At 70.5% G+C, this 57,342-nt stretch carries 52 protein-coding genes (2 of these 52 running past the window's edge); 7 read left to right on the top strand and 45 right to left on the bottom strand.

Translation table 11 applies throughout. The annotated features are described in order from the left end of the window. From KUV85_RS04150 to KUV85_RS04020, 27 genes are all read right to left on the bottom strand, one after another. Positions 1 to 684, bottom strand: partial view of a glucose 1-dehydrogenase gene (locus tag KUV85_RS04150; RefSeq protein WP_219961960.1) — the 5' portion only. It extends 72 nt beyond the left edge of the window; only the first 684 of its 756 coding nucleotides appear in the window; it begins with the start codon at positions 682 to 684; the stop codon falls past the left edge of the window. Positions 685 to 710: 26 nt separating this feature from the next. Then, positions 711 to 1,610, bottom strand: a complete 900-nt coding sequence (locus tag KUV85_RS04145) for a 3-oxoacyl-ACP reductase (protein ID WP_219961959.1) — start codon at positions 1,608 to 1,610, stop codon at positions 711 to 713. Then, positions 1,607 to 1,810, bottom strand: coding sequence for a ferredoxin (locus KUV85_RS04140; protein WP_219961958.1), 204 nt, complete (start codon positions 1,808 to 1,810; stop codon positions 1,607 to 1,609). The genes KUV85_RS04145 and KUV85_RS04140 overlap by 4 nt, the downstream gene beginning before the upstream one ends. A 10-nt stretch (positions 1,811 to 1,820) precedes the next feature. Next, positions 1,821 to 2,288: a pyridoxamine 5'-phosphate oxidase family protein gene (locus KUV85_RS04135; protein WP_219961957.1), complete on the bottom strand. Its 468-nt coding sequence runs from the start codon at positions 2,286 to 2,288 to the stop codon at positions 1,821 to 1,823. 2 nt (positions 2,289 to 2,290) lie between these two features. Further along, positions 2,291 to 3,253, bottom strand: a complete 963-nt coding sequence (locus KUV85_RS04130; RefSeq protein WP_219961956.1) for an NAD(P)/FAD-dependent oxidoreductase — start codon at positions 3,251 to 3,253, stop codon at positions 2,291 to 2,293. Between the two features lie 53 nt (positions 3,254 to 3,306). Next, positions 3,307 to 4,224 carry a hypothetical protein gene (locus KUV85_RS04125; RefSeq protein WP_219961955.1) on the bottom strand — a complete coding sequence of 306 codons (918 nt, stop codon included), beginning with the start codon at positions 4,222 to 4,224 and terminating at the stop codon, positions 3,307 to 3,309. Between the two features lie 10 nt (positions 4,225 to 4,234). Further along, entirely contained in the window at positions 4,235 to 4,831 is a 597-nt protein-coding gene (locus tag KUV85_RS04120) for a hypothetical protein (protein WP_219961954.1), read from the bottom strand. Beyond that, positions 4,828 to 6,102 (bottom strand): MlaD family protein, encoded by a 1,275-nt coding sequence (locus KUV85_RS04115; protein ID WP_219961953.1) that lies wholly within the window; start codon positions 6,100 to 6,102, stop codon positions 4,828 to 4,830. Before KUV85_RS04115 ends, KUV85_RS04120 begins: the two co-directional genes overlap by 4 nt. Continuing rightward, positions 6,099 to 7,433: an MCE family protein gene (locus KUV85_RS04110; protein ID WP_219961952.1), complete on the bottom strand. Its 1,335-nt coding sequence runs from the start codon at positions 7,431 to 7,433 to the stop codon at positions 6,099 to 6,101. Before KUV85_RS04110 ends, KUV85_RS04115 begins: the two co-directional genes overlap by 4 nt. Continuing rightward, positions 7,430 to 8,656: an MCE family protein gene (locus KUV85_RS04105; RefSeq protein ID WP_219961951.1), complete on the bottom strand. Its 1,227-nt coding sequence runs from the start codon at positions 8,654 to 8,656 to the stop codon at positions 7,430 to 7,432. Before KUV85_RS04105 ends, KUV85_RS04110 begins: the two co-directional genes overlap by 4 nt. An 11-nt stretch (positions 8,657 to 8,667) precedes the next feature. Next, positions 8,668 to 9,648, bottom strand: coding sequence for an MCE family protein (locus KUV85_RS04100; RefSeq protein WP_219961950.1), 981 nt, complete (start codon positions 9,646 to 9,648; stop codon positions 8,668 to 8,670). Then, positions 9,645 to 10,775 (bottom strand): MCE family protein, encoded by a 1,131-nt coding sequence (locus tag KUV85_RS04095; RefSeq protein ID WP_219961949.1) that lies wholly within the window; start codon positions 10,773 to 10,775, stop codon positions 9,645 to 9,647. The genes KUV85_RS04100 and KUV85_RS04095 overlap by 4 nt, the downstream gene beginning before the upstream one ends. Continuing rightward, a complete protein-coding gene (locus tag KUV85_RS04090) occupies positions 10,772 to 12,085 on the bottom strand; it encodes an MCE family protein (protein WP_219961948.1) in 1,314 nt (437 codons plus the stop codon). Before KUV85_RS04090 ends, KUV85_RS04095 begins: the two co-directional genes overlap by 4 nt. Continuing rightward, the gene (locus KUV85_RS04085) at positions 12,085 to 12,924 is read right to left on the bottom strand and encodes an MlaE family ABC transporter permease (RefSeq protein ID WP_219961947.1); all 840 of its coding nucleotides are present in this window, start codon (positions 12,922 to 12,924) and stop codon (positions 12,085 to 12,087) included. Before KUV85_RS04085 ends, KUV85_RS04090 begins: the two co-directional genes overlap by 1 nt. Beyond that, positions 12,924 to 13,646: an MlaE family ABC transporter permease gene (locus KUV85_RS04080; RefSeq protein ID WP_425299396.1), complete on the bottom strand. Its 723-nt coding sequence runs from the start codon at positions 13,644 to 13,646 to the stop codon at positions 12,924 to 12,926. The genes KUV85_RS04085 and KUV85_RS04080 overlap by 1 nt, the downstream gene beginning before the upstream one ends. A gap of 235 nt (positions 13,647 to 13,881) precedes the next feature. Continuing rightward, positions 13,882 to 16,029 carry an excinuclease ABC subunit UvrB gene (gene uvrB, locus KUV85_RS04075; RefSeq protein ID WP_219961945.1) on the bottom strand — a complete coding sequence of 716 codons (2,148 nt, stop codon included), beginning with the start codon at positions 16,027 to 16,029 and terminating at the stop codon, positions 13,882 to 13,884. 53 nt (positions 16,030 to 16,082) lie between these two features. Further along, positions 16,083 to 17,339, bottom strand: a complete 1,257-nt coding sequence (locus KUV85_RS04070; RefSeq protein WP_219961944.1) for a phospholipase D-like domain-containing protein — start codon at positions 17,337 to 17,339, stop codon at positions 16,083 to 16,085. Positions 17,340 to 17,373: 34 nt separating this feature from the next. Beyond that, entirely contained in the window at positions 17,374 to 17,961 is a 588-nt protein-coding gene (locus tag KUV85_RS04065; RefSeq protein WP_219961943.1) for a hypothetical protein, read from the bottom strand. Then, positions 17,958 to 19,055: an MCE family protein gene (locus tag KUV85_RS04060; protein ID WP_219961942.1), complete on the bottom strand. Its 1,098-nt coding sequence runs from the start codon at positions 19,053 to 19,055 to the stop codon at positions 17,958 to 17,960. The genes KUV85_RS04065 and KUV85_RS04060 overlap by 4 nt, the downstream gene beginning before the upstream one ends. Before the next feature lies 1 nt (position 19,056). Beyond that, complete coding sequence (locus tag KUV85_RS04055) at positions 19,057 to 20,226, bottom strand: MCE family protein (RefSeq protein ID WP_219961941.1); 1,170 nt, start codon at positions 20,224 to 20,226, stop codon at positions 19,057 to 19,059. Then, positions 20,223 to 21,263, bottom strand: a complete 1,041-nt coding sequence (locus KUV85_RS04050; protein WP_219961940.1) for an MCE family protein — start codon at positions 21,261 to 21,263, stop codon at positions 20,223 to 20,225. The genes KUV85_RS04055 and KUV85_RS04050 overlap by 4 nt, the downstream gene beginning before the upstream one ends. Next, on the bottom strand, positions 21,260 to 22,249 hold the full coding sequence (locus KUV85_RS04045) for an MCE family protein (protein ID WP_219961939.1): 990 nt from the start codon (positions 22,247 to 22,249) through the stop codon (positions 21,260 to 21,262). The genes KUV85_RS04050 and KUV85_RS04045 overlap by 4 nt, the downstream gene beginning before the upstream one ends. Beyond that, positions 22,246 to 23,256, bottom strand: coding sequence for an MCE family protein (locus KUV85_RS04040; RefSeq protein WP_219961938.1), 1,011 nt, complete (start codon positions 23,254 to 23,256; stop codon positions 22,246 to 22,248). Before KUV85_RS04040 ends, KUV85_RS04045 begins: the two co-directional genes overlap by 4 nt. Next, entirely contained in the window at positions 23,253 to 24,302 is a 1,050-nt protein-coding gene (locus KUV85_RS04035) for an MCE family protein (protein ID WP_219961937.1), read from the bottom strand. Before KUV85_RS04035 ends, KUV85_RS04040 begins: the two co-directional genes overlap by 4 nt. A 6-nt stretch (positions 24,303 to 24,308) precedes the next feature. Further along, complete coding sequence (locus KUV85_RS04030; RefSeq protein WP_219961936.1) at positions 24,309 to 25,172, bottom strand: MlaE family ABC transporter permease; 864 nt, start codon at positions 25,170 to 25,172, stop codon at positions 24,309 to 24,311. Beyond that, positions 25,172 to 25,999: an MlaE family ABC transporter permease gene (locus KUV85_RS04025; RefSeq protein WP_219961935.1), complete on the bottom strand. Its 828-nt coding sequence runs from the start codon at positions 25,997 to 25,999 to the stop codon at positions 25,172 to 25,174. Before KUV85_RS04025 ends, KUV85_RS04030 begins: the two co-directional genes overlap by 1 nt. An 84-nt stretch (positions 26,000 to 26,083) precedes the next feature. Then, the gene (locus tag KUV85_RS04020; protein ID WP_219961934.1) at positions 26,084 to 27,037 is read right to left on the bottom strand and encodes a DNA-3-methyladenine glycosylase family protein; all 954 of its coding nucleotides are present in this window, start codon (positions 27,035 to 27,037) and stop codon (positions 26,084 to 26,086) included. Between the two features lie 89 nt (positions 27,038 to 27,126). On the opposite strand from KUV85_RS04020, the gene KUV85_RS04015 reads away from it, so the two are divergent. Genes KUV85_RS04015 through KUV85_RS04000 form a run of 4 tightly spaced genes read left to right on the top strand, consistent with a single transcriptional unit; the run spans position 27,127 to position 30,048 of the window. Next, positions 27,127 to 27,726: a TetR/AcrR family transcriptional regulator gene (locus tag KUV85_RS04015; protein WP_219961933.1), complete on the top strand. Its 600-nt coding sequence runs from the start codon at positions 27,127 to 27,129 to the stop codon at positions 27,724 to 27,726. 10 nt (positions 27,727 to 27,736) lie between these two features. Next, entirely contained in the window at positions 27,737 to 29,260 is a 1,524-nt protein-coding gene (locus tag KUV85_RS04010; RefSeq protein ID WP_219961932.1) for an ATP-dependent DNA ligase, read from the top strand. A gap of 16 nt (positions 29,261 to 29,276) precedes the next feature. Then, complete coding sequence (locus KUV85_RS04005; RefSeq protein ID WP_219961931.1) at positions 29,277 to 29,756, top strand: SMI1/KNR4 family protein; 480 nt, start codon at positions 29,277 to 29,279, stop codon at positions 29,754 to 29,756. Positions 29,757 to 29,793: 37 nt separating this feature from the next. Beyond that, entirely contained in the window at positions 29,794 to 30,048 is a 255-nt protein-coding gene (locus KUV85_RS04000) for a hypothetical protein (RefSeq protein ID WP_219961930.1), read from the top strand. Positions 30,049 to 30,100: 52 nt separating this feature from the next. Here the strand turns inward: KUV85_RS04000 and KUV85_RS03995 are convergent, their stop codons facing one another. The 3 genes from KUV85_RS03995 to KUV85_RS03985 all read right to left on the bottom strand — a co-directional run bounded on the left by KUV85_RS03995 (position 30,101) and on the right by KUV85_RS03985 (position 33,858). Further along, the gene (locus KUV85_RS03995; protein WP_219961929.1) at positions 30,101 to 31,453 is read right to left on the bottom strand and encodes an HNH endonuclease signature motif containing protein; all 1,353 of its coding nucleotides are present in this window, start codon (positions 31,451 to 31,453) and stop codon (positions 30,101 to 30,103) included. 307 nt (positions 31,454 to 31,760) lie between these two features. Then, positions 31,761 to 32,462: a TetR/AcrR family transcriptional regulator gene (locus KUV85_RS03990; protein ID WP_219961928.1), complete on the bottom strand. Its 702-nt coding sequence runs from the start codon at positions 32,460 to 32,462 to the stop codon at positions 31,761 to 31,763. 115 nt (positions 32,463 to 32,577) lie between these two features. After that, entirely contained in the window at positions 32,578 to 33,858 is a 1,281-nt protein-coding gene (locus KUV85_RS03985; RefSeq protein ID WP_219961927.1) for an acetyl-CoA C-acetyltransferase, read from the bottom strand. Positions 33,859 to 34,052: 194 nt separating this feature from the next. Between KUV85_RS03985 and KUV85_RS03980 the strand changes: the two genes are divergently transcribed. The 3 genes from KUV85_RS03980 to KUV85_RS03970 all read left to right on the top strand — a co-directional run bounded on the left by KUV85_RS03980 (position 34,053) and on the right by KUV85_RS03970 (position 41,944). Then, a complete protein-coding gene (locus tag KUV85_RS03980; RefSeq protein WP_219961926.1) occupies positions 34,053 to 35,399 on the top strand; it encodes a 3-oxoacyl-ACP reductase in 1,347 nt (448 codons plus the stop codon). A 1-nt stretch (position 35,400) separates the two neighbouring features. Beyond that, the gene (locus tag KUV85_RS03975; RefSeq protein WP_219961925.1) at positions 35,401 to 36,282 is read left to right on the top strand and encodes a MaoC family dehydratase; all 882 of its coding nucleotides are present in this window, start codon (positions 35,401 to 35,403) and stop codon (positions 36,280 to 36,282) included. Positions 36,283 to 36,529: 247 nt separating this feature from the next. Beyond that, positions 36,530 to 41,944, top strand: a complete 5,415-nt coding sequence (locus KUV85_RS03970; protein ID WP_219961924.1) for a PKD domain-containing protein — start codon at positions 36,530 to 36,532, stop codon at positions 41,942 to 41,944. Between the two features lie 2 nt (positions 41,945 to 41,946). Here the strand turns inward: KUV85_RS03970 and KUV85_RS03965 are convergent, their stop codons facing one another. From KUV85_RS03965 to KUV85_RS03895, 15 genes are all read right to left on the bottom strand, one after another. After that, a complete protein-coding gene (locus KUV85_RS03965) occupies positions 41,947 to 42,813 on the bottom strand; it encodes an acyl-CoA thioesterase (protein ID WP_219961923.1) in 867 nt (288 codons plus the stop codon). Beyond that, positions 42,806 to 43,771 carry a proteasome assembly chaperone family protein gene (locus KUV85_RS03960; protein ID WP_219961922.1) on the bottom strand — a complete coding sequence of 322 codons (966 nt, stop codon included), beginning with the start codon at positions 43,769 to 43,771 and terminating at the stop codon, positions 42,806 to 42,808. The genes KUV85_RS03965 and KUV85_RS03960 overlap by 8 nt, the downstream gene beginning before the upstream one ends. A gap of 18 nt (positions 43,772 to 43,789) precedes the next feature. After that, positions 43,790 to 45,298 (bottom strand): hypothetical protein, encoded by a 1,509-nt coding sequence (locus tag KUV85_RS03955; protein WP_219961921.1) that lies wholly within the window; start codon positions 45,296 to 45,298, stop codon positions 43,790 to 43,792. Next, entirely contained in the window at positions 45,279 to 47,186 is a 1,908-nt protein-coding gene (gene dxs, locus KUV85_RS03950) for a 1-deoxy-D-xylulose-5-phosphate synthase (protein WP_219961920.1), read from the bottom strand. Before dxs ends, KUV85_RS03955 begins: the two co-directional genes overlap by 20 nt. Before the next feature lie 48 nt (positions 47,187 to 47,234). Beyond that, entirely contained in the window at positions 47,235 to 48,173 is a 939-nt protein-coding gene (locus KUV85_RS03945; RefSeq protein WP_219961919.1) for an SMP-30/gluconolactonase/LRE family protein, read from the bottom strand. 92 nt (positions 48,174 to 48,265) lie between these two features. Further along, positions 48,266 to 48,673, bottom strand: coding sequence for a YjbQ family protein (locus KUV85_RS03940; RefSeq protein WP_219961918.1), 408 nt, complete (start codon positions 48,671 to 48,673; stop codon positions 48,266 to 48,268). 1 nt (position 48,674) lies between these two features. Next, positions 48,675 to 48,983: a thiamine-binding protein gene (locus tag KUV85_RS03935; RefSeq protein WP_219961917.1), complete on the bottom strand. Its 309-nt coding sequence runs from the start codon at positions 48,981 to 48,983 to the stop codon at positions 48,675 to 48,677. Positions 48,984 to 49,028: 45 nt separating this feature from the next. Further along, positions 49,029 to 49,739: a hypothetical protein gene (locus tag KUV85_RS03930; protein ID WP_219961916.1), complete on the bottom strand. Its 711-nt coding sequence runs from the start codon at positions 49,737 to 49,739 to the stop codon at positions 49,029 to 49,031. 58 nt (positions 49,740 to 49,797) lie between these two features. Next, complete coding sequence (locus KUV85_RS03925) at positions 49,798 to 50,982, bottom strand: MFS transporter (protein ID WP_219961915.1); 1,185 nt, start codon at positions 50,980 to 50,982, stop codon at positions 49,798 to 49,800. Between the two features lie 9 nt (positions 50,983 to 50,991). Further along, on the bottom strand, positions 50,992 to 53,775 hold the full coding sequence (acnA, locus tag KUV85_RS03920) for an aconitate hydratase AcnA (protein WP_219961914.1): 2,784 nt from the start codon (positions 53,773 to 53,775) through the stop codon (positions 50,992 to 50,994). Between the two features lie 145 nt (positions 53,776 to 53,920). After that, positions 53,921 to 55,798: an ABC transporter ATP-binding protein gene (locus KUV85_RS03915; protein ID WP_219961913.1), complete on the bottom strand. Its 1,878-nt coding sequence runs from the start codon at positions 55,796 to 55,798 to the stop codon at positions 53,921 to 53,923. Between the two features lie 88 nt (positions 55,799 to 55,886). Then, on the bottom strand, positions 55,887 to 56,372 hold the full coding sequence (locus KUV85_RS03910) for a hypothetical protein (RefSeq protein WP_219961912.1): 486 nt from the start codon (positions 56,370 to 56,372) through the stop codon (positions 55,887 to 55,889). Between the two features lie 76 nt (positions 56,373 to 56,448). Further along, positions 56,449 to 56,730, bottom strand: a complete 282-nt coding sequence (locus KUV85_RS03905) for an SHOCT domain-containing protein (RefSeq protein ID WP_219961911.1) — start codon at positions 56,728 to 56,730, stop codon at positions 56,449 to 56,451. Positions 56,731 to 56,738: 8 nt separating this feature from the next. Further along, positions 56,739 to 57,170 carry a DUF6325 family protein gene (locus KUV85_RS03900; protein WP_219961910.1) on the bottom strand — a complete coding sequence of 144 codons (432 nt, stop codon included), beginning with the start codon at positions 57,168 to 57,170 and terminating at the stop codon, positions 56,739 to 56,741. Positions 57,171 to 57,180: 10 nt separating this feature from the next. Continuing rightward, positions 57,181 to 57,342: the end of a DUF1269 domain-containing protein gene (locus KUV85_RS03895; protein WP_219961909.1), read on the bottom strand. The gene runs 330 nt beyond the window's last position; the window shows 162 of its 492 coding nt (coding positions 331-492); the start codon falls outside the window, past its right edge; the stop codon is at positions 57,181 to 57,183.

The following is a 57,342-nucleotide window of genomic DNA, read 5'->3' as shown; positions in this document are numbered from 1 at the left end:
CTCGTCGGAGGCGAGGTAGACGTAGAGCGGCGCGATGTCCTCGGGGTACCCCACGCGTCCGAGGGCGACCTTCGAGGCGCCGTACTCCATCGCGACGTCGCCCCCGTGCACGCGCGTCATCGGGGTGTCGATCATGCCGGGGTGCACCGAGTTCACTCGGATGCCGCGGGGTCCGAGCTCCATCGCGGCGCACTTCGTCATGCCACGGATGGCCCACTTCGTCGCGGCGTATCCCGTGCAGGAGGCCATCCCGGCGAGTCCTTCGACCGAGGAGGCGTTGATGATCGACCCACCACCGGCGTCGACCATCGACTGCCGCACGGCCTGCATCCCGAGGAAGGTGCCGAGCTGGTTGACCCGCCACATCAGCTCGGTGTCGGCCAGCGAGGCGTCCGCGAGGTCACCGAAGCGCAGGATCCCGGCGTTGTTGGCCAGCACCGTGACCGGCCCGAGCCGCTCCGCGGTGTCCTCGACCAATGCCGTCCAGGAGGCGGGGTCACTGACGTCGTGGTGCACGAATCGCGCCGCGTCTCCGAGCTCGTCGGCCAAGGCCTGACCCTCGTCCTTGGCGATGTCGGCGATGGCGACGCGGGCGCCCTCCGCGACGAAGGCGCGGACGATGCCCGCACCCTGACCCTGGGCTCCGCCGGTGACGATGGCGACCTTGTGGTCAAGTCGACCCATGGTGGTTCTCCTGTTCGGGACCGCGCTCAGACGGTCAGTTGCATGATCGAGTCGGCAGCGAAGCCGACGTGGGGATCGCGATCGGCGAAGAACCCGCCGAGCTGCTTGTCGAGATCGTCGGCGGTCCAGACCTCTGCCGAGGCGTCGAAGCGCTGCTCGACCACCGGCGCGGCGACGACGGCGACCATGCCGCCGTAGACGACGAACACCTGACCGGTGACGCGCTCGGCCGCGGGTGAGGCGAGGTAGGCGACCAGCGGCGCGACGTGCTCGGGTGAGTACGGGTCGACCGTGCGTCCGGAGGTGTCCTCACCGAAGACCTGGGCCGTCATCGCGGTGCGTGCACGGGGGCAGATCGCGTTGGCACGCACCCCGATGCGCGACAGGCCCCGGGCGGTCGAGAGGGTCAGCGCGGCAATGCCACCCTTGGCGGCGGCGTAGTTCGGCTGGCCCGGGGATCCCCCCAGGAACGCCTCGGAAGCGGTGTTGACCACGCTGCCGTAGACCTGCCCGTCGTTCTCCTTGGCGCGTTGCCGCCAGTACGACGCCGCGTTGCGCGAGAGCAGGAAGTGGCCGCGGAGGTGGACCGCGATGACCGCGTCGAACTCCTCGTCGGACATGTTGAACAGCATCCGGTCGCGGGTCATGCCGGCGTTGTTGACGACGACGTCGAGGCCGCCGAAGCCGTCGACGGCAGCCTCCATCAACGCGGTGGCCGTGCTGGACTCACTCACGTCTCCGGCGACCACGGCGACCTCGCCACCCCGGCCACGGATCTCCTCGGCAGCGTCGTCGGCAGCGCCGGGGAGGTCGTTGAGGACGACCTTGGCGCCGGCCTCGGCGAGCGCCAGGGCCTCGGCACGTCCCAGGCCCGCTCCTGCTCCGGTGACGACGGCGACCCGGCCGTCCAGCGTGGTCTCGCTCACGACTCGTCGTCCTCCACCAGGCTGATCGCGGCGCGCGGGCAGGCGGCGACCGCCTGGTTGACCGCATCGATGTTGTCCGCGGTGGTCTGCTCGGTGTGCAGCTGCAGGAAGTCGTCGTCGTCGAGCTCGAAGACGTCGGGCGCCATCGCCTCGCACAGTCCGTTCGACTCGCACAGGTCGAAGTCGACCTTGATCCTCATGTCGTCCTCCTCAGACGAGCTTGCGGTGGTCCCAGGTGGCGACGCGATCGGGGTGGATCACGACGGCCACGCGTTTGGTTGCCTGCTTCTCAACGGTCTCCCTGCCGAGCTCGCCGAGTGCCTCGAAGGACTCGGCGCCGACCATCCGCGTCGCGACACGGGCGCCGATGTCGCGGATCCGGTCCGGGTCCCGCACGATCTCCGCGCGACCGGTGATGGAGATGCCGCGCAGCTCGAAGTAGTCGACGCCGTCCTCGACCAGCGCGCTGACCCGCGGGTCGCGCTCGAGGTTGCGGACCTTCTGGCTGCGGCCGTAGGTCCAGAACGCGATGCGGCCCTCGTCGACGATGTAGAACAGCGTCGTCAGGTGCGGTACGCCGTCGTGGCCGTTGCTGGCCACCTGCACCTTCAGGTTGTCGTCGAGCATCGCAGCGATCTCGTCGTCGCTGAGCTTCACTGCGTCGCGGTTGCTCGCCATGGTCAGTTGCCCTCCGAGGAGTGTCCGGGAAAGACGTGGGCATCGGGGTCGATGACCACGGCGGCGTTGTTGACCGCGGTCGCAGCCTCTCCGAAGCCGACCGCGATCAGGCGGACCTTGCCCGGGTAGTCGGTGATGTCGCCGGCTGCGAACACGCGCGGCAGGTTCGTCCGCATCGCCGAGTCGACCACGAGGTGGCGCTTGTTGGCCTCGATCCCCCACTCCTGCAGTGGACCGAGGTCGGCGAGGAAGCCCAGCGCCGCGATGACGGCCTGTGCCGGTCGAGTGACGGTCTCGCCGTCGACCTCGATGTCGACCTCGGTGACGACGTCGGCGCCGCCGATCCGGGCGACCTGGGCGTTGGTGAGGATCTCCACCGAGGACGCCTGGACCTGGTCGACGGTGCGCTGGTGGGCGCGGAACCGGTCGCGGCGGTGGACCAGGGTGACGGACCGGGCGATCGGCTCCAGGTGCTGGGCCCAGTCGAACGCGCTGTCGCCCCCGCCGACCACGACGACGTCCTTGCCGATGTAGGGGTCGAAACTCGGGACGAAGAACTCCAGGCCCCTGCCGAGCCAGCCGTCGCCGGCCGCCAGCGGCCGTGGGCTGAACCGACCGATGCCTGCGGTGATGATCATCGCGCCGGCGCGGATCGCAGTGCCGTCGTCCAGCTCGAGGGTGAGGCCGTCGTCGTCGACGGCGAGCTCGGTGGCGGTGCGGTCCAGCAGGTAGGTGGGGCCGGCACTCTTGGCCTGGGCCACCAGTCCGGCGACGAGGTCGCGGCCCAGCACCCGCGGGAACCCGGCGACGTCGAGGATGTCCTTCTCGGGATACATCGCCGTCACCTGACCGCCGAGCTCGGGCAGGGAGTCGACCACCGCGACCCGGAGCCCACGGAAGCCGGCGTAGTAGGTGGCGTAGAGGCCGGTCGGCCCGGCCCCCACGACGACGAGATCGCACTCCACACGAGAACTGTAACGTGTTCTAGTTGCCATCGGGTCACCCGCCATTCAGTGGACTACTCCTCGTCGGTCCCGGGCGAGGTCTCCCCGGAGGGCGAGGGCACCGGCTCGGTGGCCGGTGGCTGCTCGTCGGTGGCCGGCGCCCGGTCGTCGGTGTCGAGGCTGTCGACGAACCACCCCGCGTCGGTGTGCACCATGGTCACCAGCACCTTGTACGGCGTGATGACGTTCGTCGGGCCGTCCTCGTCCTCGCGCTGCACGAACTGGTTGAGGAAGATCAGGGCCTGGAGCTCGGTCTCGTTCGCCCGCACCACGCCCTGGGCGGCGATGTTGGCCTGGACCACCGTCTTGCGCTCGACGACCTGGTCACGGACGTCGGTGGCGGTCTCCCGGTAGGTGGTGGCGAACTCGTCGGTCATCAGCTTCGCCGCGGCGTCGACCTCGGTGTCGTAGTCCTGGTAGTTGACCGCGACGATCTCCTTGGCGGCCTGGGCCGCCGCGTCGACGCCCTCCTGCCATGCCAGCTCGTTGGCGACGACCGGGCGGCCGTCCGGCACCACGATCTGGCCGTCGGGCACCTCCGCCGCGGCCCCTTCGTCGGGTCCCGAGACCTGTTGGTAGATCAGCAGTCCCGACAGTGCGAACCCGGCGACCAACACGAGGGCGAGGGCACCGAGCAGCGTCACCGTCAGCCGCTCGCTGGCGAGCGGGTCCTCACCGGAGCCGTCCGCATCACGCTCGGCAGGTTCGCCGCCATCGGTCTCGGTGCCCTCGACCGCCACCAGCCAGGCCGGCGCGGGGTCACCGGGGCCCGACTGCTGGGACTGCTCCTCGGCACTGTCGGTCCCGGCCTCGCTGACCGGTCCGTCGTCCTGGGCAGGGCCAGCGGGGCTCGTCGGTCGCCCGGCGATCTTGCGGGGGCGCGCACCCGTGGTGCGGGAACTGGCGGGTCGGCGGCGTGGGGGCTGGGTCATGGCTCGCTCCTCACACCATCGAGACGTACTGGAGGTCGTTGGTCAGCCACCGGCCGTCCTCGAGGAGCAGCTCGACCTGGATGCGGTACTGCCGGGCCTGCTGCTCGAACTCGGTGGCGCGATTCGCGACCACGCCCTCGACGGCGAGGATGACCGTCGCCGAGTCCTCGTCCCCGGCGACCAGACCGGCCCACACCACCTCCGAGCGCAGCGTCGACTCGGCCTGTCGCAGCCCCTTCTGGAGTCCCTTGGCACCGGCGTTGAACTGCTCGAGGAAGTCACCGGTGGACATCGAGCGCACCGCGTCGAGGGTGGCGTCGACGTCCTCGTGGTTGAGGTTGTTGAAGGCAGTGACCATCTTGGTGGCGGCCTCGAGCTGCGCCGCAGTCCGCTCCTGGACCTCCTCCTCCGAGGTCCGCACCGCACTGATGGTGCCGGGGCCGACGGAGACCCCGGCGCGGCCGGAGAGGTCACCGCCGGAGCCGGACGTCTCGGACCCCTCCCACGGTGTGGTCCAGAATGCTGCCGCCCCGACGACGACAGCGCACACCACCGCGGTGAGCGCGAGGCCGAGGTTGAGGCGTCGCCGGGCTCGCGCTTGCGTCACTTGCGCGCCACCGGGCCCACCAACAGCCATTTCCATGCGTCTCCTCCGAGCACCGAGAGGTTCTCCGGCTGCTCCACGCGCACCGGATTGCCCTCCCCGTCCGTCAGGCCCGGCACCTGGCCGGTGGCCGGGTCGTAGGGAACACTGTAGTCACGTTCGGGCGACACGTTGCCGCGTCGCTGTTCGGCCGGGACGCGCTTCGGGCCCCGCATCTGGTACGGCGGCGGTGAGGTGCACTCGGCGTTGAAGCGCGGCACGTCGTTGGTCTCGCTGGGCTCACGCCACTGCTCGAGCGGCAGGTAGCCCTCGGTGCAGGGCGGCACGCTGTAGTCGAACTGCAGGTTGATGTGGCCGAATCCGTCGGACGTGCTCCCGGTCGGACCAGCGCTGAGCAGCGCCGGATAGCTGACGAGGAGCTGCTCGATGCCGTCGATCTCGGCGAGCAGCACTTGGTCGACCGTGATCAGGTCGCCCAGCAGCACCGGGATCGTCGGCTCGAGCTGCTCCAGCAAGGTCTCGAACTCGCGGGCCGCCCCGGGCGTGGCCGACAGGATCGTGCGCAGCTGACGGTCGTTGTCCCGCAGGGTCCGCGTGACGGTGCTGAGGTCGGCGGCGAACTTGCGGATGTTCTCCTGCTGGTCCTGCTGGGTGCGCAGCACGGTGAGCCCGTTCTCCAGCAGTGAGACGGTCTCGTCGGTGTGGGCGGACGCCTCGTCGATGAACGCGCTCCCGTTGTCCAGCAGCCGCTGCAGGTCCGCTCCGGTGTCGTCGAAGAGCAGGCCGAGCTCCTTGACCACGTCGCGCAGGCTCTGCTTGTCCACCGAGTTCACGAAGGCGTCGAGGTCGACCAGCAGGTCCGCCTCGTCGACCGGCAACGTGTCCTCGTCGCCCTCGAAACGCGTCCCGTCCTCGGCGTACGGCGCCTCGTCGGCGGAGGGCTGGAAGTCGAGGTACTGCTCCCCGACCGCCGAGAGGTTGTGCACGCGCACGGCCGAGTCGACCGGCAGCTCCGTGCCGGGCTCGAGGACCATGTCGACGTCGACGCCGTCCTCGGTCGGCGACATCTGGGTCACCTTGCCGATCTTGACGCCACGGTAGGTGACCTCGCTGCCCTCGAAGAGTCCGCCGGATCCGGGAAGGCTGGCGCTGACCAGGATCTCGCGGCCGGTGACCTTGTCGACGACGCCGAGGTAGCTCGCCGTGACGTAGAGGATCCCCAGCGCACTGAGCACGACGAAGGCGACCAGCCGGACCTTCACCCCGCGCGTCATGACGCCACCGCCCCGAGCAGGGACTCCCGCGACGTCGCGGGCGGCTCCTGGGAGTCCTCGACGGAGCTGCCGAGGAAGCCGAGCAGCCCGCCGCCGTTGCCCCCGCCACCGACGATGCCGCCGAGGAGGTCCTCCAGGTTCGGCACCGCGAGCACGACGTTGCACAACGGCTTCTGCCCGTTGCGCTTCTTCTGGCACTCCGACTTCAGGTCCTTGAGCAGGTCGAGGTCCTGCACCACACCGGCGCAGGCCGTGCTGCCCAGGGAGCCGCTGGAGAGGCACAGGCCGACCTGGTCGAGCACCTCGTCGAGGGCCGGCAGCTGGATGTCGGGCAGGCCGAGGGTCTTGAAGAGGTTCTCGAAGTCGACCTGCACCTTGGCGATGGTGTCGGCGTAGTCGCCCTGGATGATGTCGTTGGCCGACTCGGGGAACGGGAAGCTCACCAGCAGGTTCAGGCCGGGGACGAGTTGCTCGTCCGCCTCGCGCAGCTTGCGCAGCACGGGCTCGAGGTCCTCGAGGATGGAGAGCACGTCCTCCTTGCTCGCCTCGATCACCCGGGTGCCGACCCGACCGAGCTCGTTCAGCGCCCCCAGCATGTCGATGAGCTCCTCGTGCTGGTCGGCGAGCACCTCCACCGCCGGTCCGGTCGCGTCCAGCGCGTCACCGATCACGTCCTTCTCGGCATTGAGTGTCCGGGTCAGGTTGTTCATGGACTCCATCGCGCGGATGATGTCGCCCTTCTGCTCGTCCACGGTGCCGACGACGCCCTCCAGCGAGGACAGCAGGGACCGCAGCCGGTCCTCGCGGCCCGACATCACTGCGTTGGCCTCCCTGGTGATGGTCCCCAGCTGGGCGACGCCACCACCGCTCAGCAGGGAGGCGAGGGCGCCCAGCACCTCCTCGACCTCGGGGTTGCGGCCCGTGGCGGCGAGCGGGATGTGGTCGCCGGACCCGAGCAGGTTGGTCGAGACCTGGCGCGTGGGCGCCTCCAGCGCGACGTACTTCTCCCCCAGCAGCGAGACCTGCCGGATGTCGGCAACGGCGTTGTCGGGCAGCTCGATGTCCTCGCGGATGATCATGGTGACCCGTGCGTTCCAGCCGATCCGGTCGACCTCGGTCACCTCACCGACAGTGACGTCGTCGACCATCACCGGCGAGCGCGGCACGACGTTGAGGACGTCGTCGAAGTCGGCGGTCACCTCGAAGGTCTTGTCGGTGTCCACCGGGTGCCCGGGCAGCGGCAGGTCGTAGGCGCCGTCGAAGTCGCAGGCGGTGAGCAGGAGTGCCCCGGCCACGATCGCGACCGCGGCCCGCATCCGTCGCGCAATCATTCGCCACCTCCGAGCAGCGAGCCCATGTCGGTGTCCTCGCCGGTGTCGTAGTAGACCGACTGGTTGTCCGGCACCCGTGGCGCGTCCTGGTCCGCACCGGTCTGCTGCGGGAGGTACGACGCGTACTCCGGCGGCAGCCACCCGAGCTGCTTGGCGATGGGCTCCAGCAGCTGCTTGAACAGCTGGCAGGTGGTGTCCTTCAGCGCCCGCGGCATGCCGGGGGCCTGCTGCACCAGGCCGCAGAGGAACCCGTCGACGGACCAGATGTTGCCGCCGATGCCGATGCGGGAGTTCTGCGAGCCGCTGAGGTGGTCGAAGCTCGCATGGAGGTTGCCCAGCGCGACCGGTGCGATCTCGACGGCGGTGCGCAGGTTGTCCTCCTCCGAGGCGATGGTGTGCATCACGTCGGTGAGCTGCTCGACGTCCTTGACCAGGGCCTCGCGATTGTCGCCCACGAACCGCTCGACGCTGCCCACGGCGCGCGCCAGCTCCTTGACCGCGGCATCGAGCTCGTCGCTCTCGTCCGCGAGCAGGTCCGTGACGCCGGTGAGGTCCTCGCTGAACGCGCGGACCAGCTCGTCGTTGTCGGCGAGCACCTCGGTGAACTCGGCGAGCTGCGTGACGGTCTCGAACAGCGGCCCGGCACCCTCACCGAAGGTCTCGGCCGCGGCCGAGAGCTCGCGGATCATCGTGTTGCCGCGTGTCCCTTGGCCCTTGAGGGCCTTCTGGCCGGCCTTGAGCACGTTGTTGAGCGCGCCGTCGGCGTTGACGCCGTTCGGCCCCAGGGCGCGGGTGAGGGTCTGCAGGCTCTGGTAGATCCGGTCCAGCTCGACCGGTACCCCGCTGTCGGGCAACGGGATGTCGGCGCCGTCGGCCATGACGGCGCCCTCGGTGTAGACCGGGGTCAGCTGGACGAAGCGGTCCGCGACCAGCGTGGGCGTGACGACCGCGGCCTTGGCGTCGGCGGGGACGTCGTAGGAGGCGTCGTACTCCATGTCGACCCGCACCGAGTTGCCCTCGGGGATGACGGCGGTCACCTCACCGACGGTGACGCCGAGGATGCGGACGTCGGTGCCGTCGTACACGCTCACCGCGCGTGGGAAGTGTGCCGTGACCGTCTTGGTCTCCGCAGGCGACCGGAACACGTTGACCGCGGCGGCCACGAGCAGCAGGACGACCAGCCCGACGAGCAGGCGTCGGTCGATGCGTCGAATCACGGTCATCACCATGGCCATCACTCCGGGAACCCTGGGACGAACTCACCGGTCGGGATGGCCAGCAGGTTGGCTGCATAGGCGTCGAACCACGGCCCGGTGCCGAGGATGTGGGACAGGATCGAGACGTAGGGACCGAGCTCGGCCAGCACGTCCTTGAGCTGCTGCTTCTTGGTGACCAGGAAGGACGTCAGGTCGTCGACCTCGGCGAGGGCGGGACCGATCTGCTTCTCGTTGTCCTTGACCAGCCCGCGAAGCTCCGCGCCCAAGGACCGCGCGTTGACGAGCAGGTCGTGGACGGACTGCCGGCGCTTGCGCAGCTCCTTGAAGACCAGGTCGGCATGCTCCATCAGCTTCACGATGTCGTCGCTGCGGGCCTCGAGCACCTTGCTGACCCGCTGCGAGGACCGGAAGAGCTGCTGGATCTCCTCATCGCGGGACGCGACGCTGCGGGAGAGCCGGGAGATCCCGTCGAAGGCCGCCTCGATCTCGGGGGCGGTCTCGTTCAGCGTCTCGCCGACCACGTTGAGCGCCTTGCTCAGCTGCTCGGTGTCGATCGCCTCGGTGGTCTCGGTGAGGTCGCCGAAGGCGGCGACGATGTCGTAGGCCGCCTCGGTGTTCTCCAGCGGGATCGTGCCGCCGGCCTCGAGCTGCCCCTCCTCGTCCGGCGCCAGGTCCATGAACTTCTCGCCCAGCAGGTTGTAGACCTCGACCGACGCCTGGCTGTCGGGACCGAAATCGACGTCACCGTCGATCTCGAACTTCACCTCCACCTTGGAACCGACCAACCGGATGTCGTCGACGCGGCCCACCCGGATGCCACCCACCTGGACGACGTTGCCCTTGCGCAAGCCGCTCGCGTCGCTGAACTCGGCGTAGTACGTGGTCCCCCGGAACCCGGGGAATTTCGACAGGTTGAAGGTGGCCGCCGAGACCAGCGCCATGACCACCAGGGCCACGACGCCGTAGCGGACCACCTTCGCGTCACGGGAGCGGCTCACGGGCGCTCACACCTCTCCGCGGTCGACCGGAAGGAGAACTCGTCGATGTAGTCCTGCAGGTCGGAGATGATCGGCTGGTTGCCGATGAGCGGGAGCGTGATCCGCACCGATGCCGCGCAGATGTAGTACTGGTACCAGGACCCGTAGGTGCCCGTGCGTGCCTGGTCGTTCATGACCTCGGGCAGTCGGTCCAACAGGCCGGCGAACTCCTTCTTGTTCTTGTCGCGCGTCAGCAGCTCCGAGAGCTCGTAGAGGGCGTCGATGTCCTCCTTGACCAGCGGGCGGCCCTCGCGGATCAGGTCCTCCAGCACGACGGAGAGGTCGGAGATGTTGTCCAGCGACGACCCGATCGTGTCGCGGTCCTTGGCCAGGCTGCGCATCCAGTTCTTGAGCTCGACGATCAGGCTGCTCAGCTGCTCGCGGCGTTGGTCGACCGTGTCGAGCGTCTCGGTCAGGTTGCCCACGACCTCGCCGATGAGCTGGTCACGGTCGGCGAGGGTGTTGGTGAGCGATGCGGTGTGCTGCAGCAGGTTGCTGATCGTGCCGCCCTCTCCCTGCAGCACCTGGACGAGGTTCATGCTCAGCTCGTTGACCTGTTCGGGCGTGAGCGCCTGGAACAGCGGCTTGAAGCCGTCGAAGAGCACCGTCAGGTTCAGCGCCGGCTTGGTGTTGGAGATCGGGAGCCGACCACCGTCGGCCAGGGTCTCCGCGGACTCCGCCCCGTTGCCCTCGAGCACGGCCAGGTAACGGTCGCCGACCAGGTTGAGGAAGCGCACCTCGGCTCGGCTGGCGGTGGTCATCTCCACGCCGGCCTCGACGGTGAACCGCACCAGCGCCCGGGACCGTTCGTGGTGCTCGACCGCGCTGACCTCGCCGACGTTGACGCCGGCGACACGGACGTCGTCGCCCTCCTCGAGCATGGTGGCGTTGCTGAAGACGGCTTCGTACTCGCCGCGCTCGCCGAAGCCGATGTTGCCCATGATCACGGCCAGCAGTCCGGTGACCAGCACCGAGACGACCGTGAACACACCGAGCTTGATGGCGGCCGCGATGGTCACCGCGTTGCGGCGGTTGCGCAGGTGCCGGGTGTCGCTCATCTCCGCCGCCAGGGCGGTGTTCCTGCTCATTCCGCGCTCCTCCCCTCACGCACGACGGGGCCGTAGAGCAGGGAGCCGAGTGCGCCGTAGGTCTCGGGCTCCTCGTGGCCGTTGGCGCCGGCGAGCATCGCGTTGAGCACGCGCTGATCGGCGTTGGTGCCCGCAGTGCCGCTCTCGATGTCGCCGATCGGGTCGAACAGTCCGAAGTTCGGGATGGCCGACGGCGAGATCTCGTCCTGGTTGGTGCCCTGGTCCAGCGGTCGCGGGGTGGCCGGGACCTGGAAGCCCGGCAGTCCGGCGCACCAGGGCCCGTGGCCGACCTCGCCGTAGGTGGGGAGGTCACGCTCGTCCCACGCGCGGTACTGCGGGGTGAAGAGCTCGATGTACTGCTTGACCCAGTCGTTCTCGAAGGTCTTGGACAGGATCGGCTCGTAGTTGGCCGCGCCGCGGATCAGGCACGGGAACTCCGGGGAGTACTCCGCCAGGAGCTGGAGGACCGGTGCGGTGACCTCGCCCATGCGGATCAGGTTCTGCTCGTTGTCGGCGAGCACGCGCGTGCTGGTGCGCGAGAGCCCGGCGATGTCGGAGAAGAAGGTGTCGAGGTCGTCGCGCTTCTCCACGACCGTCTTGGCCGTGACGGTGACGTTGTCCAGGGCGTCGAGCAGGTCCGGCGCCGCGAGGTCGTAGGCGTCGGCGACGTCGGCCAGCGCGATGAGGTCCTCGCGCAGGGTCGGCAACTGGTCGTTGAGCTCGCCCAGGTAGGACTCCAGCTGGTCCATCGTCTGGCCGATCTGCTCGCCACGGCCCTCCAGCGCCTGGGCCAGCGCGCCGAGGGTGGCGTTGAGGTCGGCCGGCCGCACCGCGCGCAGCAGCGGGAACAGGTCGTTGAGGATGCGGCTGAGCTCGACGTTGGTCTCCACCCGCTCCAGGGGGATCACGTCGCCGTCACCGAGCCGTCCGGCCGGGACGTCCGGCCGGACGAAGGCGATGAACTTCTGGCCGAACAGGGTCGTCGGGAGGATGTCCACCTCGACGTTGCCGGGGATCTCCTCGGCTGCCGCGGGCTCCAGTGCCACGGTGATCTCGGCGTTCTCGCCGTTCTGGCCCACGGCCTCCACGTAGCCGACGCGAGCACCGTTGAGGCGCACGTCGCCGAACTTGGCCAGCTGGAGGCCCGCCCGCTCCGCCTGCACCGTGACACGGGTCGCGTCGGTGAACTCCTTGTTGTACAGCGCGATGGAGAACCAGATGAGCAGCGCGATGGAGAGCAGGAAGGCGACGCCGGCGACGAAGAGGCGCGTGTGCTCGCGCGGCGAGTCGTGATGGATGTTGACGAGCATCAGCCGGTGATCCTCACCGTGGTGGTGGAACCCCAGATGGCAAAGCTCATGAAGAAGTTGGCGACCACGATCGTCACGATCGAGGAGCGGATCGCCTGCCCCACCGCGCGGCCGACACCGGCGGGTCCACCGGAGGCGGTGTAGCCGTAGTAGCAGTGGATCAGGATCACGGCGACGGCCAGGACCAACAGCTTCACGAAGGACCACAGCATGTCCACCGGCGGCAGGAACTGCAGGAAGTAGTGGTCGTAGGTGCCCGCCGACTGGCCGTAGATCATCGTCACGATCAGTCGCGGCGAGAGGTAGGACGCCGACAGCGCGACGATGTAGAGCGGGATCACCGCGATGAACGCCGCGATCATCCGGGTGGTGACCAGGTACGGCAACGAGGGCACGGCCATCACCTCGAGCGCGTCGATCTCCTCCGAGATCCGCATCGCGCCCAGACGGGCGGTGTAGCCGCAGCCGACCGTCGCGGCGAGGGCGATGGCCGAGACCAGCGGCGCCACCTCGCGGGTGTTGAAGTAGGCGGAGATGAAGGCACTGAACTTGGCCACGCCGATCTGGCTCAACGAGGCGTAGCCCTGGATGCCCACCTCGGTGCCGGCGAAGAAGGACATGAACGCGATCACGCCGGCCGAGCCGGCGATGAGGCTCAGTCCGCCGGTGCCGAACGCGACGTCGGCCAAGGTGTTCCACACCTCGCGCGGGTACCGCTTCATCGCGCGCGGGACCCACAGCAACGCCTTGGCGTAGAACAGGAACTGGTCGCCGTAGGTCTCGACGCTGCGTCGACTGCTCTTGACCGCTCCGCCGGCCAGCTCGGTGACCAACGACATCAGATACCCACCGGCGGGACGACCTGGAAGTAGATCGCGGTGATCACCGCGTTGAGCAGGAACAGCAGCATGAACGCCACGATCACGGTCTCGTTCACCGCGCGCCCCACGCCGCTGGGTCCTCCTCCGGCGTTGAGCCCCTTGTAGGCACCCACGATCGCCGCGAGCCAGCCGAAGACGAGGGCCTTGACCATCGCGATGTAGAGGTCGGGCAGGGAGGCGAGGGTGGCGAAGTTCGCCAGGAACGCCCCGGCCGATCCGCCCTGGACGATGACGGAGAAGAAGTACCCACCGCCGATACCGGCGCCGATGACGATGCCGTTGATCATCACCGCGACGAACATGGTGGCCACGACGCGCGGTGCGACCAGGCGTTCCAGTGGGTCGATGCCCAGGACCTCCATGGCATCGATCTCCTCGCGGATCTTGCGCGCACCGAGGTCGGAGCAGATCGCCGAGCCGGCCGCACCGGCGATGATCATCGCCGCGGCGATCGGGGCTGCCTCGCGCACCGTGGCGAGCACCGCCGTCGCGCCGGCGAAGGACTGGGCGCCGAGCTGGCCGGTGAGGCTGCCGACCTGCAGCGAGATCACCGCGCCGAAGGGGATCGAGACCAGGATCGTGGGCAGCAGGGTGACGCTGGTGACGAACCACGCCTGCTCGAGGAACTCGCGCACCTGGAAGGGACGCGTGAAGATCCGCTTGGTGACCTCGGCCGTCATCAGCGCGAGCTCACCCGGCCCCTTGACCACGGTCATGGCGCTGACAGGCACGTCGCGAACCTCCCCTCGGCTGTGAGTCACGTCATACTAGAACGTGTTCTCATTCTGGCCAAACCAACATGCCACGTCGCGAGACCGTGACACCCGGCACAACGAGCCAGGAGTGGCGATGGTCACGCCGTCGCGGGAGGTCGGGTGCTCGTGGGTCAGGGAAGGAAGCGCTCGGCGCGGCCGCTCACTTGGTCGCCTCAATCATCTGGTTCAGCTCCTTGCGGAGGTCACCGATCTCGTCGCGCAGGCGAGCCGCCAACTCGAACTGCAGCTCCCCCGCGGCCGCGCGCATCTGCTCGGTGAGGTCCTGGATCAGGTCGGCGAGGTCGGCGCTGGGCATGCCGGCGAGCTCGGCGCCCGCGGACTCCCCCGCCCGGTGCCCCAACGTCGGGACCGGCTGTCCGGGCTGGTCGGCCTTCTCGCTGGGCTTCACGCCGCCGGCGCGGCCCTTCTGGCCCACGTCGGCCCAGGTCTGGAGCAGCGCCTGGGTGGCCTCGTCCTCCCTCGCGAGCATGTCGGTGATGTCGGCGATCTTCTTCCGCAGCGGCTGCGGGTCGATCCCGTGACGCTCGTTGAACTCGATCTGGGCCTCGCGACGACGGTTGGTCTCCTCGATCGCCGACTCCATCGACGGGGTGATTTGGTCGGCGTACATGTGGACCTGCCCGGACACGTTGCGGGCGGCACGGCCGATGGTCTGGATCAGCGACTTGTCCGACCGCAGGAAGCCCTCCTTGTCGGCGTCGAGGATCGCGACCAGCGACACCTCCGGCAGGTCCAGGCCCTCGCGCAGCAGGTTGATGCCGACCAGCACGTCGTAGGCGCCCAGGCGAAGGTCCCGCAGCAGCTCGACGCGCTGGAGCGTGTCGACCTCGGAGTGGAGGTAGCGGGTGTTGATGCCGGCGTCGAGGAGGTAGTCGGTCAGGTCCTCCGACATCTTCTTGGTCAGCGTGGTGACCAGCACTCGCTCGTTGCGCTCGGTGCGGGTGCGGATCTCGTGGATGAGGTCGTCGATCTGCCCCTTGGTCGACTTGATGACGACCTCGGGGTCGACCAGACCGGTCGGGCGGATGATCTGCTCGACGACGTCGCCGTGCACCTTGTCCAGCTCGTAGTCGCCGGGCGTGGCCGAGAGGTAGATGGTCTGCCCGATGCGCTCGAGGAACTCCTCCCACCGCAGCGGCCGGTTGTCCATCGCGCTCGGCAGCCGGAACCCGTGGTCGACCAGGTTGCGCTTGCGGGACATGTCACCCTCGTACATGCCGCCGATCTGCGGCACCGCGACGTGGGACTCGTCGATGACCAGCACGAAGTCCTCGGGGAAGTAGTCCAGCAGGCAGTTGGGTGCGCTGCCGTGCTCACGACCGTCGATGTGCATCGAGTAGTTCTCGATGCCCGAGCAGCTCCCGACCTGGCGCATCATCTCGATGTCGTAGGTGGTGCGCATGCGCAGCCGCTGGGCCTCCAGCATCTTGCCCTGCCGCTCGAAGGTCGCGAGCTGGTCGGCCAGCTCGGCCTCGATGCCGGCGATGGCGCGTTCCATGCGCTCCGGCCCGGCGACGTAGTGGCTCGCCGGGAAGATGTAGAGCTCCTCGTCCTCGGTCAGCACCTCACCGGTGATCGGGTGCAGCGTCATGAGCCGCTCGATCTCGTCACCGAAGAACTCGATCCGGACCGCCATCTCCTCATAGACCGGGAAGATCTCGAGCGTGTCACCGCGCACGCGGAAGGTCCCGCGGGTGAAGCTCATGTCGTTGCGGGTGTACTGGATCTCGACCAGCCGGCGGAGCACCTGGTCGCGGTCGTGCTCCTCTCCCACCCGGAGGCGCACCATGCGGTCGACGTACTCCTGCGGGGTGCCGAGGCCGTAGATGCAGGACACGGTCGAGACGACGATGGCGTCGCGGCGGGTCAGCAGGCTGTTGGTCGCGCTGTGGCGCAGCCGTTCGACCTCCTCGTTGATCGAGGAATCCTTCTCGATGTAGGTGTCGGTCTGCGGGACGTAGGCCTCGGGTTGGTAGTAGTCGTAGTAGGAGACGAAGTACTCCACCGCGTTCTGCGGGAACAGGTGCCGCAGCTCGTTGGCGAACTGCGCGGCCAGCGTCTTGTTGGGCTGCAGCACCAGCACCGGCCGCTGCAGCTGCTCGGCGACCCAGGCAACCGTCGCCGTCTTGCCGGTGCCGGTGGCGCCGAGGAGCACGACGTCGCGCGCGCCGTCGCTGATGCGTCGGCTGATCTCGGCGATGGCCGTCGGCTGGTCGCCGGAGGGCTCGTAGTCGGACTCCACCCGGAACGGGGCGACGCGGCGCTCGAGGTCGGTGACGGGACGCATGGTCCGAGCCTACGAGGGGCCACCGACAGGGTTGCGGGAGAGGCGCAGCGTCCTCACAGCAGGGGCCGCAGCGGGTGCAGGATCCACTCGGTGAACCGACGGTGGACGTCGCGGGAGGCCCACTCGTCGGGCGTGAGCTCCCAGCAGTTGGACTGGTCGACGTCGAAGATCGCGCCCATCTCGGTCGCCAGGGCGCGGTCGATGACCTCGATGTTGATCTCGTAGTTGCCCTGCAGGCTGAGCCGGTCGATGTTGGCGGTGCCGACGGTGGTCCAGGTGCCGTCGACCGTCGCGGTCTTGGCGTGGACCATCGCGTCGCGGTAGCGCAGGATCCGTACGCCGGCCTCGAGCAGCTGGCCGTAGTAGCCCCGGGAGATCCAGTCGGCGACGATGTGGTTGGACTTGCGCGGGACCAGGAGGCGGACGTCGACGCCGCGCAGCGCCGCGGCCTTGAGGGCGTCGACGAAGTCCTGGTCGGGCAGGAAGTAGGCCTGGGTCATCCAGATGTTGGTGCTGGCGCGGTTGATGGCCTCGAGGTACATCGCGCGGATCGGGAACATCCACAGCCGCGGCACGTTGCGATGGACCCGCACCTTCGGCTCCCACACCGAGGCCGTCTCCAGCAGCAGCGGCTGCTCGGAGGAGCGCAGGTGGCGCCGCCGGTGGAGGTTCCAGAAGTCGGCGAAGGCGCGCTTGAGGTCCCACACCGCGGGTCCGGTGATCCGTACGTGGGTGTCGCGCCACTCGGTCTCGTACGCCGATCCGATGTTGTAGCCGCCGATGAACCCGGTGTGGTCGTCCACGATGAGCAGCTTGCGGTGGTCCCGGCCGTAGCGACGCAGGTCGAAGAAGCGCCAGCCCGCGCCGTACACGGGGAACCGCAACACCTTCATCGCCCTGGGGAACCGCTTGAAGACCGGGGGGACGACCAGGTTGGCGAAGCCGTCGTAGATGCAGTAGACCTCCACCCCGCGGTCCGCGGCGTCGGCCAGCGCCCGCTTGAACCGCTCCCCGACGCGGTCGCCCTTCCAGATGTAGGTCTCGAACAGGACCTGGTGCTCCGCCCGCTCGATCGCGGACAGCATGTCGTCGTAGAGGTCCTGGCCGTAGCCGTAGGTGGTGATCTCACCGTCGCCGACCGCCATGGTGCGCGGCTCGCGCACCGGAAACGGCTTGGGACGCTTGCCGCGGCGGCGGTAGGAGTCGACCAGCGACATGCCGACCGCCAGGCCGACCTGGACACCGAGGACGGTCAGCAGGAGTCGCCGTAGGAACGTCCAGAGCCCCGATGCCCATTGCTGCCGCGCCATGCGCCCAATCTAGTGCGTGGTCGTCGGTCGCCCCTCAGGGCGTGGTGTCAGCGGCCCCGCCGGCCTGGTTCTGGCCGCTGAGGTTCTCGAAGTTCTCCAGCACCCACGCGGCGTCGTCGTCCTCCCGGGTGAGCACCAGCCGCATCCGCAACTCGGTGGCGCTGCCCCGGCCCGTCGCCTCGGAGCGGACGTCCTGGTCGACGAAGGCCAGCACCACGACCTGGTTCTCGTCCTGCACGCGGTGCGCGAGGTCGGCGACCGACCCGGTCAGCACGAGCTCGCCGGCAGCGGCGAACTCGCGGATCGAGGCGACCTCGTCCTGGTACGCCTCGGCCAGCTCGGGGGTGATGAAGTCCTCCAGCCAGGCGAAGTCCTCCTCCAGCGACTCGTGGCTGTAGCTGGTCATCTCCACCAGCATCTCCCGCGCCGCGTCCTCGGCCGAGACGCCGGCACTGATGCTGCGTTGCAGCTCCTCGGCACGCTCGGCCTCCTCGTGCTGCTGCCACCAGCCCCACGCAGCGACCACGACCGCCACCACGAGGGCGACGGCGAGTACGACGACCGGTCGGCTGCGCGCGCCGCGGTCGGTGTGTTCGGTGTCCTGCTCCCTGGTGACCCTCATCGGTCCGCCCCCGGCGCGTGGGCCGCCCCCCGCTGGAGGCGTGCGAACGTCGCGGCGCACTGCCCGCCGGGCTGGAACCCGGTCTCCGGACGCTCCGAGGCGGTGCGCGTCGTGCCGTAGTCACAACGCGCCGTGTCGGCGGTGATCAGGGTGAGGCTCAGGGCGCCGTCCCCCAGGATCCGGCTCAGCGTGGCCAGACCGCGCGGGTACTCCTGCAGCAGCGCACGGAAGTGGGTGTTCCAGGGTCGGAACATCGCGCTGAAGGAGGCACCGGTCTCGAGGAACCCGGGCAGCACCTCGCCGGCGTCGGTCACGACCCCCTCGAGGTCGGCCAGGTTCGCCGGCGTGTTGGCGAGCACGTCCGCGAACTCACCGCGATAGTCGGCGAGGAAGGCCGCGAAGTCCTTGGCGTTGGTGGCCAGCCGGCGCAGCGAGTCGGCGTTGTCGGTGGCGATGTCGAGGACCGTGTCGGCGTTGGTGATCACTCGATCGGTCTCCGGCCACACCTCGTCCAGCGTGGCCAGGATCTCCTCCACCTGCCCGACGATGCGCCCGAGGTCGTCACCGGTGCCGGACAGCCCCGTGCTGAGCTCGTCGAGGAGCAGTCCCAGCTTCTCGTCGTCGATCTGGCGGAGTACGTCGTTGACCGCGATGACCGTCGACTGCAGGCTCTTGGGGAGGTCGGTGGACTCGGCGGCGACGGTGTCCCCGTCGGCGTAGAACGGCCCCTCGGAGGTGTTGGGCTGGAAGTCCAGGTACTGCTCCCCGACCGGGGAGAGGCTGCGCACCTTGGCCACGGAATCCGTCGGCACCTCGGTGCCGGCCCTCACCCGGAGCGTCGCGAGGGCACCCCCGTCCTCACGCGGGACGATGCGCTGCACCTTGCCGACCTTGATGCCGCGGTAGGTGACCGCGGAGCCCTCGAACAGGCCCCCGGTCTGCGCCAGCTCCACGTCGAGGTTGATGGGCCGCTCGGTCAGCGGCGCATCGAGCACCGCGGCGAACATGTAGGTCACCGCGACGACCAGCACGAGCACCACGCCGGCGGCGCTGAGCCACAGCCGGTCCGCCAGGACCTTCCTCACCCAGATCACGTCATCTCCTCCCACTTCCGGTCGGGCCGAGCAGCCCGCCTCCTCCCGCACCGGCGTCGCTCGGGCGGCCGAGCAGGTTCAGGCCACCGTCGAGGATGTCGAGCTGGTCCAGGATGCCCAGGTCGTCGGCGAGCTGTTCGAGGCCGAGCACCTCCAGCAGGCCGCCCACCACGCCGCCGACACCGCCGCGGAGCTGGAGGCCGGCGAGGTCGAGGTCCATGCCGATCGGGACGTAGTCGCCGGAGACCAGCTCCTCGACCAACCCTCCGGCACGGGTGAGCTGCTGCAACTGTTGGTTCATCCGGTTGCGGTTGGAGGCCAGCTCGGCGAGCACGGGCTGGACCTCCGAGAGCAGGGAGAGCAACCGCTCACGCGTCACCTGCACCGTCTGGTTGGCCACGTCGGAGAAGCGCTCCACCTCCGCGAGCAGGGCGGTGAAGTCGGGGGTGGCGCGGCGGAGCACCCGAGCAGCCGGACGGATGTCGGTGATCACCCGGTTGAGCACGTCCTGCCGGTCGGCGAGGGTCCGCGACACCGAGTTCAGGGAGCTGAGCACCCGGTCGATGCTTCCCGTCGTCCGGTTGGCCTCGGCGAGGAACGCGTTGGCGTTGCGCAGCAGGTCCTTGATGTCCTGCTCGTTGCCGACGAGCACGGTGTTGAGCTCGTCGGTGACCGTGCGCAGCTGCTCCAGTCCACCGCCGTTGATCAGCAGCGAGGCCGAGGACAGGGCGTTCTCGACGGTGGGCGCGGTGTCGGTGTCCGCCACGCCCAGGACGGCCTCCTCCCGGAGCAGCGCGCCGTCGGCCGGGTTGGTGACGTCGACGAACATCTCGCCCAGCGGCGTGGTGTAGCGCAGTCGGGCACTCGCACCCTGACGCAGCTGCGCCGCCGTCCGCACGGTCAACGTCACCTCGGCGGTGAAGTCCTCGACCGAGATCTCGGTGACCTTGCCGCTGTCGACCCCGTTGACCTTGACCGGCGCCCCGTCGGCGAGGTTCAGGGCGTCGTCGAACTCCGCGACGATCTCGATGGTCTCGCCCGAGACGCCGGTGCCCGGGACGGGAACGTCCCGCATCGTGGTGCCGCACCCGGTGACCGCCAGCAGCGCGGCAGCCAGGAGCGGGAGGGCGGCGCGGCGTACGGACGGCCGCTGGGGACGCGCGCGGCTCATGAGCCTGATCCGATCAGTCCGCACACGGGGTCGGGCAGCATGTCACACAGTTGCTCGAGGAGGTCGCCGCCGGGGAAGATCTTCGCCGGGTGGAGGACCACGTCGACGCGCCCGTCCTCCTCGGCGCGCTGCAGGTTCTGCAGGCCCAGCGGCATGACCCGGAGCACCTCGGTCAGTTCCTCCTCCTTCTCGATCACCGTCTCCATCAGCTCGGTGGAGCCGTCCAGGGTGCGCACGATCGAGTCACGGTTGGCGACGGCGAACTCGGCGACGACGGTCACGGCCCGGTTCAGCGCCCGGAGGGCCCGCTTGAAGTTGTCACGCTCGTCGGCGAGCAGGTCGCTGGCGCGGGTGACCTGCTGGACGAACTCGCGGGCCACGTCCTCGTCCTCCGCCACGGCTGCGAGCAGGGTGTCCAGCGACCGGAGCGAGGCCGCCACGCCGTCCCGCTGGCTGTGGATCCCGTTGACGCCACGGGCGAGGGACTCGACGGAGTCGTTGAGCAGCGCACCCTTGCCACGGAGTGCCTTGGTGCCGACGTCGATGAAGCGCTGGACCGCCCGGGTGGTCTGCTTGTTGCCGCCGATGCCGGTGGCGAAGTCGTTCAGCGCGGCCAGCGCGTCGTCGAAGTCGACGGGGGTGCGGGTGCGTTCGAGCGGGATCTCGGCGCCGTCGGCCATCGTCGGTCCGTCGCGGTGCACCGGTGTGAGCTCGAGGTAGCGGTCGGTCGCCACCGAGCGGGCGACGACCACGGCACCCGCGTCCTCGGGGATGTCGTGTCCGCCCTCGACCTCCATCGTGACCCGCACCTGCTCCCCGGCGGGCTCGATGTCGGTGATGCTGCCCACGGTGACGCCGAGGATGCCGACGTCGTTGCCCTCGAAGAGGCCGGCGGAGTCCTCGAGGTAGGCGTGGATCTCCATGGAGTCCTCGCCTCCGAGGATGCTGCAGCCGCTGGTCGCCAGGAGGGCGCCGAGCAGCAGCGCGGCAACCGGGCGTCGCCACGAGCGGAGGGTGGAGGAGAGTCTGGTCATCATCGGCACCCCGAGACCTGGCGCAGGTTGCAGCGGACGTCGTCGGCCAGCAGCGCACCGTCCTCGCTGTACAGGTCCACCCAGGGACCGTTGCCGGTGGCGTTGGCGACGTAGCGCATGGCGGGCCCCATCACGTCGAGGACCTCCTGGAGCTGCCGTCGTTGGCCGTTGAGGAAGTCGATGGCGTGGTTGAGGTCGCGGAGGGCCGGTCGGAGCTCGCCCCGGGTGGAGTCGACGATGGCCTCCAGCGCGGTGGCCAGCTCGGTGGTCTCGGTCAGCAGCCGGTTGATGGCCTCGCGGCGCGCCGTCACCTCGGAGACGACCAGGTTGGTCTGGCGCATGAGGCCGACCACGTCCTCGTGGGAGTCGGCCAGCTGGTCGGTGACCGAGCGGGCCGCGGTCATCAGGTCGCCGACCTGGTCCGACCGTCGGCTCACCACGTCGGAGAGCCGGGCGACGCCCTCCAGGGCGGGGCCGATCTCCTCCGAGCTGGCGCCGAGGGTGTCGGCCACCTCGGTGAGCGCCTCGGCCAGGAGGTCCGCGTCGAGGTCCTCCAGCGCACCCGTGCCGGTCTCGAGGACGTCCTGGAGGTTGAAGGGCACCTGGGTGCGCTCCAGCGGGATGTGGGCGTCGACCAGCTCTCCCCCGCCCTCCGGCTTCACCTCCAGGTAGTGGGTGCCCAGCAGCGTGGCGACCTTCACCGTGGCGGTCGTCCGGGATCCGAGGTCGATGTCGGAACTCAACGCGAAGGTGACCCGCACGCGGTCCTCCCGGAGCTCGATCGCGGTGACCTCGCCGTTGGGGACGCCGTGGACCTGGACGTCCTCGCCCACCCGGAGACCGGCGGTGTGCTCGAGCTCGGTGGTGTAGCTCTCGGTGCCGAAGTTCGCCACGCTCAGTCCCACGATGCCCAGCGCCAGGGCGAGGCCGATGGCGATGGCCACCAGGCCGGTGCGGAACGGATCGAGCTCGTTGAGGGGCTTGGTCACGATCGGCACACCTCCGAGTTGCCGCTGCCGTCGGGGGCGAAGTTGAGCGGGACACCGATGTCGAGCGTGAGGGTGCAGACGTAGATGTTCAGCGCGTTCTCGTACGACGTCGCCTTGCCCAGGCCGCGGAAGATCGCGGCGAAGGCGGGGATGGCCTGCTCGAGGTCGCCCTCCGCGTCGCGGAGCATGCCGGCGACCTCCTTGAGCTCTCGCGAGGTGCCGGTCAGCGGCTCCCGGGTCTCGGTGAGCAGGTCACTGGTCGACCCGACGAGCTGGGAGATCCCGTCGATGGAGTCACCGATCGACTCGCGGTCGCGCGCCAGGCCACGCATCAGCTTGCGGAGCTCCACGGCGGTGGTGGTGATCTCGTCGCCCTGGCCAGCGAGGTTCTCCAGGACCGGGGTGAGGTTGGTCAGCACCTCCCCGATCACCTCGTCGCGGTCGGCGACGAAGTCGGTGAGGTCCGCGGTCTGCGCGAGCAGCTGCTCGACGGTGCCGCCCTCCCCTTGGAGCACCTTGACCAGCGATCCCGCGAGCGTGTTGACGTCCTCGGGCTGGAGCACCTCGAACAGGGGCCGGAACCCGTTGAGCAGCTCGGTCAGGTCGAACCCGGGGTCGGTCCGGTCGGCCGGGATCCCGGCATCGGGCTCGAGCTCGGCACCCGGGTCCTGGGTCTGCACCATCGCGACGTACCGCTGCCCGACGAGGTTCTGGTAGCGCATCGTCAGGGTGGTGTTGTCGTAGACGGGCTGCTCGTCGCGGACCTCGAGGGTGACGGTGGCGAACTCGGCGTCGGCCTCGATCGCGGTGACGCGGCCGACGCGGACGCCGGCGGCCTTCACGTCGTCGCCGGCACGCAGGCCGTTGACGTCGGCGAACTCGGCGGTGAACTCCCTGCTGTCTCCCCCGACCGGATTGGCCATCGTGTTGACCAGCAGCACCAGCAGCAGGCCGGCGACCACGGCGAAGGCGGTGAACTTCAGCGCCACGGACCACAGACCGGTCACGAGCCACCTCCCATGCCCGCGAACGTCGCCTCGCGGTAGGAGGGCCGGTCCCCGGCGTCGTAGTAGTCCAGGTCACCGGCGAAGTTGAGCCGCAGCGGTCCCTCGGTGCGCACGTAGCCCTTCTCGATGACCGTGGGCAGGGTCTGCCCCAGCCGGATGTTCTCGGTGATGGCGCCGGTGATGCCGGCCTTGCGGTTGTCGTAGAGCGCATCGACGAGGACGGCCGAGTCGTTGATGAAGCGGACGAGGTCGTCCTGGTTGGCCGCGACGAACTTCCGACCGGTCACCGTCAGGCTGCGGGCCCCGGTCAGCAGGGTCGTCAGCTGCGCCTCCTGGCTGACCAGCACGTCGAGGAAGGTCAGCGTGTCCTCGGCGGCGTCGAGCAGGTCGGGAGCGATCTCGTCGGCGAGCTCGGCGTTGGCGGCGAGCTTCTCCAGGTCCGCGCGGACCTGCGGCATCCGGGGGTTGAGCCGTTCCAGGTAGTCGTTGGCGCTGGCGAGGGTGGCCCGCAGCTGCGCGCCGCGACCGTCCAGTGCCTGCGCGGCGGAACCGATCGCGGAGGCGAGCTCGGCGGGTCCGAGGGCCTCGACGAGGCGGTCGATGTCGTCGAGTGCCTGTTGCAGCTCCAACGTGCCCTGGGTCTGGTCGGGCGCGATGCTGGCGCCGGCCTCGAGGCGACCGGCCGGCTCACCGTGGACGACCAGGTCGACGAAGGTCGTGCCGAACACGGTGGCCGGGAGCACCCGGGCCACCACGTTGCCCGGGACCCGGTCGAGGTGGTCCTCACCCATCTCGATGTCGATGTCGACCCCGCCCTCGTCGGCGGACTCGATGGCATGGACGCGACCGACGATGACCCCGTCGACCTTGACGTCCGAGCCTGCCTGGAGCGCCCCACCGGCGTCGGCGACGTGCGCGACCACGTGCGGTGACGTACCGAACGTGCCGTTGCTGCGCAACTGGACGAACGCCGCCAGCACCGCGACCGCGACGATCACCAGCAGGCCGCGGCGAGCGAGCGTCGCCTGGGAGACCTCACGTGCCATCGCAGCTCACCCCGACAACCTGAAGCCGGGATCGCCGCCCCAGAAGAGCAGCGTCAGGACCATGTCGAGCACGACGACGACCACGATGCTGGCGCGGATGCCGGCGCCGGTCGCCTCACCCACTGCTTGGGGGCCACCGCCGACCTTCATGCCGTACCAGCAGTGCAGGAGCGCGATCACCAGCGCGAAGACGAGGATCTTGATGACCGAGAAGAAGATGTCGCGGCCCTGGATGAAGGTGGAGAAGTAGTGGTCGTACTGCCCCGGCGACTGGCCGAAGAGGAAGACCACCGACCACTGGGAGGCGACGTAGCTGCCGAGCAGTCCCACGAGGTAGAGCGGCAGGATCGCCACCATGCAGGCGACGACCCGGGTGGTGACGACGTAGCGCATGGAGCTGATCGCCATCACCTCCATGGCGTCGATCTCCTCGTGGATTTTCATCGAGCCGATCTGTGCGGTGAAGCGGCAGCCGACCTGGGCGCCGAGCGCCAGCGCGGCGATGAGCGGGGCGAGCTCGCGGGTGTTGGCACTGGCCGAGATGAACCCGCTCAGTGGGGCAAGGCCCACGATCTCGAGGCCGTTGAAGCCCTCGATGCCCAGCGAGGTGCCGGCCGCCACGGACAGCAGCACCATGACCCCGACGGTGCCGCCACCCACCAACAGCGCGCCGGAGCCCCAGGCGATGTCCTTGAGCTGGCGGAGCACCTCACGGGGGTAGAGCACGACCGTCGTCGGCACCTCGCGCAGCGCCTTGCCCGCGAAGCTGGCGAAGTGGCCCAGCAGCGCCAGCGAGCCCATCAGCGGATCCGTGACGCGGGCGAGGAGCAGGCTCCCCACACCGCGGGTGCGTGGCTGCACGGTCGCCATCAGGCCACCCCCGAGGGCACGAGCATCACGTAGACCTGCGTGAGGGCGACGTTGACCACCGCGAGCAGGATCACGCTGAGCACGACGGCCTGGTTGACGCCGTCGGCGACGCCCTTGGGCCCGCCGCGGGCCGTCAGCCCCTTGTGGGCGGCGACGACGGTGGCGATGAAGCCGAAGATCAACGCCTTGAGCTCGGCCAGGATCAGGTCGGTGGGCTGGCTGAAGCTGACGAAGGACTCCAGGTAGGTGCCGGCCGAGACGTTGCCGGTGCCGACGTTCATCACGAACGCCGTCGTCATCGCGGCCATTGCGACGACCACCGTGAGCAGCAGTGCGACGAGCAGGGCCGCCACCACGCGCGGCGCCACCAGGCGTTGCACCGGATTGATGCCCATCACTTTCATCGCGTCGACCTCCTCGCGCACCGTCCGCGCACCGAGGTCGGAGCAGATCGCGGACCCGACGGCACCGGCGATCATCAGCGACGTGACCAGCGGGGCGCCCTGGCGGAGCACGCCGATGCCGTTGACGGCGCCGCTGAAGGAGATCGCTCCGATCTGGTTCGCGACGCCGCCGATCTGGACCGAGGTGATGACGCCGAAGGGGATGGCGACCAGGATCGTGGGCAGCAGCGAGACCCGCGTCATGAACCAGGCCTGCAGCAGGAACTCCGACCAGGAGAACCGCCGGGCCACGATGTCGGTGGCGGCGAAGTAGCTGGCCTCTGCAGCGAGGATCACCAGGCTGCCGCTGGTGCGGATTCCCTCCCGGAGGCGGCCCGCGAGGTCGTCGACGACGGACCTCCCCGAGGCGAGCACCGTGGCCATCCGCCCACCCTTCGTCGCTCCAAGCTCCCTGCCCAAGGCACCAAGTGCCCGTTGCTCGGTGTAACACTTATCACGTCGGGGTGGTTACGCCCGCGGTCGGCCCAACCCGTGGGAGCGCGCGGGCAGGTGCGTCCGCGGTGCCATGCGCGGCCCGCGGCGCGGGCGGTGGAGACCAGCGGCACCGACCAGGAACGGCACCCGTCCGCGATGGGGACGCCAGGGCTCCAGGTAGTCCGCGAGCTCGGTGTCGTCGAACGCGCGCCCGGTCAGGGCCCAGCCCACGTCCTTGGCGACGTGGTAGTCGCCGTACGAGACCGCGTCGGGGTCGCCGAACGCGCACTGGCGGACCTCGGCGGCCGTCCAGACGCCGACGCCCGGGAGCGAACGCAGGGCGTCCTCGACCTCGGACAGGGGACGTCGGGCCAAGCGGTCCACCGCGGACGCGCGGCTCGCCGCCTGCACCACCGCGCGCGAACGGGCCGGGTCGATGTGCATCGCCAGCCACGCCCAGGACGGGATGCCCCGGATCGTCTCCGGCGCCGGCTGCAGCGCGACGCCGACCTCCGACCCGGGCCCGGGCGCTGCCTCCCCGTGGCGTCGCACCAGGGAGCGGAAGCCGGCGAAGGCCTCCTGACCGGTCACCTTCTGCTCGATGATGCTCGGCACCAACGACTCCAGCGGCAGTCCGGTGCGTCCCAACCGCAGGTGGGCGTGGTGCCGGCGGGCACGGGCGAGCACGTCGTGGCGCGGCTCGAAGTCGCTCCAGTCGTCGTGGGCGCCCAACAGCTCGGGCAGTTGGTCCAGCGCCCACGCCGCACCCGGCCCCCATGCCTCGGCCGCGACCGAACCGTCGCGACGGAGGTCGGAGACGGCGAGCGTCACCGGGCCGGCCGGCGTACGCGCGGCGCGCCAGTGGCGACCTCCGACGCCGAGCCGCATCGTGGGATCGCCGCCGCCGCGTCGTTGCTGGCCCAGGATCGACCGGACGGGGCACGGCCAGTCCGGCACCCACAGCCGCTCCAGGTGATCTCGACGCACGGGTCGAGCCTAGGGTCACCGCCTGAGAGGCGGCGCGCGACTAGACTGTGTCACCAGTTCGTGAAACGTCTTCGCATCGGGAGCCCCGCGTGACCGCAGTGTCCAGCACGTCCTCCACCCGTCGGCCGCGCCTGGACCAGGAGATGGTGCTGCGCACGGCCGAGGAGCTGGTCGACCGCGACGGCTACGACGCGCTCACGATGACCTCCCTGGCCGCCGAGCTCGACGCGCGCGTCTCCTCCCTCTACAACCACGTCGCGAACCTCGAGGACCTGCGGGCACTGATCCAGATCCGCGCGATGGGCCTGCTCGGCGAGCGTGTCAGCAGGGCCGCGATGGGCCACTCGGGCGCGGACGGGCTGCGGGTGCTCAGCCACGAGCTGCGCACCTTCGCCCGCGACAAGCCGCAGCGCTACGCCGCGATCACCCGGCCCGCGATCGATCGCGACGCGTTCTTCGAGGCCGCCGCGGGGCCGATCGAGGCGCTCTCGGTGATGGTGCGCTCGGCCGGGCTGCCCGAGGAGAGCCTGATGCCGACCGCGATGGCGATCTTCGCGGCGCTGCACGGCTTCGTCTCCCTGGAGGTGGCCGGCTACTTCGGCGGGCTGGACGACCAGCTCGACGAGGTCTACGAGAAGGTCGTGCGCGGTGCCGTCACGGCGGCCGTCCTCGAGGCGACCCACGACTGAGACGGCTCCGATGCTGCTGCAGGAGGTCGTCGCCACCTCACGCGCCGTCTCCGCGACCCGGTCGCGCAAGGAGAAGGTGCGGTTGCTGGCCGCCGTGCTCGCCGAGGCGCCCGCCGGGGAGCGTCCGCTCGTCGCGCGCTACCTGGGCGGTTCGCTGCGGCAGCGGCGCACCGGCGTCGGCTGGCGCTCGCTGGGCGACCTGCCCTCCCCCGCGGACGAGGCGACGCTGACGGTCGCCGAGGTGGACGCGACGCTCGAGAAGGTCGCCGGGCTCTCCGGCCCCGGCTCGGCCGGGATGCGGCGTACCCGCACCGAGGAGCTCTTCGGACGCGCCACCGAGGACGAACAGGCGTGGCTGCGCGGCATCATCACCGGCGAGGTCCGCCAGGGCGCGCTCGAGGCGATGCTGACCGAGGCCGTCGCGGCTGCCGCCGACCTGCCCGTGAAGCAGGTGCGGCGGGCGGCGATGCTGGCCGGTGGGACGGCGTACGTCGTCGAGGCGGCGTTCGAGGGCGAGGAGGCGCTGGCCGGGATCGGACTGACCGTGGGACGCCCAATCCAGCCGATGCTCGCCTCGTCCGCGCCCGACCTCGCGGCGGCACTGGAGAAGGTGGGCGCCGACGCCGCGGTGGACGCGAAACTCGACGGGATCCGGATCCAGGTGCACCGCGACGGTCAGGACGTGCGCATCGCGACGCGCAGCCTCGACGACATCACCGAGCGGCTGCCCGAGGTGGTCGAGATCGTCCGCTCACTGCCCGCGGACCGGCTCGTGCTCGACGGCGAGGCGATGTGGCTGGCCGACGACGGGGGGCCCCGGCCCTTCCAGGAGACCGCGTCGCGGACAGCGAGCGGCAGTGGCGGTGCGGTGACGCCGTACTTCTTCGACCTGCTGCACCGCGACGGCCGCGACCTGCTCGACCTGCCGGCCCACGAGCGGTGGGCCGAGCTCGACGACCTCGTGCCCGAGCCGTGGCGGGTGACCCGCTGGCGTGGCGAGGATCCCGCCGACGCGCAGGCCTTCGCCGACGACGTGCTCGCCTCCGGGCAGGAGGGCGTGGTGGTCAAGGCGGCCGGAGCGACGTACGACGCCGGCCGCCGCGGCGCCGCCTGGGTCAAGGTGAAGCCGGTCCACACCCTCGACCTGGTCGTGCTCGCCGTCGAGTGGGGATCCGGCCGCCGACGCGGGTGGCTGTCGAACATCCACCTCGGCGCCCGCGATCCCGACGGTGGCTTCGTCATGCTCGGCAAGACTTTCAAGGGCATGACCGACGAGATCTTGGCCTGGCAGACCGAACGCTTCACCGAGCTCGCGACCGTCGACGACCCCGCGGCCGACTGGGTCGTCCCGGTGCGTCCCGAGCAGGTCGTCGAGATCGCCTTCGACGGACTCCAGCGCTCCACCCGCTACCCCGGAGGCCTCGCCCTCCGCTTCGCCCGCGTGCTCCGCTACCGCGACGACAAGAGCGCCGCCGAGGCCGACACCATCGAGGCCGTGCGCGATCACGCCGACGGACCGACTCGCGGGCACTGACGGGTAGGTTCCTCGCGTGCAGGGAGCAAACGGAACGTTCCGTAGCGGCCAGATGGCCTTTGAGTCGACGCCAGCCGCGAGCCTCATCCAGTCCATCGAGACCGAACTTGGCGTCCGGTTGCCTGAGGCGTACGTCGCTCTTGCGCGACAGCACAATGGCGGCCACTTGGCACGAGACGCCCATCGGACAGACACACCGACGACGTGGGCCGAGGATCACGTTGGCGTCACTTCGATCGCCGCTATCGGACACACGGCACCCTTCAGCCTTTGCGGTGGACTCGGGAGCACCTTCTGGATTAGTGAATGGGGGTATCCAGACATCGGGGTCTACTTCGCAGACTGCCCGTCTGCGGGACACGACATGATCGCGCTCGACTACAGAAGCGAGGGCGAGCCACGTGTTGTGCACGTCGACCAAGAGGTCGGCTATCGGATCACCCCACTCGCACCTGACTTCGCGACATTCATCGACGGCCTTGCCAAGGAGGACTAGTTTCCGTAACTGCGGTCCCCGGAAGACTTTCAAGGGCATGACCGACGAGATCCTCGCCTGGCAGACCGAACGCTTCACCGAGCTCGCGACCGTCGACGACCCCGCGGCCGACTGGGTCGTCCCGGTGCGTCCCGAGCAGGTCGTCGAGATCGCCTTCGACGGACTCCAGCGCTCCACCCGCTACCCCGGAGGCCTCGCCCTCCGCTTCGCCCGCGTGCTCCGCTATCGCGAGGACAAGACCGCCGCCGAGGCCGACACCATCGAGACCGTGCGGACCCACGCCGCCCGCTGAGAGCTGCGGGCGTGCCGATGGCCCCGCGCGTGGGCGGGGTGTGGTGGCGGGGTCATCGTCGGTGGGTCTGCCGGTGGTCGAGCCTGTCGAGACCGTGCTCGAGGGTGCGGGTGCCGTGGTGGTCGACGAGGTACTGGTGGCCGTGGGGGCTGGTCCAGAGGTACTGGCCGGGGTCGAGGACGGTGTAGCCCCACGTCGAGTGGGTCTTCGCTCGATGATGACTTCGACAGAGCGGGACCAGGTTGCAGGGACACGTGGAGCCACCCGCGGCGTGGGGTGTGGCGTGGTCGAGATCGCAACGCGTGGCGCGGCGTTGGCAGTGCGGGAAGGCGCAGTGGGGATCACGGAGGTGGACCTGGCGTCGGTGGCGGTCGGGGATCTCGTAGGCCTCAACAGGCTCGTGGCCCGTCAGGTCGATCACGGGCCGGACGATGACGGTGGCGCCCGGCGTGCCGCACCAGTCGCGGACCTGCCCGGCGGTGACGGGACTGCGGGTGTTGCCCAACCGTCCGATGGTCTCGCCGTCAGTGGTGAGGGCGGTGTCGGTGAGGTGGACGTGCAGGTCGACCGTGCGGCGGCTCGTCGTGGTGGTGGTCCGGTTCTTGGTGGTCGAGCCGCGCTCGTGAGGGACGAGCGATCGCGTGTCGAGACCCAGGGACTGATCGCCCCGAGCGAGGTCGCCGGCGGCCATGGAGCGGCGTACGCCGCGTGAGGCATCACAGCCCAGGTCGGCGAGTTCTCGGGCGCGGTCGCTGATCGCGGCGTCCAGGTCGAGCGCGTCGGCGGTGTCGAGGATCCCCTCGACCCCGACCGTGCCCTCAATCCTGGCGTCGTGGGTGTGGACGTCGAACCGGCGCCCGTCGGCGGCCTCACGCCGCCGCTGCTCGGCGGCGGTGGGGTCGAACCGGGCCAGTGCCTCCTCGACCAGCCGATCGACCTGGGCGAAGGTGCAGGTCGCCGCGAACCGCGCGAGATGCCGGTCCACGTGGGCGGCAGCGTCTGCCGGGAGCAGTCGGGTGCTGTCGGCGATCCTGAGCGCGCGCCACACCGGCACGCGTCCCGCGAGCACGGCCTGCCAGATCGAGGGCAGCCGGTAGGCGGTCTCGAGGACCTTCCCCACATGGTCCCGCCCCGCGATCGTGGACCGTCCGAGGACGGCGCACAGCTCCATCAACGCGAACTCGCTGACGAGCGGTGCACCGTCACCGGCGATCGGCACGCCGCTGTCGACGTACCCATCACTGATCGTCGCCGCATCCGCCGACTCCTGGACGGTGTTGAGTCCGGCCCAGGCCACGATGTCGCGGGCCTCGCGGACCTCGGAATCCCGCCGTAGCGCCACCTCGGCCCGCACCGAGCCCAACAGCTCCGCGGTGGAACGGTGCGGTTGCGGCTGCGTGGACATGGGTTCAGTAGATCACCGAGCACCGACATCGCGACCGCATGAACCAAGCCCCTGTGGACAACTAGCGAGGAGCGGTCCGAGGGGGCCTCGACACGACGCCGCTCGTCCCTCACGGCGCCGGCTCGACCAGCAAGACCAGCCTCCGTGCCGAGAGGCCACCCGCACGCGGCCGCGTCCTTCGTGGCGTCGGCTCGACCAGCAAGGGGCGGGGTTCCTCACGGCGTCGGCTCGACCAGCAAGGTTGGCCGCGTCCCTCACGGCGCCGGCTCGACCACCAAGGAAGCCCACCGGCGGGCTCGGCGAGGGTTCAGGCGGGTTGGGGCAGGACCAGCGCCAGGGCGGAGCGGACGAGGTGGTCACGGACCTGTGCCGACGAGACCTGGTCGACCACCGGCACGCCGGGGGCCTTCTCGGTGACGAGGATCCCGAGCCGGGCGAGCTGGAGGGCCCCGAGGCCGCTGGCGTAGAGCATGTTGGCGAGCACGCTGGCGTCGTCGTTGATCTCGAAGGCGCCCGCCTCGGCGCCGCGCGACAGCACGTCGGAGAGGATCGTGAGGCACGAGGTGATGCCCACGCCCAAGCGGTAGAGCGCACCCTCGGCGATCTCGTCGAGCAGTTCGTCGCCGGGGCGCAGCATCAGCTGCTGGGCGCAGTCCACGAACGCCGGGTGGGCACACCCGTAGTCCACGAACGCGCCGACGATCGCGGCCAGCTGCTCACGCGGCGCGTCGGTGGAGTCCGCTGCGGCCTGCATGGCGTCGTGCAGCTCGCCGAGATAGCCCACCAGAGTCTCGGCGAAGAGCTCCTCCTTGCCGGAGAAGTGGCGGTAGACGATCGCGCGGTTGATGCCGACGGCCTTGGCGATGTGCTCGATCTGGACGTCGCGCACCCCGCGCTCGTCGAAGATCTCCCGTGTCGCCGCGACGATCTGCGCCTTGCGCTCGCGGCGCCGGGCGGCCGCGGCCTTGCGCCGCCCGTCGACCGGGCTCGATTCCGTCGCACTCGCCATGCTCGCAGTGTACGGGACGTGCAACTCGGAGTTACAGCACTTGTGACCCACCCGACGAACGCCGCGGGCCCGCCCGGATCACTCCGGACGGGCCCGCGGTCAGCAGGTGTGCGACCTACTTCTCCAGGATCGCCACGACGCCCTGGCCACCGGCCGCGCAGACCGAGATCAGCGCACGGCCACCACCGTTGGCGTCGAGCAGCTTGGCGGTGTTGGCCACAATCCGGCCACCGGTCGCAGCGAACGGGTGACCGGCCGCGAGCGAGGAGCCCTTGACGTTGAGCTTCTCGCGGTCGATCGAGCCCAGCGGACCGTCGAGACCCAGGCGCTCCTTGCAGAACACCGGGCTCTCCCACGCGGCGAGCGTCGAGAGAACCTGCGAGGCGAACGCCTCGTGGATCTCGTAGAAGTCGAAGTCGCCCAGCGACAGGCCGTTGCGGGCGAGCATCCGCGGCACGGCGTACGCCGGCGCCATCAGCAGGCCCTCCTTGCCGTTGACGAAGTCCACCGCCGCGACCTCGGAGTCGACGAAGTAGGCCAGCGGCTTCAAGCCGTGCTCCTCGGCCCACTCCTCGCTGCCGAGCAGCACCGCGGAGGCGCCGTCGGTGAGCGGGGTGGAGTTCGCCGCGGTCATCGTCGCGGCCTCGCCCTTGCCGAAGACCGGCTTGAGCTTGGCGAGCTTCTCCACCGAGGAGTCGCCGCGCAGGTTGTTGTCGCGCTCGAGCCCGCGGAACGGCGTGATCAGGTCGTCCTGCCAGCCCTCGTCGTACGACGCGGCCATGTTCTGGTGCGAGGCCACCGCGAGCGCGTCCTGGGCCTCGCGGGTGATCTGCCACTCCAGGGCGGTCAGCGCCTGGTGCTCGCCCATGGACAGCTTGGTACGGGGCTCGCCGTTGGACGGGATCGCGATGCCGATGTCGCCGGGGCGCAGCGAGGCGAGCACGGCGAGGCGGTCCTTGTTGGTGCGCGCGTTGTTGAGCGCGATCAGCTTCTTGCGCAGCTTCTCCGAGATCGCGATGGGGGCGTCGGAGGTCGTGTCCACGCCGCCGCCGATGCCGGAGTCGAGCTGGCCGAGCTTGATCTTGTTGGCGATGTAGTTGATCGCCTGCAGACCGGTGCCGCACGCCTGCTGGAGGTCGACCGCCGCGGTCTCGGGCGCCAGGCCGCTGCCCAGCACCGACTCGCGCACGAGGTTGAAGTCGCGGGCGTGCTTGAGCACCGCACCGCCGGCGACCTCGCCGACGCGTTCACCGGTCAGGCCGTGGCGCTTCACCAGCCCGTCGAGCGCAGCGGTGAGCATGTCCTGGTTCGAGGCGGTGGCGTAGGCACCGTTGGATCGAGCGAAGGGGATGCGGTTACCGCCGAGTACAGCGGCCCGACGTACGTTGTCTGCCATGCCTGACATCCTCGCCCACGACCGGCGCGGGAGAGAACCCTTTGTAGGCCAGATCACGAAATGTGGACACCGAGTTACACATCTAGTTACATGTCTCACGAGCGTGCCAGGGGGACCTGGACCACGTGGACAAACCTCGAAGACCGCGCCGCGGCCCCGCCGCAAGCGCCCCACCTCAGCGGAGGCATCCATCCATGAGTGACAAGTACCGCGAGTTCGCCTCGTCCCCGGTCGGCAAGCTGCTGGTCAAGAACCTCGGGCTCCCGGCCCCGACCAAGCTCGACCGCTACACCGAGGGCGCGCCCCTCGTCGAGGGCAGCGTCCTCGTCGGCGGCACCGGCCGTCTGGCCGAGTCCCTCCAGGGACTGCTCGGCACCCTCGACATCGCCGCGACCAGCAGCGCCGGAGACGGCGAGCAGTTCAAGGGCATCGTCTTCGACGCCACCGGCCTGACCAGCTCGGCCGACCTCGTCGCGCTCCGCGACTTCTTCACCCCGGTCCTGCGCAGCCTTGAGCCCTGCGCCCGCATCGTCGTCCTCGGGACGCCGCCCGAGCAGACCAGCGGCAGCGAGCGCATCGCACAGCGCGCCCTGGAGGGCTTCACCCGCAGCCTGGGCAAGGAGATCGGCAAGGGCAGCACCGTCCAGCTGGTCTACGTCGCCGAGGGCATGGAGGCCGGCGTCACGAGCACGCTCGGCTTCCTCCTCTCCCCCAAGTCGGCCTACGTCTCCGGCCAGGTCGTCCGCATCGGTGCCACCGGCAAGACCAAGGTCGCCGAGGTCGCCGACCACACCAAGCCACTGGAGGGCAAGGTCGCCCTCGTGACCGGCGCCAGCCGCGGCATCGGCGAGGCCATCGCCCGTGTGCTCCACCGCGACGGCGCGACCGTCGTCGGCGTCGACGTGCCCCAGGCCGCCCACGACCTCAAGGCGCTCATGGACGAGCTCGACGGCGACTGGCTCACCCTCGACATCACCGCCCAGGACGCGCCGCAGCGCATCGCGCACCACCTGAAGGAGAAGCACGGTGGCGTCGACACGGTCGTGCACAACGCCGGCATCACCCGCGACCGCAAGCTCGCCAACATGGCGGCAGGCGACAAGGGCGACCGCTTCGCCTCGGTGATCGACGTCAACCTCACCGCGCCCGAGCTCATCACCCGCGAGCTGCTGGACCAGTCGGTCGTCAACGCCGGCGGCTCCATCGTCGGCGTCGCCTCGATCGCCGGCATCGCGGGCAACGTCGGGCAGACCAACTACGCCGCTTCCAAGGCCGGCGTCATCGGCATGGTCGACGCCTTCGCCGGCGAGCTCAAGGACGGCATCACCATCAACGCCGTCGCGCCGGGCTTCATCGTCACCCAGATGACGGCCGCCGTGCCGTTCGCGACCCGCGAGGTCGGGCAGCGCCTCAACGCCATGTCGCAGGGCGGGCTCCCGGTCGACGTCGCCGAGACCATCGCCTGGTATGCCAACCCGGCCTCCTCCGCGGTCAACGGCAACGTCGTCCGCGTGTGCGGCCAGATGATGCTGGGGGCCTGAGATGAGCGACAACGTCCGCGTCATCGAGGGCGGCGGTGGCGGCGTACTCGGTCTGGCGAAGGCCGCGCTGCCGACCGTCCCGGTGCTCAACCAGCTGCCCGGCGTCAAGAAGACCGCCAGCGACCTGCCCGACCTCGTGCTGCGGCGCGAGGACGTGGCAGTGGAGCGTGCCGCCGTCGACCGGTACGCCGCGGTGTGTGGCTTCCCGACCAAGGACGTCGCCCCGGTCCCCTACCTCCACATGCTCGCCTTCCCGCTGCACATGGAGATGATGACCGACGCCGCGTTCCCGTTCCCGGCGATGGGCACGGTGCACCTGGAGAACTCCATCACCCAGCACCGGCCGGTCGCGATCGGTGAGTCGGTGTCGCTCTCGCTGCGTGCGCAGCACCTGCGCGCCACCACCAAGGGCCGTGCCTACGACATGGTCGTCGACGCCACGGTCGACGGGGAGACGGTGTGGGAGTCGGTCTCGACGTACCTGCGACTGGGCGGGGGCGACAAGGAGAACGGCGACCGCGGCACCGAGTTCCGCGCCGTGGAGGCGTCCTCGATGACGTGGTCGGTGCCGGAGAACATCGGCCGCCGCTACGGCGCGGTGTCCGGTGACCGCAACCCGATCCACCTCCACCCGCTGACCGCCAAGGCGCTGGGCTTCCCGCGCCACATCGCGCACGGCATGTGGAGCAAGGCCCGCTGCATCGCGGCGCTGGAGAACCGCCTGCCCGAGGCGGTGAAGGTCGAGGTCGCCTTCAAGAAGCCGATCCTGCTGCCCGGCAAGGTCGCCTTCGGCGCCGAGCAGGGCGCCGACGGCTGGGACTTCACCCTGGTGAAGCCCTCCTCGGGGGCACCCCACCTGCTGGGGCGTACGACGTCCCTGTAGCCGCGCGCCCCGCCCGCGCAGCCGCATCGAGTCGGCGCCAACTCCCGAGTTGGCGCCGAGTCGGCGCGTTCGGGAGCCGAGTTGGCGCCGACTCGACACCGCGACAAACCTGACCAAATTGGGTCATGAACCGCGATCCCCACCGGGCGGACGATCTGAGCCATCGAAGGGGGCAGCGATGGCGACGATGGCAAGCGGTTCCGGGACGGTTGGATCTCGCAGCAGGCGAATGCTGTGCTGGCTGGGGGTGGTCCTGCCACTCGTGCTGGGCGTCCTGGCGGCGCCGCCCCTGACGCCGACGGCACGGGCCGTGCCCGGCGACGTCTCCTTCGTCGGCTCGGCGGCCACCAAGGGCAACCGGGCCAACCACAAGGTGAACGTGCCCGGACGGGTCCACGCCGGCGACGTACTGCTGCTCCACCTGGTGCTCAACAAGCGCACTGCGATCCGCACGGTGCCGGGGTGGCAGGTCCTCCGCACCCGCAACGGCAAGGGCGTCCGCGCGCGGGTCTGGACGCGCGTCGCGACCCGCGCCGACGCCGGGTCGCGCGTGCGGGTCCGGACCGGCGCCCGCGCGAAGTCGGTACTGACCGTCGGCGCCTACCGCAGCTCCGCGCCCGACCCGCGGGTCCGCGCCGTCGCCAGTGGCGGGTCGAACAAGTGGCGCAAGAAGCACCACTCCCCCCGTGCCCGCGTGGCGCGGGAGGACTCCTGGGCGGTGTCCATCTGGTCCGGGCGGTCCAAGAAGGCCGTCGGCTGGCGGCTGCCCGGCGCCGTCGACCGCCGCCGCATCGCCTCCGCGCCCGGCAAGGGCCGCGTCAGCGCCGCCTGGGCCGACTCCGGCGGCACCATCGCGACCGGCACGACCCCACGGCGTACGGCGCGCACCACGCGTGCGGCACGGTCGGCGCTCTTCACCGTCGTCATCGGCCCGGGGCAGCGCAACACCGCACCGACGGCCGCCTTCACACCGAGGTGTGAGCTGCTGACCTGCACCTTCGACGCCGCGGCCTCCTCCGACCCCGAGGACGACGACCTCACCTACGCCTGGGACTTCGGCGACGGCGACACCAGCACCGATGCCCGCCCCGAGCACACCTACGCCAAGGGCGGTCCCCGCACCGTGCGGCTCACCGTCAGCGACGGCGAGCACACGCACACCGCCACCCACGACACCGACCCGTGGGACCCCGACGCGTCCGGTGAGATCGCCTTCGTCGCGGCCAGGGCGAGCGGCGACAACCGCACCGCGCACTCGGTGCGCATCCCCGACGCGGTCCGGGCCGGCGACCGGCTGGTGCTGTTCCTGGTCGCGAACTCGACGGAGACCGGGATCGGCGACGAGCTGCCCGGATGGGAGCTGCTGCAGTCCCGCGACGGCAACGGCATCCTGGGCCGCGCCTGGACGCGCAGTGCCATCCCCTCCGACGGCGGCCGCACCGTGACGGTGCCCGGCACCGACTACGCCAAGTCCACGATGAGCATCGCCGCCTACCGCAGCACCGGCGAGTCCGAGGTGTCCGCCTCGGCCGTCGACGGGGTCGACAACGGCGCCGGCACCGAGCACACCGTCCCCGACACCGAGGTCGAGCAGTCCGGGTCGTGGCTGGTGCACCTGTGGAGTGAGAAGTCCTCCACCGAGGACACCGTCTGGACCGTCCCCGAGGGGGTCACCGAGCGGGCCCAGCACGCGGCGACGGGCCCCGGCAAGGTCAGTGCCGTGCTCGGCGACTCCGACGCCGGCCAGCCGGCCGGACCGGCCCCCGGCGGCACGGCAACCACCAGCACCGTCGCCTCGCAGTCGATGCTGTTCTCCGTGGCCGTGCGCCCCGGCAAGGACGCCACGCGCACCAATCGAGCACCGGTGGCGGCGTTCGCGACCGGCTGCGCGGGCCTGACGTGCGAGTTCGACACCACCGACACCTTCGACGTCGACGGTGACGACCTGACCTACGCCTGGGACTTCGGCGACGGCAACACCAGCACCGCCCCCCACCCCGAGCACACCTACGCCGCTCCCGGCGAGCACACCGTGCGACTGACCGTCAGCGACGGTGACCTCGAGGACTCCGCCGAGGGCTCGGCGACCTCGGCGGCCCCCAACACGCCGCCGGGACACGAGCAGCTCGTCCCGACCTCGCCGCGGACCGACCAGCCCGAGATCACCGACGGTGAGATCTGGGACATCGAGGTCGTCGGCAACTGGGTCTACGTCGCCGGCTCGTTCACCGAGATCCAGCAGCCCGGCAACGGCCCCGTCATCGAGCAGCCCGAGCTGGTCCGCTACCGGTGGGACACCGGCGAGGTCGACACCGACTTCCGCCCGACCTTCACCAACGGCCACGTCAACGCGGTCGAGGCCACCCCGGACGGCAGCAAGCTCTTCATCGGCGGCGACTTCGGCACCGTCGACGGCCTCAGCCGCAAGGCCATCGCGAGGATCGACCCCGAGACCGGCGCGCCGCTGGAGCACTGGCAGGCCAACGGCAACGGCAAGGTCTTCGAGCTCGCGGTCACCAACACCACCGTGTACGCCGGCGGTCGCTTCACGACCCTGGACAACGTGCCCCGGGGCGGCCTGGCCGCGCTGGACGCCGAGACCGGCGAGGTGCGCTCGGACTTCGTCAACGACATCACCGGCGGCATCGGCACCAACGGCGGCCTCGCCGTCCAGCGCCTCATGCTGACCCACGACGAGGGACGCCTCCTCGTGGTCCACACCGGCCGCCAGATCAACGGCAAGGACCGCTACGGCATCGGCATCATCAACACCCGCACGAACAAGCTGACCCCGTGGCGCACCAAGCTGTGGGAGGACAACCTGCAGTTCGTCGGAGGCATCCAGCGCATCTACGGCGGCGACGTGTCGCCGGACGACTCCCGGATCGTGGTCACCAGCGGGTCCGGGGGTGACCGACCGCCGATCAACGACACCGTGGTCGTCTTCGACCTCGACGACGATCCCGACGCCCAACCCGTGTGGATCGCACGGCACTTCGACTCGGTGTACTCGGTGGAGTGGACCGAGGCCGGCCTCTACATCGGCGGCCACTTCCAGTGGGCCGAGTCGGCGACCGCCCCGGTCCCCTGGCCCGGACTGGACGACCAGGGCTACGGCACCGGCCAGGGCCTCTCCGGATACGGGCTGGGCGACTCCGTCGTGAAGCGGTTCCACCTCGCCGCCCTCGACCCCGAGGAGGGCTACGGGCTGGAGTGGTACGTCTCGTCGAACTCCTACGAGGGCGACAAGCACATCGAGGCGACGCCGCAGGGCCTCTTCATCGGCGGCGACGGCAACACCAAGGGTGGCTACAACGTCGGCCGCATCGGCTTCTTCGACTTCGACGACCTGCCGCCCCAGAACGGCACCCGCACCGAGATCACCGACCCGATCGAGGGCCGCATCAAGGCCGCCGAGGAGGAGTTCGAGATCACCGGCACCGCGAGCGCGGCCTCCGGGATCGAGCGGGTCGAGGTGCAGGTCACCCAGGGAAGCCGGTACCTCAACGAGGAGATGTCCTTCCAGGCGGGTCCCCACACGTTCGAGGCCACCCTCGACCCCGGCACCGGCGAGCGCACCTGGCGCCTCCCGGTCACGATCGCGGGCAACCGCGAGCTCGAGGTCCGCGCGACGGCCGTGGCCGACGGTGGTCCCCGGGACAACAGTCCGGCCACCAAGCGCTTCGAGACCTTCGGGCTCTCCGACCTCCCTCCCGACGCACGGATCACCGAGCCCCGCGGCACGGTCAACGCGTTGACGTTCACCGTCGAGGGAGAGGCCAGTGACGACGTCGGGGTCAACGCGGTCAGCTTCACGCTGCGCGACAGCCAGAACCGCTACCTCCAGGCCGACGGCACCGTCTCCGGCGCCTACCACACCTTCCGGGTCGAGCCGCACGTCGTCGGTGCCCCGCAGACCACGTGGTCCCACGAGATCACCGTGCCGTACGAGGACGAGTGGTGGGCCCAGGTGCGGGCGACCGACACCGCCGGCCAGACGTCGCTGGACACCTCCGACCGCCGGTGGAACGTGACCGAGAACGGCCAACCGCCCACCGTGTCGATCACCGCCCCCGGTGTCATGGTGCCCCCGACCGCGGCCCAGCCGGTCACCGTCGAGCCGGGGAGCCCACTGACCTTCACCGGCACGGCCACCGACGACGAGGGACTGAGCCGGGTCGCGATCTCGCTGCGGAACCGCACCACCGGCGAACAGATCGGCACCGACGGTCAATGGAGCACCGCGACCAACTGGTACGGCTTCGAGCTCACCGACCCGAACTTCGACCAGCCCAACCTCAACTGGAGCTGGACCACCCCGACAGCACTGACCCCCGGGGTCTACGACTTCGCGGTCAGCGCATCGGACCACACCGGCCTGTCCACCTCCTTCAGCGACCGGGCGCAGATCCAGGTGATCGCCCAGGTGCCCGGTGACGAACCACCCAACGGGCTCCTCGACGTGACCGGCACGATCACCGGCGGCCAGGAGCTCGTCCTGGAACTCAGCGGCTCCGCGACCGACGACCAGGGCGTGCAGCAGGTGCGTGTCGAGCTCGAGGAGCGCGACACGCGGCGCTACCTCCGACCCGACGGCACCCTCTCCGCGGCGTACGCCACCCTCGAGGCGACGCTCGCCTCGCCGGGAGCGACCAGCACCACGTGGAGCCTGCCGGTCGACCTGCCGACCGAGGGCGACTGGCGGGTGACGGCGTACGCCGTCGACACGGCGGGGCAGCAGGACCCGTCCACCTCCGGGGCGAGCGCCCGCTACGTGATCTACCCCGGCGACCGGGCCCCGACGCTGACCGAGAACTTGCTCAACCCGCTCGAGGACAGCGAGTTCGTCGACGGCAAGGTCTTCGTCAGCGGCCGGGCCGAGGACGACCGGTCGATGGCCGAGGTCGAGGTCGCCGTGGTCAACGAGGCTGGCGAGTTCATGGGCTCGACGGGGTCGTTCGGCAGTCGGGAGAGCTGGCGCGGCGCCTTCCTGACCAGCCCGGGGACCCCCGGCTCGAACTTCTCCTACACCACGCCCGTCATCCCGCCGGGGGCGTACGTCGTCCGGGTGCGCGCGATCGACCACCACGGGTTCGTGAGCGAGGTCCACGAGCGCAACGTCACGGTGACCCACCCGCCGAACGACCCGCCCGTCGCCAGCTTCACGGTGGACTGCACCGAGAACGTCTGTGCCGTGGACGCTCGTGGTTCCACCGACGAGAACACCCCGACGCTGGCCTACGACTGGGACTTCGGCGATGGTCGGGGCGACGACGGGCCGGTCCGCAGCCACACCTACACCGGGCCGGGCGAGTTCACCATCGTGCTCACTGCTCGCGACGAGTGGGGCGCCACGGCCACCGCGGAACAGGTGGTCACCATCACCGAGCCGCCCGGCAACCGGGCACCGACCGCGGTCATCCACCCGCCGTCGTGCGCGGCGCTGTCATGCAACTTCTCCTCGGTGGGATCGGCCGACCCCGACACCGGTGACGCGATCAGCCGGTCCTGGGACTGGGGCGACGGCACGCCCGGCAGCACGTCCAGCTCACCGTCCCACACCTTCCCCGAGGCCGGCTTCTACACGGTGAGCCTGACCGTCACCGACGGGTGGGGCACCGCCACCACGGTCACCCGGGAGGTGACGGTCACCGCGGAGTGACCTCAGCCGCGTGGTCGGATCAGTCCCTCCTGGGCACAGGTCGCGACCAGGGTGCCGTCCTGGGTGTAGATGTGGCCCAGCGAGAGGCCGCGCGCGCCCTGGGCGGAGGGCGACCACTGCTCGTAGAGCCACCACTCGTCGGCGCGGAAGGGACGGTGGAACCAGATGGTGTGGTCCAGCGAGGCCATCTGGGTCCTGGCGGGGTCCGCGTCGTGCGCGGCGAGCGCAGCGCCGAGCAGCGAGACGTCACTGGCGTAGGTGAACATCGCCAGGTGCTCGACCGGGTCGTCGGAGAGCTCGCCGTCGATGCGCAGCCACACCCGGGTCTGGGAGACCTGGCGTTCGTCGGGCTCCAGGCCGTAGGTGCTGTTGCCCATCCAGCGGACGTCGAGCGCCTCCCACTCCTTGGCGAGACCCTCCTCGGCGCCGCGCTCCTGCATCAGCTCGACGAGGTCCATGCCCTCCTCGGGCGGCTTGACCGAGGGCATCGCGTCCTGGTGGTCGTACCCCTCCTCGGCCCGCTGGAAGCTGAGGGTCTGGTAGTAGATCGCCCGGCCGTGCTGACGCGCCACCACCCGACGGGTCGCGAAGGACTTGCCGTCACGGATCCGCTCGACGTCGTAGATGATCGGGACCTGGTAGTCACCGGGCAGCAGGAAGTAGGAGTGCAGCGAGTGCACGTGGAAGTCCGACTCCACCGTGCGGGTGGCGGCGATCAGCGCCTGCGCTGCGACCTGTCCGCCGTAGACCCGTTGCCGGATGGTCTCGGGCTGCTGGCCGCGGTAGAGGTCGACGTCGAGGTTCTCGATGTCCAGCAGTGCGACGAGCCGCTTGGTGGCGTCGGCCGACTCCCGTTCGCGGTCAGTCACGCTGGTCCCCTCCGGAGGTGTCGTCGGGGCCGTCCAGGCCCGCGAGGAACTGCTCGAACTGTTCGCCGATCTCCTCGCCGGTCGGCAGCGGACGGTCCTCGGCCAGCAGGCTCGATCCCTCGTCCTCGGCGCGCTCGAAGGCGTCGTACTGCTGCTCCAGCGCGGCGACCACGTCGGCCACCTCCTCGTTGGCGGCGAGGTAGCGGGCGATCTCGGACTCCTTCTCCTCCGCCTGCTCCGCGACGTCGGTGCGGTCGACGGTGAGGCGTGCGGCGAACTCGACCTGCTCCAGCAGCGCCAGCGACGCCCGCGGGTAGTCCAGCTGGGCGAGGTAGTGCGGCACGTGGGCGACGAAGCCCTGCGCGTCGTGGCCCCACTCCCCCAGCCGCACCTCGAGCAGCGCCTGGGCGCTGCTGGGCACGCGGAGCTCACCGCGCCACGGGCTGGTGCCGGTGAGGAGCTCGTCGTTGTTGGCGTGGTGGGTGATCGCGATCGGCCGCGTGTGCGGCACGGCCATGGGCACCGAGCCCATGGCGACCACGAGGTGGACGCCGAACCGGGTGATGACCTCCTCCACCGCCCGGCAGAACGCCTCCCAGCGCGTGTCGGGCTCGGGACCGTGCAGCAGCAGGAACGGCGCACCCTCGGCGTCACGGAGCAGGCGTACGACGAGGCGTGGCGCGTCGTACGCCTCGTAGTGGTCGCGCACGAAGGAGATCGGTGGCCGGCGGGCTCGGTAGTCGTGCAGCTGGTCCACGTCGAAGGTGGCGACGACCACGCCCTCGGGCTTGCCCCCGGGGCCGTCCGCGTTGATCAGGTGACCGGCGGCCAGGGCGGCGGCGTTGCCGGCGTCGAGGAACCCGTCGAGCGCGAGCACCATCGGCAGGCGCCGGACCTCCTCGAGCTCCGGCACATCGTCGACGATGTGCACCAGGCGGGGCGATTGCGCGTTGCTCACCCCTCAAGCCTAGGGGAGTCAGTCGCGCGACGACGGCGAGACCGTTGCCGATTGGGTCACACCGCGGCCCCGGCCCTCGTCCCGACCCTGCCCACGGCCCTCACCGCGGTCCGGCGGCTCGATCGGTGTCGGGCTCGCACCGGGCGAGGTCGCCGGTGCGGTGGGCGTCGCCGTGGGGGGCGTCGTCGGGGTGGTCGGTGTCGCCGGCGCCGTCGGGGAGGTCGTGGGCACCGGAGTCGTCTCCGGCGGCGGGTCCGGTGCGTACTGCTGCTGCATCAGCTCCATCGCCGCGGACACGAGCTCGGACGGTGTCAGGTCCAGCAGCTCCTCGATCGCCGCTGCCGCATCGCCGTCGCCGGCGGTCTCGTCCAGCAGCCGCCACAGGTAGGAGCGGTCGTAGGTCGTGGCGACGTACTCGCAGATCCACCACGCGACGCCGTACCACGCCCGCGCGTCGGCGCCGCCGAACGCGGCGTCCTCCGGCAGCTCGCTGAGCCCGCCCTCGGCCAGGGCCAGCGACTCGGCCGGCAGCCGGCGCTCGTCACGGGCCACCGGCTGCACCGACACCCACTCCGCGATCCCCTCGCTGAGCCACAGCGGCGCACCGTCCGCCCGCTGCCCCACCACCACGTGGGTGAGCTCGTGCCGCAGCAGCCGGTCCAACAGCGGCAGGTCCTGCGCGAGCACCCGTGGATGCACCATGACGCGGTACGCCGCGACCTCCCCGCTGCCCGGCTCCGCCACGACCGGGATCGTGACCGCATCCAGCCGGTCGGGATCGGCCACGGGCAGCCCGGGCACCTGCTCGAGGTAGGAGAGGTCGCCCGTGGCGTACACGGTGACGTCGGGCAGCTCGGCGTCCGGCACCTCGGCGGCCACGTCGAAACGGGCGAAGCTCGCCGCGTCCAGCAGGTCCGCGGCACCGTCGAGCGTGGTGCGGTCGAGGATGCCGAGCACGCCGCTGTCGCGGCGTACGCGGATCGGCCCGAGGTCCCACGGCTGGGGCGCCACGTCGTGCCCGGACTCCCACTCCTCGTCGGTGGTCGAGGAGACCAGGTAGCGCCGACCGTCGCGGGAGGGACTGAACCGGAACCGATCGCGGGTGCGCACGGCACCCTCGTCGAACCGGCGCAGCCGGAGCGTCACGTCGACCTCGCCCCAGTAGTCCTCGCCGTCGGCGACGAGCGTGGCGGAGTCCAGCTCGAAGCCGACCCGTACGAGCGGCAGGCGGCGGAGATTGGCGAAGTAGGTCTCCTGCTCCTCGACGAACGTCGCGTCCTCGCGCAGCAGGGTGCGGCCGAAGAGGCGCCGGTCGCCCTCGGCGACGGCCCGACCCCGGCGGCGCAGCGTCCGGGCCACCTCCTCCTGGACCTGCGAGGACGCGGTCGCTGCCGCTGGTGGCGCGGGCGGTGGCCGGTCGTCGGAGCAGGCCGTCAGGGGCGTGGCCAGCAGGAGCAGGCCGAGGAGGCGGCCCGTGAGGCCACGGGCACGCGAGCGCACCGGCAGGTCAGCGCGTCCTGTCGACATCGAGCAGCGTCCGGTCCTCGGCGCTGGCGGCCGTGACGTCCTCGACGATGTCGAGGGCGATCGCCTGCGCCGACAGCCCGACCCGGTCCAGGATGGCGGACCGCTTGGCGTGGTCGAGGAACTCCTGCGGGATCCCGTGCACCTGCACCGGCGTGCGCACCCGGGCGTCGTTGAGGGTCTGCAGCAGGGTCGCACCCACGCCGCCCACGCGGCCGTTGTCCTCCACCGAGGCCACCAGCCGGTGCTCGCGGGCGAGGTCGACCAGGGCGGGGTCGACGGGCTTGACCCAGCGTGGGTCGACCACGGTGACGCCGATGCCCTGGGCGGTGAGGCGCTCGGCCACCTCCACGGCGGTGGTGGCCATCGCGCCGGAGCTGACGACCAGGACGTCCTGCTCGCCCTCACGGACCAGTACGTCGCAGCCGCCGACCCGGTCGATGGCCTCGATGTCCTCCGGCGGCGGGCCCTTGGGGAAGCGCACCACGGTCGGCGCGTCGTCGACCTGGACGGCCTCGTCGAGCAGCTCCCGCAGCCGGGTGGCGTCACGCGGGGCCGCGAGTCGCAGGCCCGGAACGACCTGCAGCACGGACATGTCCCACATGCCGTTGTGGCTCGCGCCGTCGTCGCCGGTCACGCCGGAGCGATCCAGGACGAAGGTGACACCGCACCGGTGGAGGGCGCAGTCCATCAGGACCTGGTCGAAGGCCCGGTTGAGGAAGGTGGCGTAGACCGCGACCACGGGGTGCAGGCCGCCGAGTGCGAGTCCGGCCGCCGACGTGGCGGCGTGCTGCTCGGCGATGCCGACGTCGAAGGTGCGATCGGGGAAGCGCTCCTGGAAGGCACCGAGACCGGTCGGGTGCACCATCGCAGCGGTCAGGGCGACGACGTCCTCGCGCCGCTCCCCCAGGTCGACCATCGCCTCGGTGAAGTGGTCGGTCCAGATGCCGCCGGTGGGGGCCTCCTCGCCGGTCTCGATGTCGAACGGCTTGCGCTGGTGGAACTGGTCGGCCTCGTGCTGCTCGGCCGGGTCGTAGCCGTTGCCCTTGCGGGTGATCGCGTGCACGATCACGGGACCGTGGAACCCCTTGGCGTGGTCCAGCGCCGACTCGAGGGCCTCGAGGTCGTGTCCGTCGATGGGGCCGACGTACTTCAGTCCGAGGTCCTCGAAGAGTCCTTGGGGTGCGAGCGCGTCCTTGAGGCCCTTCTTGACCGCGTGGAGGGTGTCGTACGCCGCCGGCCCGACGCCGGGGATCGCGTTGAGCCGCTGCTTGATCTGGTGGAGCACCGGTTCGTAGCGCGGGTCGGTGCGCAGCAGGGTGAGCGCGGTGGTGAGGCCCCCGATGGTCGGGGTGTAGGAGCGCCCGTTGTCGTTGACCACGATCACCAGGCGGGAGTTCTCCGCGATGGCGATGTTGTTCAGCGCCTCCCAGGCCATGCCGCCGGTGAGGGCGCCGTCGCCGATCACGGCGACCGTGTGCCGGTCCTCGCCGCGGATCGCGTAGGCCTTCGCGAGGCCGTCGGCGTAGCTCAGCGACGTCGAGGCGTGGGAGTTCTCCACGATGTCGTGATCGGACTCGGCCTGGCTCGGATAGCCCGAGAGGCCCCCCTCCTTGCGCAGCCCGTCGAACTCGTGGGCGCGTCCGGTCACCATCTTGTGCACGTAGGACTGGTGGCCGGTGTCGAAGACGATCCGGTCGCGCGGGCTGTCGAAGATCCGGTGGATCGCCAGCGTCAGCTCCACCACGCCCAGGTTCGGGCCGAGGTGACCGCCGGTCCGCGAGCAGGTGTCGATCAGCTGCTCGCGGATCTCGCCGGCGAGGGCCGTCATCTCGTCAGTCGACAACGCCCGCAGGTCGCTGGGCGCGCTGATCCGGTCGAGATGTGCCATGGGCTCGATTCTAGGGGTTGAGGGTTGTCGGGACCCGGTTGCCGGGGATCACAGGTCGCAGACCGCGACGGCGGACTCCTGGAGGCTGCCCATCCAGACGCGGCCGGCGTGCTCCCGGACGCCGGTGACCATGTGGTACGCCGCGCCGTGGGCGGCCGGGTCGATGTCGAGGTCGTGGACCAGCTCACCGGCGTCGTCGAAGGCGCGGACGCGCACCGACTGCTGCGGCTTGGGCTGGAACCGGTCGGGGATCTTCGTGACCAGCTTGCGTACCCGCAGCGGCGCCCGGTGCAGCCGCTCGACCACGGGGTCCAGCGGGCTGGCCAGGGTGACCCAGATCAGGCCGTCGCTGCCACGGGCGATGTTGTCGGGGTAGCCCGGCAGGTCGCTGCAGAGCTTGTCGCGCAGGCCCTTGCGCTCCTCGGTGAGCCAGTGGCGCACGACGGTGCGGGCCGCGGTCTCGGCGACGACGACGTAGGACTCGTCGGCGGCGAGCGCGACGCCGTTGGCGAAGGCGAGGCCGTCCAGGACGGTAGTGATGGTGCCGTCGGGGTCGCGGCGCAGCAGCCGGCCGGTGCGGGTGTTCTGGACGAAGTCGTCCTTCCACTTCTCGATGGGGTACTTCGTGGAGGAGTCGGAGAACCAGATGGTGCCGTCAGCGGCGATGGCGGCGTTGTTGCAGAACTGCATCGGCACGCCGGCCACCTCGGCCGCGATCGACTCCACGGTGCCGTCGGTCGGGTCGACCCACAGCAGTCCGCGGTGGGCGTCGCAGACGAGGAGGCGGCCGTCGGCGGCCAGCTCGAGGCCGAGGGGGCGACCGCCGGTGTGGGCGACCTGGGCCACGATGCCGCCGTCGGGGGTGATGCGGAAGATCGCGCCGTCCTCGGTGCCGGTGTAGACACAGCCCTCCTCGGGGCCGGAGTCGACGACGACGACGTCCTCGGCACCGGGGCCGGGGACCGGGATCACCGTGAAGTTCTGCATCGGGCCACCGTATCGAGGGCCGGCGCGGTCCGTCCCGCTGGACTGTGCGGAGGATCGCTGCCACCACGTGACCTCGATCCTCCGCACAGTGGTTAGGCCGAGGCCAGGAACGAGAGCCGCACGTCGCGCTCGGGGTTGTCGACGTTGGTGTCGACCAGGCAGATGCTCTGCCAGGTGCCGAGCGCGAGCCGGCCGCCCAGCACCGGCACGGTGGCGTACGGCGGCACGAGGGCGGGCAGCACGTGGTCGCGCCCGTGACCGGGTGAGCCGTGGCGGTGGCGCCAGCGGTCGTCGGTCGGGAGCAGCTCGTCGAGGGCGGCGAGCAGGTCGTCGTCGCTGCCGGCACCGGTCTCGAGGACGGCGACGCCGGCGGTCGCGTGCGGCACGAACACGTGGAGCAGCCCGTCGCCCCGCGTGGCGGCGAAGTCGGCACACTCCCGCGTCAGGTCGACCACGCGTGGCTGGTCGCCGGTCCGGACGTGGAGCACCTCGCTGTCCATGTCACTCCCCCGGCTCGGCGAGCGCCTGCTCGACCCGCTCGACCTTGGCGGTCAGCTGGCCGTCGTACCCGGGCCGGATGTCGGCCTTGAGCACCAGTCCCACGCGCGGCGAGACCTCGGCGACGACGTCGACGGCCTGCTTGACCACGCCCATCACCTCGTCCCACTCCCCCTCGACGGTGGTGAACATGGCGTCGGTGCGGTTGGGCAGGCCGGACTCGCGGACCACGCGGATCGCGGCGGCGACCGCCTCGGAGACCGATCCGGTGTCGTCGGCGGCCGACGGGGTGATGCTGAACGCTGCGAGCATGCCGCTCACCGTAGTGGCAGTGCCACGGCCGTGGCCCGCGGCGACTCAGCCGAACGTGGCGTAGGAGTCCAGCGAGAGGAAGAACCCGATCTCGCGCTGGGGCTGCACGCAGGTGATGCCGATGTCCGCGACCGCGCACCGCAGGCCGCTCTTGGCGTTGGTCACCACGCTCACGGGCTCGACCGTCTGCGGCCGGGTCTCGCGGATGGTGTCGGTGTTGCACACCGGCCGTGCCCGCTGCTCGGTCACCTCGATGCGACCGACCCGGTCACCCATCGCGTTGCGGCACACCGACTGGTCCTGGATGCCGGCGCCCTGCGGGAGCTCGCACGAGGGCAGGATGTAGTCGCTGCTCATCAGGCAGTAGACGTCCTCGGACGTGCCGAAGATCCGCATCTGCTCCGCGCCGCCCTCGTCACGCGCCTTGGCGACGTACGCCGCCGCTTCGTCGTACGACGTCGGCGCGCGGCCGAGGTCTGCCTCGGCGGGCCCCGGGTCGGCCGGTGCCGAGGAGCTCGGGGCGGCCGAGGACTCGCTCGGCTCGGCGGTCGATGACTCCTCGCTGGGCTCCGCGCTCGCCGACGGCTCGGCGGACAGCGTCATGCCGCCCTCGGTCGTGGGCGCCGACGAGCTCGGCTGCACCGACACCGTGGGCACCGGTTCGTCGTCGCTGGCCAGGTCGTCCACGGCACCGCAGCCGCTCAGCGCCACGCACAGGGCAGCGCTCAACGCTGCGCCGATCCAGTTGCCTCGCATGGGCACATCGTCGCAAGGTCCACCGGCCAGACGGTGCCGACACCCCGGCACCGCTGCCTCAATCGACCGGATGCGGCGCCCTCGGCACCACCAGCGCCGCCGACACGCCGACCACGGCGATCGCCACGAGCACCGGCACCCGGCTGCCGGTCAGGTCGATCACCGCGCCTGCGGCGACGGGACCGATGGCCGACCCGACACCGCGGACCAGCGAGTAGGAGCCCAGCACCATGCCGATCGAGCCTGCGGGCACCAGTTCGGAGGCGTAGATGCTCTCCATCGTCGAATAGCCCCCGACGGCGAAGCCGGCGACCGCGGCGAACGCCAGCGCGACCGCCAACGTCCCCGAGAAGGGCAGGAGCAGGCCCGAGAGCCCGACCAGCGCCAGGACCACCTGGAAGAACCGACGCGACCCCATCCTGGCCACCAGCCACGGCAACGGCAGTCGCCCCGCGAGCTGGAAGATGCCCCGCAGGCCGGCGAGCAACGACGCCGTGCCGAGTGCCAGTCCTGCGGTGACCATCGCCGGGACCTGGTAGAGGATCAGGACCGAGAACGCCATGCCGCCCAGCAGTGCGAGCAGCATCAGCCGGCGCAGCACCGGGTCGGTGACCGCGTGGCGCAGGTCGGCGACCAGTGAACGCTGCTCCCCCGGTGCCACCGTGCCGGTCCCACGGGGTGAGGCCACCGCGGCGGTCGCGAGGGCAGCGACCGCGAGGCCGGTGCCGACACCGATCGCCGTACGCCAGCCGCCGAGGGAGTTGAGGCCGGCCACCAGCGGCAGGAAGACCGGGCTCGCGAACGCGCCCCACAGCGTGTTGACCGTGATCGCGCGCGTGCGGTCCTGCGGCGCCAGGTGCGCGATCGCGGCGTGCACGATCGTGTAGTAGCCGACCGCGCCGACGCAGCACTGGGTGAGCACCGCGGCCGCCACGAACACCAGCGGCCCACTCGCGGTGACCGTGGCGATCGTCCCGAATGCTCCACCGGCCGCGGCCAGGGCGAAGACCGGGCGGGGGCCGATGCGGTCCAGCGCCCGGCCGGCGGCGACGGAGCCGAGGCCCACCCCCAGCAGGCCGACGCCGTACGCCGTCGCGAGCCAGCTCTCCGACCAGCCGGTGTCGGCGACGATCGGGTCGATCAGGACGCCGTAGCCGTAGAACCAGGACCCGAAGGCGGTGACGACGACGAGGCCGTAGACGACCGTGAGGGCCCGCGGAAGCCGCGGGCCCTCACGTGTCACGGGACGGGGTCAGCCCTTGCTGCTCGCGAGCAGGTTGCGCAGGACGTACTGCATGATCCCGCCGTTGCGGTAGTAGTTCGCCTCGCCCGGGGTGTCGATGCGGACGACCGCGTCGAACTCCTTGTCGCCGGCGGTGACCTTGACCGTCTCGGGGGTCTCGCCGTCGTTGAGGGCGGTCACGCCGCTGACGCTGAAGGTCTCCTCACCGGTGAGGCCGAGCGAGTCCACGTTCTCCCCCTCGGGGAACTGCAGCGGCAGCACGCCCATGCCGATCAGGTTCGAGCGGTGGATGCGCTCGTACGACTCGGCGATGACGGCGCGGACGCCGAGCAGGGCCGTGCCCTTGGCCGCCCAGTCACGCGAGGATCCCGAGCCGTACTCCTTGCCCGCGAGCACGACCAGCGGGGTGTCCTGCTCCTGGTAGTGCTGCGAGGCGTCGTACACGCTGGTCACCGGCGCGTCGTCGCCCTCACCGGCGGTGAAGTCGCGGGTGAAGCCGCCCTCGGTGCCGGGTGCGAGCAGGTTGCGCAGGCGGATGTTGGCGAACGTGCCGCGGATCATGACCTCGTGGTTGCCACGGCGCGAGCCGTAGGAGTTGAAGTCACGCTGCTCGACGCCGTTGGCGCGGAGGTACTCACCGGCCGGCGAGTCGGCCTTGATGGCGCCCGCCGGGCTGATGTGGTCGGTGGTCACCGAGTCACCCAGCTTGAGCAGCACGCGTGCACCGTCGATGTCGGTGACGGGCTCCGGCTCCTCGGGCATGCCGTCGAAGTACGGCGCCTTGCGGACGTAGGTGGAGTCCTCGTCCCACTCGAAGATCTTGCCCTCCGGCGTGGGCAGCGACTGCCACCGCTCGTCGCCGGCGAAGACGTCCTCGTAGGACTCGTCGAACATGTCCGAGGAGATCGCGTCGGCGACGACCTCCTGGACCTCCTGCGGGGAGGGCCAGATGTCGCGGAGGTGGACCGGGTTGCCGTCGGTGTCGGTGCCGAGCGGGTCGTTGAACAGGTCCACGTCCATCGAGCCGGCCAGCGCGTAGGCGACGACCAGCGGCGGGGACGCGAGGTAGTTCATCTTCACGTCGGGGTTGATGCGGCCCTCGAAGTTGCGGTTGCCGGAGAGGACCGAGGTGACGGCCAGGTCGTTGTCCTGGACGGCTTGGGAGACCTCGGGGATGAGCGGACCCGAGTTGCCGATGCAGGTCGTGCAGCCGTAGCCGACGAGGTTGAAGCCCAGCTTGTCGAGGTACGGCGTGAGCCCGGACTTCTCGTAGTAGTCCGACACGACCTGGGAGCCGGGCGCGAGGGTCGTCTTGACCCACGGCTTGCGGGACAGGCCCTTCTCCACGGCGTTCTTGGCCAGCAGCGCCGCGCCGATCATCACCGACGGGTTGGAGGTGTTGGTGCAGGAGGTGATGGCCGCGATCGTCACCGCACCGTGGTCGAGGGTGAACTCGGTGCCGTCGGCCAGGGTGACCTGCGCCGGCTTGCTGGGACGGTTGGTGTCGGTCGCCGGGGCGTCGGAGGCGGGGAAGGACTCCTTGCCGGCCTCGTCGGCGTCGCTGTCGACGTAGTTCTGCACGTCGTTGCGCCACGCGGACTTGGCGTCGGTGACCTCGATGCGGTCCTGCGGGCGCTTCGGGCCCGCGATGGAGGGCACCACGGTCGCGAGGTCGAGCTCGAGCTTCTCCGAGTAGCGCGGCTCGGTGTAGTCCGCGGCCGAGGGGTCGTGCCAGAGGCCCTGCTCCTTGGCGTAGGACTCCACCAGCGCCAGCTGCTCCTCGGAGCGGCCGGTGAGCCGGAGGTAGTTGACGGTCTCGTCGTCGACCGGGAACACCGCGATCGTGGAGCCGAACTCCGGCGACATGTTGCCGATCGTGGCGCGGTTGGCCAGCGACAGCGCCGACACGCCGGGGCCGTAGAACTCGACGAACTTGCCGACGACGCCGTGCTTGCGCAGCATCTCGGTGATCGTCAGCACCAGGTCGGTGGCGGTGGAGCCCTCGGGCAGGTCACCGCTGAGCTTGAAGCCGACCACGCGCGGGATGAGCATCGAGACCGGCTGGCCGAGCATCGCGGCCTCGGCCTCGATGCCGCCCACGCCCCAGCCGACGACGCCGATGCCGTTGACCATCGTGGTGTGGGAGTCGGTGCCGACGCAGGTGTCGGGGTAGGCAGTGACAACCGGGGTCTCACCCTCAGTGCTCTCGCGGGTGTAGGTCACCTTCGCCAGGTGCTCGATGTTGACCTGGTGGACGATGCCGGTGCCCGGGGGCACGACCTTGAAGTCGTCGAAGGCTCCCTGGCCCCAGCGGAGGAACTGGTAGCGCTCGCGGTTGCGCTCGTACTCGATCTCGACGTTGCGCTCGAACGCCTCGGGCGAGCCGAAGACGTCGGCGATCACGGAGTGGTCGATGACCATCTCGGCGGGCGCGAGCGGGTTGATCCGCGACGGGTCGCCGCCCAGGTCGGCCATCGCCTCACGCATCGTGGCGAGGTCGACGACGCACGGCACGCCGGTGAAGTCCTGCATGATCACGCGGGCCGGGGTGAACTGGATCTCCTTGTCCGGCTGCGCGTCGGCGTCCCAGCTCGCGAGGGCCGTGATGTCCTCGGCGGTGATGTTGGCGCCGTCCTCGGTGCGGAGGAGGTTCTCCAACAGCACCTTGAGCGAGAAGGGCAGTGATGCCACGTCCACGCCGTCGCCGGTCACCGCGTCGAGGCGGTAGATCTCGTAGGAGTCGTCGCCTACGTCGAGGGTGCTCTTGGCGCCGAAGCTGTCCTTGCTGGCCATCCGGGTCTCCGTCTCCTCGTCACTGGGGAACTCGGGTCCATCCTGCCGCCGCCGGCAACCCCGCCGATAGAAAGGCAAACCTAACTCCGGCGCGGGACCTCGAGAACATCTCTTGACGTCAAGATATCTCACCCGCCCCGTGCACTCAAACCGTCGGCGTCGCCTCCGCCGCGAACTGCGTGCGGTACAGCTCCTCGTAGCGCCCGCCCATCCCCAGCAACTCCGCGTGCGTGCCCCGCTCGACGATGCGACCCTCCTCGACCACCAGGATCTGGTCGGCCGAGCGCACCGTGGACAGTCGGTGCGCGATCACCAGCGCGGTGCGTCCCGACAGCGCCTCGTCCAGGGCCGCCTGCACCGCCGCCTCGGAGGTGGAGTCCAGGGACGCGGTGGCCTCGTCGAGCACCACGACCCGGGGCTGCTTGAGCAGCAGGCGCGCGATGGTCAGCCGCTGCCGCTCGCCCCCGGAGAGCCGGTAGCCGCGCTCCCCCACCACGGTGTCGAGCCCGTCGGGCAGTGACCCCACGAGCTCGGCGAGCCGGGCGCGCTCCAGCGCGTGCCACAGGTCGTCGTCGCTCGCGGCGGGCGCCGCGAGCGCGAGGTTGGCGCGGATGGAGTCGTGGAACAGGTGGCCGTCCTGGGTGACCATGCCGACGGTGTCGCGGATGGTGTCGGCGGAGGTGTCGCGTACGTCGACCTCGGCCAGGCGCACCGCACCCGAGTCGACGTCGTACAGCCGCGACACCAGGTGGGCGATGGTGGACTTGCCCGCCCCCGAGGAGCCGACCAGTGCGACCACCTGCCCCGGCTCGGCGTGCAGCGAGACGCCGTGCAGCACCTCCTCGCCGCCGCGGGTGTCCAGCGTCGCGACCTCTTCCAGGGAGGCGAGGGAGACCTGGTCCGCGGTCGGGTAGGCGAACCGGACGTCGGCGAACTCGACACCGACCGGTCCGTCCGGGAGCGGTCGTGGCTCTGCGGGGTCCTGGATGAGCGGTGCGAGGTCGAGCACCTCGAAGACCCGCTCGAAGCTCACCAGCGCACTCATGACCTCCACCCGAGCACTTGCGAGCGCCGTGAGCGGGGCGTAGAGCCGCGTGAGCAGCAGCGACAGCGCCACCACCGATCCGGCGTCGAGATCGCCTCGCAGCGCGTAGAAGCCGCCCAGCCCGTAGACCACCGCGACGGCGAGCGCCGAGACGAGCGTCAGCGCCGTCACGAACGTCGTCTGCACCATCGCGGTGCGGACACCGATGTCGGCCACCCGCTGCGCACGGCCGGCGAACTCGGCCGACTCCTCGGCGGGACGACCGAAGAGCTTCACCAGGGTCGCGCCGGGGGCGGAGAACCGCTCGGTCATCTGGTTGCCCATCGCGGCGTTGTGGTCGGCCGCCTCCCGCTGGATGCCGGCGAGCCGATTGCCCATCCGCCGGGCCGGGAGGGCGAACACCGGCAGCATCGCCAGGGCGAGCAGGGTGATCTGCCACGAGAGCTGCAGCATCACCCCCAGGGTCAGCAGCAGCGTCACGAGGTTCGCCACCACACCCGAGAGCGTCCCGCTGAAGGCGCGCTGGGCGCCGATCACGTCATTGTTGAGCCGGCTCACCAGCGCACCGGTGTGGCTGCGGGTGAAGAAGGCGATCGGCATCCGCTGGACGTGGTCGAACACCGCCGTGCGCAGGTCCAGGATCAGGCTCTCGCCGATGCGGGCGGACAGCCACCGGCTGCACAGGCCCATCCCCGCGTCGGCCACGGCGATGCCGGCGATCGCCAGCGCCAGCCACATCACGGTGCGCTCGGTGCCACCCCCGACGATCTCGTCGACGACCTCGCCGGCGAGCAGCGGCGTGGCCACGCCCAGCGCCGCCGCCGTGACGCTGAAGGCGACGAAACCCGCCAGCTTGGCCCGGTGCGGACGGGCGAAACCCCAGATCCGCTTCGCCGTCGCCACCCGGAAGGCACGCTTGTCCTCCGGCGCGTGCATCCGGCGGTACAGCTGCTGGTAGGCGACCGATTCCATGCTCATGTCTCGGAGCGTAGGACTTCAGGTCAGGTTGAACACAAGCTCATCCCTCGCCGCGCTCCCTCGGGGCCCGTCCGGCGGTTACCGATGGTCACGGGTGGTCGGTGCGCGACCGGGGTGCCGCCGGACCGGGAGGCGTGGCGGCAGGCCCTCCGCGCTGCGACGCGATGGTCCAGGCGCGCTCATCGGCGGCATCCAGGCGAGCGAGGAACCCGTTGATCCAGGCGAGCAGTTCGCTCACCAACCATGCCGCGATCGCATACGCCACCATGGCGAAGAGGACCGACGTGTCCAGGACGGCCGGCGGCTGCGGGTCACCACGCAGTCCCAGTTCGATCGGGGTGAACATCCCCCGGAACGGTTCCATCGCACGGTCCAGCGAACGGTAGACCCAGGCGACGAACGACGCAGTCGGACTGGCGCCGAACAGCAACAGCACGAAGCCGAGGGCCAGCACGACCTCCACCACGACGACGTAGCCGTAGAGGATCCACGCCAGGGCTCGCACGCCCAACAGCCCCATGCGGCGTCGTGGGTGGACGTGCGGGGGTTCGGTGATCGACGCCGATGACTCCATGCCCCCCAGACTGTGGCCTCACCGGTGCTCGCGACCCACCCGTAGTGGGTGAGCCACGGCGCCCGGGCCGGCCACCTCACCCGAGGAGACGCGCCTTGGCCTCGGCGAACTCGGCGTCGGAGAGCGCCCCCTGCTCGTGCAGGACGGCCAGGCGCTGGATCTGGTCCACCAGACCCGCCGGGGACTCCCCACCGTCCGCGGCCGCCGGCTCCGCAGCAGGGGACGCCTGCGGGTACGCCGGGGCGGAGGCCTGCTGCCGTGTCGCCGCCCGGCGATTCATGGCGTTGGTCGTCGCGTTGGCGGTGCCCGCGATCACGGCGGTGCGCGCCATCGTGCCGAGCAGTCCCGGTCGTCCCATCCTGCGCATCATGCCGGTCTCCCCCAGGCCCCAGTCGCGGCGAACGCCGCCTCCGCCTCCTCCGGCGTCACCCGGACGTGCAGCGCCAGCTCGGCCCCGAGGCCGCGCAGCCCCTCGGCGAGGCCGGTCGCCCAGAGGTGTTCGACCACGACCACCGCACCCTGTTGCTCCGGTCCCAGGGCACTCGCCAAGGACTCGACGTCGTCCTCGTTGAGCAGCGTGTGGGGATCGAGGTCGAGACCGGCGGCGAGTTCGCCCGGGTTGCCGTCCTCGAGGTCGCGGAAGGTGCGGTTGCCCGCCTCCTCGACCCCCACCAGCACGAGGTCCACCACCCGCAGCTGGGCCGCCGCGACGGGCCCACGGAGGTGTTCCAGCAGGTCTCCCGCCGGAACGTCCGCGGGGAAGGCGAGCAGCAGCACCTCGATCGGACCGCGGCTCATGGTCGCGGCCTCACTCCTCCTCGGCGAAGGCAGCCCGCAGTGCGGCTTCCTCCTCCGCCGAGAGGTTGGTGCTGATCAACTCCATGTCGGAGCCGGCGAACGCGTCCTTGACCCGGTCGACCACCGCGTCGCTGGACAGCAGGAACAGCGCCGAGGTGCCCTCGGTCAGCTG

The sequence above is a fragment of the Nocardioides panacisoli genome (assembly GCF_019448235.1).
GTDB lineage: Bacteria > Actinomycetota > Actinomycetes > Propionibacteriales > Nocardioidaceae > Nocardioides > Nocardioides panacisoli_A.
The sequence above is the reverse complement of the archived record's forward strand: the minus strand, read 5'-3'. Positions and strand labels throughout refer to the sequence as shown.

Coding starts and splice junctions, on each gene's coding strand:
- KUV85_RS03955 (WP_219961921.1), bottom strand. CDS start 45,298: ATGTCGACAGGACGCGCTGACCTGCCGGTGCGCTCGCGTGCCCGTGGC.
- KUV85_RS04035 (WP_219961937.1), bottom strand. CDS start 24,302: ATGGCACGTGAGGTCTCCCAGGCGACGCTCGCTCGCCGCGGCCTGCTG.
- KUV85_RS03995 (WP_219961929.1), bottom strand. CDS start 31,453: ATGTCCACGCAGCCGCAACCGCACCGTTCCACCGCGGAGCTGTTGGGC.
- KUV85_RS04010 (WP_219961932.1), top strand. CDS start 27,737: ATGCTGCTGCAGGAGGTCGTCGCCACCTCACGCGCCGTCTCCGCGACC.
- KUV85_RS04025 (WP_219961935.1), bottom strand. CDS start 25,999: ATGGCCACGGTGCTCGCCTCGGGGAGGTCCGTCGTCGACGACCTCGCG.
- KUV85_RS04000 (WP_219961930.1), top strand. CDS start 29,794: ATGACCGACGAGATCCTCGCCTGGCAGACCGAACGCTTCACCGAGCTC.
- KUV85_RS04135 (WP_219961957.1), bottom strand. CDS start 2,288: ATGGCGAGCAACCGCGACGCAGTGAAGCTCAGCGACGACGAGATCGCT.
- KUV85_RS04090 (WP_219961948.1), bottom strand. CDS start 12,085: ATGCTCGTCAACATCCATCACGACTCGCCGCGCGAGCACACGCGCCTC.
- KUV85_RS04095 (WP_219961949.1), bottom strand. CDS start 10,775: ATGAGCAGGAACACCGCCCTGGCGGCGGAGATGAGCGACACCCGGCAC.
- KUV85_RS03940 (WP_219961918.1), bottom strand. CDS start 48,673: ATGGACAGCGAGGTGCTCCACGTCCGGACCGGCGACCAGCCACGCGTG.
- KUV85_RS03985 (WP_219961927.1), bottom strand. CDS start 33,858: ATGGCAGACAACGTACGTCGGGCCGCTGTACTCGGCGGTAACCGCATC.
- KUV85_RS03990 (WP_219961928.1), bottom strand. CDS start 32,462: ATGGCGAGTGCGACGGAATCGAGCCCGGTCGACGGGCGGCGCAAGGCC.
- KUV85_RS03910 (WP_219961912.1), bottom strand. CDS start 56,372: ATGGAGTCATCGGCGTCGATCACCGAACCCCCGCACGTCCACCCACGA.
- KUV85_RS04080 (WP_425299396.1), bottom strand. CDS start 13,646: ATGACGGCCGAGGTCACCAAGCGGATCTTCACGCGTCCCTTCCAGGTG.
- KUV85_RS04055 (WP_219961941.1), bottom strand. CDS start 20,226: ATGAGCCGCGCGCGTCCCCAGCGGCCGTCCGTACGCCGCGCCGCCCTC.
- KUV85_RS03975 (WP_219961925.1), top strand. CDS start 35,401: ATGAGCGACAACGTCCGCGTCATCGAGGGCGGCGGTGGCGGCGTACTC.
- KUV85_RS04105 (WP_219961951.1), bottom strand. CDS start 8,656: ATGACCGTGATTCGACGCATCGACCGACGCCTGCTCGTCGGGCTGGTC.
- KUV85_RS03900 (WP_219961910.1), bottom strand. CDS start 57,170: ATGAGCCGCGGTCCGATCGAGGTGCTGCTGCTCGCCTTCCCCGCGGAC.
- KUV85_RS03930 (WP_219961916.1), bottom strand. CDS start 49,739: ATGCGAGGCAACTGGATCGGCGCAGCGTTGAGCGCTGCCCTGTGCGTG.
- KUV85_RS04050 (WP_219961940.1), bottom strand. CDS start 21,263: ATGATGACCAGACTCTCCTCCACCCTCCGCTCGTGGCGACGCCCGGTT.
- KUV85_RS04125 (WP_219961955.1), bottom strand. CDS start 4,224: ATGACCCAGCCCCCACGCCGCCGACCCGCCAGTTCCCGCACCACGGGT.
- KUV85_RS04110 (WP_219961952.1), bottom strand. CDS start 7,433: ATGATTGCGCGACGGATGCGGGCCGCGGTCGCGATCGTGGCCGGGGCA.
- KUV85_RS03915 (WP_219961913.1), bottom strand. CDS start 55,798: ATGAGCATGGAATCGGTCGCCTACCAGCAGCTGTACCGCCGGATGCAC.
- KUV85_RS04115 (WP_219961953.1), bottom strand. CDS start 6,102: ATGACGCGCGGGGTGAAGGTCCGGCTGGTCGCCTTCGTCGTGCTCAGT.
- KUV85_RS03980 (WP_219961926.1), top strand. CDS start 34,053: ATGAGTGACAAGTACCGCGAGTTCGCCTCGTCCCCGGTCGGCAAGCTG.
- KUV85_RS04085 (WP_219961947.1), bottom strand. CDS start 12,924: ATGTCGTTGGTCACCGAGCTGGCCGGCGGAGCGGTCAAGAGCAGTCGA.
- dxs (WP_219961920.1), bottom strand. CDS start 47,186: ATGGCACATCTCGACCGGATCAGCGCGCCCAGCGACCTGCGGGCGTTG.
- KUV85_RS04030 (WP_219961936.1), bottom strand. CDS start 25,172: ATGGCGACCGTGCAGCCACGCACCCGCGGTGTGGGGAGCCTGCTCCTC.
- KUV85_RS03905 (WP_219961911.1), bottom strand. CDS start 56,730: ATGGGACGACCGGGACTGCTCGGCACGATGGCGCGCACCGCCGTGATC.
- KUV85_RS03935 (WP_219961917.1), bottom strand. CDS start 48,983: ATGCTCGCAGCGTTCAGCATCACCCCGTCGGCCGCCGACGACACCGGA.
- KUV85_RS04140 (WP_219961958.1), bottom strand. CDS start 1,810: ATGAGGATCAAGGTCGACTTCGACCTGTGCGAGTCGAACGGACTGTGC.
- KUV85_RS04065 (WP_219961943.1), bottom strand. CDS start 17,961: ATGAGGGTCACCAGGGAGCAGGACACCGAACACACCGACCGCGGCGCG.
- uvrB (WP_219961945.1), bottom strand. CDS start 16,029: ATGCGTCCCGTCACCGACCTCGAGCGCCGCGTCGCCCCGTTCCGGGTG.
- KUV85_RS04070 (WP_219961944.1), bottom strand. CDS start 17,339: ATGGCGCGGCAGCAATGGGCATCGGGGCTCTGGACGTTCCTACGGCGA.
- KUV85_RS03945 (WP_219961919.1), bottom strand. CDS start 48,173: ATGCAGAACTTCACGGTGATCCCGGTCCCCGGCCCCGGTGCCGAGGAC.
- acnA (WP_219961914.1), bottom strand. CDS start 53,775: ATGGCCAGCAAGGACAGCTTCGGCGCCAAGAGCACCCTCGACGTAGGC.